Source organism: Pantoea sp. Acro-807 (assembly GCF_011752675.1).
Taxonomy (GTDB): Bacteria; Pseudomonadota; Gammaproteobacteria; order Enterobacterales; family Enterobacteriaceae; genus Pantoea; species Pantoea eucrina.
Map to the genome: position 1 here is coordinate 57,672 of NZ_VWXE01000003.1, position 55,837 is coordinate 113,508.

Sequence of the window (55,837 nt, forward strand, 5' to 3'; positions counted from 1 at the left end):
CCGCGGACACTTTGGTCTGGCGCTGGCTTCTTACGCCCACTTTACTTCGCCGATCCGCCGCTATCCGGATCTGCTGCTGCACCGGGCGATTAAATATCTGCTGGCAAAAGAGCAGGGCATGGAAAACGGTATCACTACGCCGAACGGCGGCTACCACTATGATATGCAGCAGATGCTGCAGCTGGGTCAGCACTGTTCGATGACCGAGCGCCGCGCTGATGAAGCGACGCGCGACGTTGCTGACTGGCTGAAGTGCGACTTCATGCAGGATCAGGTGGGCAATGTGTTTAACGGCGTGATCTCCAGCGTGACCGGCTTTGGCTTCTTTGTGCGGCTGAGCGATCTGTTCATCGATGGCCTGGTGCATGTCTCCACGCTGGATAACGACTACTATCGCTTTGATGCCGTCGGACAGCGTCTGATCGGCGAGTCAGGCGGCCGTACCTATCGTCTTGGCGATGCGGTGGAAGTGCGCGTGGATGCGGTGCACATGGATGAGCGTAAAATCGATTTTGCACTGATCTCCAGCAAGCGCGTGCCGCGTGGCGAAGGCAAAACCGCGCGGGAACGCGAGAAGCGCAGCGGCAAACCTGCCACAAAGCGCCGTCGCGACGCGGGTAAAAAAGGCAACTTTGAACCGGATGCGGCTTTCCGTGGTGAAAAGAAACCGGCTGCTGCGCAGAAAAGTGAGAAAAAAGGCAATAAAGTCTCTGAGAAAACCCGTAAAATCGCCGCCGCCACTAAGGCTAAGCGGGCATCAAAAAAAAGCAGCGCGACCTGATGGTCACCGGATTGTCCTGACAGGCAATCCGGGTATGCTTTACGCGCTGTACCGGATGCGCCGCCGCGCGCATCCTGAACCCGGATCTCAGCGATCGCTGTTCTAACCCAATCTTGAGCAAAATAATGAGCGAAATAGTTTTTGGCATTCATGCCGTGCAGGCGCTGCTGGAGCGCGACCCCCAGCGTTTTCAGGAAGTTTTCATTCTCAAAGGGCGCGACGATCGCCGCCTGCAGCCGCTGATTGCCGCACTGGAAGCTCAGGGTATTGTGATCCAGCTGGCTAACCGCCAGTGGCTCGATGCACAGGTAGAGGGCGGCGTGCATCAGGGCATCGTGGCGCGTATCAAACCGGGTAAAAATTACCAGGAGGGCGATCTGCCCGATCTGCTGCAGTCGCTGGAGAAACCTTTTCTGCTGATCCTCGACGGCGTAACCGATCCACACAACCTGGGTGCCTGCCTGCGCAGTGCTGACGCGGCGGGTGTTCATGCGGTCATCGTGCCGAAAGATCGTGCTGCACCGCTTAACGCCACGGCAAAAAAAGTCGCCAGCGGCGCTGCGGAAAACGTTCCGCTCATTCGCGTCACTAACCTGGCGCGCACTATGCGACTGCTGCAGGAATACAACATCTGGATCGTTGGCACTGCCGGTGAGGCGGATCATACGGTTTATCAGAGCAAAATGACCGGTCCGCTGGCGCTGGTGATGGGGGCGGAGGGCGAAGGTATGCGCCGCCTGACGCGCGAACACTGCGATGAGCTGATCAGCATTCCGATGGCAGGCAGCGTCTCTTCGCTGAACGTCTCGGTGGCGACCGGCGTCTGCCTGTTTGAGGCCGTGCGCCAGCGCCAGGCGTGATCGGCACCGCAAAATATCAACAAGCGCTTTCCCCTCCTGTACGGCTCTCCTGAATAATTCAGACAGAGCAGGCTGCCAGACGGTTACTCTGCCTGGCAGCCTCGTCGCTATGATGCGTTATCATCAGGAGGCGCTATGTTTCATACCACTCACCACGTATTCAATCAGCCTCATCCTCTCTGCAACAGTAATCTGTTTACCCGCGACAGCGCTCTGTGCGATGCCGTGGTGCGCGAAGGCGCGGCCTGGGACCAGGCGTGGCTGGCGTCGGTTGGTCTGCAGCTTGGCAGCGCGGAATCGCTGGAGCTGGGACGGCTGGCCAATAGTGAACCGCCGGTACTGCAGCGCTATGACGCGCGCGGCGAGCGCATCGACGAGGTGCGGTTTCATCCCGCCTGGCATCTGCTGATGCAGGGCGTCTGTGCCAGCCGCTTACATAATCTCAGCTGGCAGCCTGATGCCCCGGCTCATGCCATGGTAGCGCGTGCGGCGCGCTTTATTCTGCATGCCCAGGCGGAAGCGGGTTCCCTCTGTCCGGTCACCATGACGCACGCCGCGCTTCCTCTGCTGCAGGCGCATCTGCCCGCAGCCTATGCTGACTGGCGCGCAGGCCTGCTGAGCGACCGCTACGATGCCCATCACCTGCCAGGCGGTCAGAAGCGCGGGCTGCTGATTGGCATGGGGATGACTGAAAAGCAGGGCGGTACTGACGTGCTGACTAACACCACGCGCGCTGAACCACTCGGTGTGCGTGCGCCGGGCGAGCCGTGGCGCATTACCGGTCATAAATGGTTTTTCTCTGTGCCGCAAAGCGATGCGCATCTGATCCTGGCCCATACCTCACGCGGCCTGAGCTGTTTTTTTCTGCCGCGACTGCTGCCTGACGGCACGCGCAATGCGCTACGCATCGAGCAGCTCAAGGAGAAGCTGGGCAACCGCTCCAATGCCAGCGCTGAAGTGGAGTTTCAGGATGCCACTGGCTGGCTGATGGGCGAAGAGGGTGAAGGCGTGCGGCTGCTGTTACGCATGGGCGGCATGACGCGCTTCGACTGCGCGCTCGGCAGCCACGGCCTGATGCGCCGTGCGCTGTCGGTGGCGCTGCATCATGCGCAGCAGCGACAGGTCATGGGCAAACTGCTCAGCGAGCAGCCGCTGATGCGCCTCCAGCTGGCACGACAGGCGCTGCAGCTTGAAGCGCAGACTGCGCTGTTGCTGCGGCTCGCCCGGGCGTGGTCAGCACCAGCCAGCGAGACGGAGCGGCTCTATGCCCGGCTCTTTACACCGGTAGCGAAGTTTGCCATCTGCCGGGCCGGTATGCCGTTTGTCGCGGAGAGCATGGAGGTGCTGGGCGGTATCGGCTACTGCGAACAGAGCGAACTGCCGCGGCTGTATCGCGAGATGCCAGTTAACAGCATCTGGGAGGGATCGGGCAATGTCATGTGTCTGGATATTCTGCGCGTACTGCAGCGCTATCCTGCATGCCATGCGCTGCTGCAGCAGGAGTTTGAGGCGGTGAGGGGCGCTAATCGTCATGTTGATCGCAGCTGGCGTCAGCTGCGTCTGCAGCTGCGTCATCCGCATGAAGCGCAGGCGCGTGACCTGGCGCAGGAGCTGTTCTGGCTGGCGAGTGCGGCGATACTGCTGAAAGTCGCAGAACCGCCGCTGGCCGATGCGTGGTGTGCGCTTGCGCTCGACGGGCGCGGCGCACGTGGCCCGGATGAGACGCTGGCCGCGCGTCTGCTACTGCGCGCCGGCGCTGCCTGAAGGCGCGCCGTAGAGGATCGCGGTGGCGTACCACAGGCCGGGAAAGGAGGTATCATCCAGCATTATAATCTGATAATAGACAGCCCCAGCCTGGCTGGCGCGTGCGGCAATCGCGCGCTGGACATCATCCGGTGAACCGCGCGTCGACGCGCTGATATTGCCCAGCTTCGGCAGTCCGGCGCTCTGCGCACGCGAAATCTCCTGGGGGTGTGAGGCGGGCGGCGGCGGCGCCTGCGGGGTCGACTGCAGCGTTGAACATCCACACAGCACCAGACTCAGCAGCAGTAACAGACGGGACATAACGACTCCGGAAGTGCAGGGAAGATAGCTAAAGTGTAAGCCATCTTCCCGCAATCATCAGCTGTTGAGCCTGAACAGGCTGACCAGCGCCGTAAGATGATGCCCTTTCTCGCTCAGATGCCGGGCGGTGCTCTCAGACTGCATAACCATATCGCTGCTCTGATGTGTCGCCTGACCAATATGGTTCATCGCCAGGTTAACCTGACCGATACCCGCCGCCTGCTCCTGTGCCGCGATATTGATCTCATCCATCAGCGTTTTGACCTGCTCAAAATGCGTCACAATGTGGCTCATATTATCGCGCGTCTGCTCAGAGAGCGCATGGCCCGCCGCAACCCGCTCAATGGATCGGGCGATCAGCGTATCGATCTCTTTTGCTGCGCTGGCGCTGCGTTGCGCCAGCGCCCGCACTTCGGCGGCGACCACGGCAAAGCCGCGCCCGTGTTCGCCGGCGCGCGCGGCTTCTACGGCCGCGTTCAGTGCCAGGATATTGGTCTGAAATGCTATTGACTCAATCACATGGGTAATATCGGCAATACTCTGCGACGCAACCCTGATCTCCGCCATGGTTTCCGCTGAGCGGGCGACAGTGGCCCCACCCTGACTGACGGTACCGGCAGCTTCGCTCATCAGTGCCATCGCCTGACGTACGTTAGCCGCGGTCTGCGCCACCGTGGCGCCAAACTGCTCCATGCTGGCGGAAGTCTCTTCCACGCTGCTCGCCTGACGGCTAATCTGCTCGCTGATGGTCGCGCTGCCAGCCGCAATCGTATCGGTGCCGTCACTGATCTCCTGAGCGGCGCCCCGCACCTGGCGCACCACTTTTTCCAGCCCGTCGCCAATGCCGTTGATGGCAGCCACCAACTGGCCCACCTCATCGCGTCGCGCTGAGTTAAGATGCGCCTGCAGGTTACCCGCCGCATACTCTTCGGCCAGATGGATCACCTGCTGCAACGGGCGTGTAAGGGCATGACGACAGTAAAAAACAAAGCCGGCAGCAAACAGCAGCACCAGCGCCAGGCCGATAGCCATAAACAGGTTGCGACTCTGCGTAACCGGCGCCAGCAACGCGGCACGGCTGACCTCACCGGCAATAACCCAGTCCCAGCCCGGCAGCTGCTGCCACGCCAGCAGCCGGGTTTCACCGGCGTCCTCAAAGCTGAGCAGCCCGGCGGGCTGTGTAAGCAGCCGCTGCTGTACCGCCTGACTCCAGCGCGGCTGCTGCCCCTCAGCGTGGCGGTCAAACAGGTAGGTGCCCTGTTTACTGCCCGGCGTACCATTCAGCACAAAGAAACTGCCGCTGTCACCAAGATGGCGCGCCAGCACTTTGTCGCGTATCAGCGCATACTGTGTATCGATTTTTACGCCGACAAATAAAATCGCAATGACGCTGCCGCTTTCATCACGTACCGGCTCATACTGGGTGATATAGCGATGCCCGAACAGCGTAGCCAGCCCGCGCCATGTGGTGCCTTGCTGTACGCTGCGCCAGGCGGCGCTGCTGCGATCCAGGCGGGTGCCAATGGCGCGGCTGCCATCCTCTTTTTTCAGTGACGTCGCGATACGCACGTAGTCATCACCGTCGCGGACAAAGATGGTCGTCACCGCGCCGGTACGCTCAAAAAAGTCATCCACGGCAAGCTGATCGAGATTAAGCGTTTTCAGACCGGCACGCAGCACCGGCGTGCTCAGTTCACCTGTCTGAACGCGGGTGCTCTCGTCACGGCTGAAACGTTTAGGTAAAAAGCTCTGGAATAATCTGGTGTAGTTTGCCACCTCTTCGGAGAGCGTAGCGTTAAACAGCGTGGCCATTTCACTGATGCCCTGTACCTGATTGGTCATATCGTCGGTTGCCAGCTGCTCCAGCTGACGGGCGGCGTTATGGCTCAGGGTAAATGTCAGGACAAACAGTACGACGGCGACGCTGAAAGACGTCAATACAGACAGCCTGACGCCAAGGCTCAGGGCGCTGAGAGAAAGACGCTTCATAAAATACCTGTTATTTAGAATGGGGGAGAACGATCAACGGCAAAAACCGGCAAAGGTTTAGGGTGAAAAAGCAGCGACGTTAATCTGCTAACGCGCCGGCAGAGAACAGGTACACTCGGTATCAGATGCACGCTATTCAGGAGCGCTACCGTGATTGAACTGACAACAGAGACTCTGGCAGGAATCGAGTGTATTCATGCCGCACCCGCCGGTCAGCGGCAGACTCCGCTGCCCGCCATTCTCTTTTACCATGGCTTTACCTCATCAAAAGAGGTTTACAGCTACTTTGCTGTAGCGCTGGCGCAGGCAGGATTTCGCGTCATCATGCCCGATGCAGAGATGCACGGGGCGCGTTATCAGGGCGACAGCGCACTGCGTATGACGCGTTTCTGGGAGATTTTGCGCCAGAATATTGATGAGCTGCCGCAGCTGGAGAGCGCGCTGCGTGACAACCGCTGGATCGCCGGCGAACGTTTTGCGGTGGCGGGGGCCTCAATGGGCGGGATGACGGCGCTGGGAGCCATGGCGCGCTACCCGCACATTCAGAGTGTTGGCTGTCTGATGGGATCGGGCTATTTCCGGCAGCTCAGCGAGCAGCTCTTCCCGCCGCTGGTACCGAAAACCGCTGAGCAGCAGCAGCTGCTTGCTGCGCGCCTGGCGCCGCTGAGCGCTTACGATCCCGCCACAAAGCTGGCCCGGCTTGCCAGCCGGCCGCTGCTGCTCTGGCACGGCGAAGCGGATGAGGTGGTGCCTTTCGCTGAGACGCAGCGCCTTGCAGAGGCGCTGCGCGCCACACAGCAGGATGGTCAGCTTACGTTCCTGTCTGAGCCGCAGATCGGGCATAAAATCACGCCCGCCGCGCTCACCGCGCTGGTGGCGTTTTTTACGCGTTCTCTCTGAGCAGCCGCCAGCGGGGACTTCAGCGCTGCCCGGACAGTCGATCGGCGGGGCGCTGCGCAGCGGTAAACGGGTTATCAGCCGGCGCATCCAGCCTGTTAACATAGATATAGCCTGAAGCCGCTTTACTGCTGCTTCTCATCTGCTGCGCAGAGTCAGTAACGCTGGCAATGGCGGGGGAAGAGAGAAAGAGACTCAGTAAAGTGGCGACAATGACAGCTTTCATAATCGACTCCTCACCTGTGATACTTCATCAATCGCGCACGCGGTGCATTTTTCAGGGCGCTTTTATAGAGTTTAGTTTTTAACCAGCGCAGCGCCAGAGCGGCTTTTTGAACGCGTACTTCAATGTTTTTGAAAAAACGCGCGTAACAGGCTGAAGTTGCACGCTTAGCACAAAAAGGCGCGCTGTCTGGCACGCCTGTGCAAAACAGGCGAAATGTGCGCTTGTGTTTAGCCCCTGAGGCCAGTATGATTACGCGTCAATTTTTCAGCTGCATTCAGAGGTGTGTGTCATTTAACGATGATATGCAACCTATAACGTTCCTTGCTTCCATGGGCCGCAGCTGACCCTGACAGGAGGCTGAATAATCCGTAAGGAGCTATCGATGCGTCATTACGAAATCGTATTTATGGTCCATCCTGACCAGAGCGAACAGGTTCCGGGCATGATCGAGCGTTACACTGGTGCTATCACTGGTGCACAGGGCACGATCCACCGTCTGGAAGACTGGGGCCGCCGTCAGCTGGCTTACCCGATCAACAAACTGCACAAAGCTCACTATGTTCTGCTGAACGTAGAAGCGCCGCAGGAAGTGATCGACGAGCTGGAAACTAACTTCCGCTTCAACGACGCCGTTATCCGCAGCATGGTTATGCGCGTTAAGCACGCGGTAACTGAAGCTTCTCCGATGGTTAAAGCGAAAGACGAGCGTCGTGAGCGCCGCGAAGATTTCGCTAACGAATCGGCAGAAGAGTCAGATGCTGGGGATTCTGAAGAGTAATTCCCGATGACGGCAAATCAGCTGCGTCTGTCTGGCACTGTGTGCAGGACGCCAGTTCGAAACGTCAGTCCGTCAGGGATCCCACACTGCCAGTTCATGCTTGAGCATCGTTCTGTGCAGGAGGAGGCCGGGTTTCACCGGCAAGCCTGGTGTCAGATGCCGGTGATTATCAGCGGCAGCGCCCATCAGGCGATTACTCAACATATAACGGTCGGCACGCAACTCACGCTCACAGGTTTTATTAGCTGCCATCAGGCACGCAATGGCCAGAGCAAACTTGTGTTACATGCCGAGCAGATTGAATTGATAGATTCTGGAGACTAGCCAAATGGCACGTTATTTCCGTCGTCGCAAGTTCTGCCGTTTCACCGCGGAAGGCGTTCAAGAGATCGATTATAAAGATATCGCAACGCTGAAAAACTACATCACTGAAAGCGGCAAGATTGTTCCAAGCCGTATCACCGGTACTCGTGCTAAATACCAGCGTCAGCTGGCTCGTGCTATCAAGCGCGCGCGTTACCTGTCTCTGCTGCCGTACACTGATCGTCATCAGTAATCGGCAACTGTCCATTAACGACTTTAAGAGGATAAGGTAATGCAAGTTATTCTGCTTGATAAAGTAGCAAACCTGGGCAGCCTGGGTGACCAGGTTAACGTTAAAGCGGGCTACGCTCGTAACTTCCTGGTACCACAGGGCAAAGCTGTTCCTGCTACCAAGAAAAACGTTGAGTTCTTTGAAACTCGTCGTGCTGAACTGGAAGCCAAACTGGCTGACGTTCTGGCAGCTGCCAACGCACGTGCTGAGAAAATCAGCGGCCTGGGCACCGTTACCATCGCGTCTAAAGCAGGCGACGAAGGTAAACTGTTCGGTTCTATCGGTACCCGCGACATCGCTGATGCAGTTTCTGCAGCAGGTGTTGAGGTGTCTAAGAGCGAAGTTCGCCTGCCGAACGGCGTTCTGCGCACCACCGGTGAGCATGAAGTTGACTTCCAGGTTCATAGCGAAGTTTTCGCTAAACTGGTTGTGAATGTAGTTGCTGCATAATTTTATGCAGTGATGCGAAAACGCCGGCCCTGTGCCGGCGTTTTTGTTTCCGGCGCTTACTGAGCGCGGATAAAGGTGCCGTCGGGCTGACGGGTAAACAGCACCGGACCGTTACTGCCGTCAACGGTAAGGCCAGTCACCACGCCATCACCATTCTGGCGAATTTTCACCTGCTGACCGCTCTGCAGCGAGCTCAGCGGCGAGCCTTCTCCCTCTACGCGCGCCATTGCAAACACATCATTAACCGGCAGATTATTGTCCCGGAACAGCTGCGCCAGCGTCTGGCCCGAGGCTACGCTGTAGCTGCGCCAGGTGCCCTGCGCATCAATAGCCGGCTGGCCGTTTTGCGGCGCAGAAGCGCTATCCTGATTACCAGAAAGCTCCGCCTGCATTGGTACCTCTTTCGGCTGACTCTCAACCGAACGTTCAACCGGATATTTGCCGTTGCTGGTCGGCCAGAGAAACGCCAGCAGCACGATTATCAGGGCAATAACGATGCCGCGGCGATGAAGCGGCGGCAGGGGATCCATCCAGCGTACATCATCCAGCAGGTGCCAGACGCGCTGCAGGGCAGCAGGCATGCGGGACGGGGTATCTGTGGCCATAGGTGAATCCTCCTCGCCAGCGGTTTTATGCATTCTGGCTGGCAGCCAGCGTTGCAGCCAGGGTAACAGCGTTCGCGTGGTGCGCGTCCGGCGACGTCGCGGGGCAATCTGGCCCATGTTATCTCTCTTGTTTTACAGTATGGGCAATGACAGCAGGAAGTGCCCGCCAGCATTGAAAAATTTGACCTGCGTATTGTTTCTGTTTCGTCGCCAAATGTCATCACGCACCGCGTGAGATTTTACGCCAGCCGCGTGCGCTGCTATGCTGCCGGTTCACTTTTATCCGGGATTAAGGAATCAAGATGACGACCCCTTCATTTGACAGCGTCGAATCACAAGCAAGTTACGGTATCGGTTTACAGGTTGGTCAGCAGCTGCAGGAGTCTGGACTGCAGGGTCTGCAGCCTGAAGCACTGCTGGCAGGTCTGCGCGACGCGCTGGAAGGGAACTCACCGGCGGTTCCGGTTGATGTGGTACACCGTGCGCTGCGCGAAGTACACGAGCGTGCAGAAGGCGTGCGCCGCGAGCGCACCGAAGCGATGGCCGCACAGGGTCAGCAGTTCCTGGAGCAGAATGCCCAGCGTGAAGGCGTAAGCACGACGGAGTCAGGTCTGCAGTTTAGCGTGATCAAACAGGGCGATGGTCCGATTCCGTCTCGTCAGGATCGCGTACGCGTGCACTACACCGGTAAGCTTATCGACGGCAGCGTGTTCGACAGCTCCGTTGCCCGCGGTGAGCCAGCAGAGTTTCCGGTTACCGGCGTTATCGCTGGCTGGATCGAAGCATTAACGCTGATGCCGGTTGGCTCAAAATGGGAGCTGACTATTCCGCACAACCTCGCCTACGGTGAGCGTGGTGCCGGCGCCTCAATCCCGCCATTCAGCACCCTGATTTTTGAAGTTGAGCTGCTGGAAATCCTGTAATAGCTTCGCCGCCAGGGGCGTATAAATGCGCCCCCTACGGGTTGGCCGATGTAGGGGCGCCATTAATGGCGCCCCTGTTGCGTGTGGGGATCGAATGTAGGGGCGCCATTAATGGCGCCCTGGTTACGTGCGGGGGTTGAAACCAGGGGCGCATAAATGCGCCCCCTACAGGCGGGTCGGTGTAGGGGCGCCATTAATGGCGCCCTGGTGACGGGCGGGCGGGGTCAGGGGTGCTGCAGGTTGACCTGCCAGATAGCAAAGCCCGTCTCGTCTGTGCCCACCGGCTTCATCGGATAGTCGGCATACTGGTTTATAAACTGCGTTGCTTTACTGCCCGGCGCCGTTTCAAAGCGAATATCCAGCGGCGTCTGGCTCTTTATGGGCGCTAAACGCCAGTTATGATCTGCCTGCGGCTGCACGGCGCCCTGTTGCTTACTCTGGCTGCTGATATAGGCTGCCACCACGGCGCGATTCTCATCCGGTGAGGCAAAGGCGACAAACGGTTCGCCGGTACCGGCAAACTTACCGCCCCAAGCGCGATAATTATTGGTCGCCACAAGGAAGGTTGCCGCAGGATCAACCGGCTTACCCTGCCACGTAAGCTGGCGGATGCGTGACGCATTTTGATTAATCAGGGCACATTCGCTGTCGTAGCGGGCGGGCTGCGTCACATCAATCTGATAATTCACGCCATCTATTACGTCAAAATTGTAAGTGCGAAAATCCCAGTTAATCAGCGACTGCGGCTTGCTGCTGTGTGGGTCAATCTGATTAAACTGCCCGGCTGAGCACTCCAGCCACTCCTTAACCTGAGCGCCGCTCACTTTCATTACAACCAGCGTATTGGGATAGAGATACAGATCGGCGGCGTTACGAAACGTCAGCTCACCTTTCTCAACCTCCACGTAGCTTGCAGGATCGTTTTTGCGGCCGCCCACCTTAAACGGAGCGGCTGCCGACAGCACCGGCAGACCTCCCAGATCGGGATCGCCCTGAATAAAGCGTTCGGTATAGGCGCGCTGCGCGTTATTCACAATCTGCACGGTGGGATCGTCCTGCACCAGCGCCAGATAGCTGTACATCACATCTGCTGCTTTGCCGATCGGTTTAGCGACAAACTCGCGCGTGGCGCGATGATCGTCTGCCAGTACCGCAACCAGTGCGGGATCCTCTGCCGCCAGCGATCGCTTCGCCGCTGCGTCATAAATCGGACGCGCAGCGGCAGTACCCTGCGTCACCTGCCACGATCCCCGATCGTTGCTCAGCACCAGATCGACCACGCCAAGATGATCGCCCCACATCCCCGGCATCACCGCGGGGATGCCGTTCAGCGTCCCCTGAGTGATATCCGCACCTTTAATGGCAGCAAACTCTTTAGAGGGAAATACGGCATGTGCATGACCAAACATAATCGCGTTGATACCCGGCACCTGGCTCAGATACCACACCGAGTTTTCCGCCATCGCATGATAGGGCTCGCTGCTCAGGCCGGAGTGGGGAATGGCAACAATAACGTCAGCCCCTTTTGCACGCATTTCCGGTACATAACGCTTTGCTGTTTCAGTAATGTCCTCAACCCGTACTTTGCCCTGCAGATTATTGCGATCCCATACCATAATCTGCGGAGGCACAAAGCCGATATAGCCGATTTTCAATGTGTGCTGAGCGCCGCTGCGATCGGTAACCGTGGTCTCTTTAATCAGATAGGGCGTAAACAGCGGCTTACCGCTGGCTTCATCAATGATATTGGCATTAACGTAAGGAAACCGTGCGCCTGCCAGCGCGCGCTGCAGATAAGGAAGGCCGTAGTTGAACTCGTGGTTGCCCAGGTTGCCGACCGCGTAATCCAGCGTGTTCAGCGCCTTATAAACCGGATGCACTTCGCCTGGCTGCAGCCCCTTTGCCGCCATATAATCGCCAAGCGGGCTGCCCTGAATGATATCGCCATTATCGACCAGCACGCTGTTTTTGCGCCCGGCGCGCGCCTGCTGAATCAGCGTGGCGGTACGCACCAGGCCAAACTTCTCCGTGGATTTATCTTTGTAATAATCAAAATCCATCATATTGCTGTGCAGATCGGTGGTTTCCAGAATACGCAGATCCACAGTCGCAGCCTGAGCGGTAGCGGCTGCCAGACACAGCGCCAGTAACGACATGTTCACTCTGAACACGGCTCTCTCCTTGTTTACCAAATAGGCCTCTCAAAATAATGTAAAACCATGACAAATTATCAGTTCAATTTGTGATAGATATCGGGGTTTTGCTTTTTTTCCGCGACCGCAGGCGATTCAGCAATGCGCCATAGTTACCCTTTGCAATCTATGGTATTGATATTACGATCTATTATTGAACACGATGCCGGGCAACAGACAGGCGGGGCTTTACCTGCCAGACTCTGAAGAGCAGCAGTCCGGGTCGGAAAGCGCATTTCTGCGAAAATGAGGTGAAGCATGTTAGAGAAAATTTGCCAGCTGGCGCGTGACGCAGGCGATGCAATTATGCAGGTCTATGACGGCGCACAGCCGATGGACGTGACCCGTAAAGCGGATGATTCACCCGTTACCGCGGCGGATCTGGCCGCCCATGATGTGATCATACAGGGCTTAAAAGCGATCGCGCCCGATCTGCCGGTCCTGTCTGAAGAGGATCCGCCAGCCTGGGCGATCCGCCAGCAGTGGCAGCGCTACTGGCTGGTCGATCCGCTGGATGGCACCAAAGAGTTTATCAAGCGTAACGGCGAATTTACCGTCAACATTGCCCTGATCGATCAGGGTAAGCCGGTGATGGGCGTCGTTTATGCGCCGGCGCTGGGCGTGCTCTATTCAGCGGCAGAGGGTAAAGCGTGGAAAGAGGAGGCGGGGCAGACTACCCGCATTCACGTGCTGGATGCGCGGCCACCGCTGGTCGTCGTCAGCCGCTCGCACGCTGACAACGATCCGGAGCTGAAGGAGTACCTGACGCAGCTGGGCGAACACCAGACCACGGCTATCGGTTCATCGCTGAAGTTCTGCCTGGTGGCCGAAGGTAAAGCGCAGCTCTATCCGCGCTTCGGGCCTACCAATATCTGGGATACCGGTGCAGGCCATGCGGTTGCGCTGGCGGCGGGGGCCCATGTGCATGACTGGCAGGGGCGTACGCTTGACTATACGCCGCGCGAATCCTTCCTGAATCCCGGTTTCCGCGTTTCTCTGTTTTAATGCATCGGGAGGCGTACGCCTCCCGTTATTTACGGCTGCAGCAGCGAGTGAAGCAGCGTCATCACCTCTTTAACTTCATCCTGCGTCAGCGCTCCCTCTTTCGCAAAACGGATATGTGCCGTTTTATCCAGCACCACTACGGTCGACTCCCCTTTTCCCAGCTGCCAGGCTTTTCGTGCGCTGCCGTTGCTGTCGATAATGAACTGCGACCAGGGGAACTGCGCTTTGTTACTTTCAATGCTATTGCGCACAAACATGCCGGTTCCCGGAATGGCGTCATCGGTATCGACCAGCGTGGTGGTCTGATAGCGATCGTGCGGTAGCTGGGCTGCTTTGATCGCCTCAATCAGCGCCGCGTTTTGCTCTTTAGCTGAGATGCGTCCGGCGAGATGCAGGATCACCCGTACTTTGCCGCTAAGCTGAGCGCTGTTCCACGGCTGATAGCTGAACTTATCCTGCTGATACATCAGCTCGCCCCGATCGGCAACACCCACCGGCGGCACGCGTTCGCCGGTTTTAAAAGCGTGTGCTGCTGCCAGGCCAGGCAATAGCAGGGCGATCGCAAGCAGGGGAAGGGCCAGACGCATAGAGTGCTCCTTAGTGATCAGACCAGTTGGTCATATTTTTGTCATGGTAAGCGCGGATGATGCGCCTGTCGCGAAAACATGGCAGCTTTGCAACCTGCGCCACAAATCTGTAACCAACAAAGGTTTATACTGGATTTTGTGAGCTGAATGACAGAGTTGTCTGTAATGATGTGTCAATTCAGTAAAAAATTCATGTTTCCGGAACCCGGATCAAAAATCCTGTTCTATATTTAGGCCTCATTTGCGCTTCATGAGTTCGTACCCATTTGGCAACGGCGAAGCGTATTACATCTGTTCAGGAGTTAAACAGCATGAAGATCTTCCAGCGATATAATCCGCTGCAAATTGCGAAATATGTGAAAACGCTATTTAAAGGAAGGTTGTATATCAAGGATGTTGGCGCGTTTGAGTTTGATAAAGGCAAAGTGATTTTGCCGCGCGTTAAAGATAAACAGCACCTCAGCGTAATGTCAGAAATCAATCGTCAGGTGCTGCGACTGCAGGCTGAGTATAACTAAGCGTTAAAATCAGGCAGTAAAAAGGGCGCCGCTGGCGCCCTTGATGTTTCTGCTGTTTCTGTTTTAGCGCTGTGGCTTCACGGCCATGCGCTTATCGATCAGGAGAGCGATGGATTTTCATCATCACTGGTTTTCACGCTGAGCGCCGGCGGGCGTTCATCAATACGCGTCACCAGCAGCTGATCGATACGGTAACTATCGATATCCACCACCTCAAACTTATAGCCGGAGAACTTCACGAAGTCGGTGCGCTTCGGGATTTTGCGCAGCATATACATCATAAAGCCGCCGATGGTCTCATAGTTGCCGGACTGCGGAAATTCATCAATATCCAGCACGCGCATAACATCATCAATCGGGGTGCCCCCTTCGACCAGCCAGGAGTTTTCATCGCGCGCGACAATCTGTTCTTCCAGCCCCTGACCCACCAGGTCGCCCATCAGCGTGGTCATTACGTCATTCAGCGTGATGATACCTACCACCAGCGCATACTCATTCATGATCACGGCAAAGTCTTCGCCGGCGGTTTTAAAACTCTCCAGCGCTTCCGACAGCGTCAGCGTATCCGGCACAATCAGCGCCGAGCGGATCTGGACGCCGCTGTTAAGCGCCATGCTCTGATTACCCAGTACGCGCAGCAGCAGCTCTTTAGAGTCAACGTAGCCGACGATATGATCGATATCGCCGTCGCACACCAGGAACTTTGAGTGCGGGTGCTGGGCGATTTTGGTTTTCAGGCTCAGCTCATCTTCACGCAGATCGAACCAGACGATGTTCTCGCGCGAGGTCATGGAAGAGGGAACGGTGCGCGACTCCAGCTCAAACACATTCTCAATCAGCTCATGCTCCTGCTTGCGCAGCACGCCGGCCAGCGCACCCGCCTCTACCACCGCATAGATATCGTCAGAGGTAATATCATCTTTGCGTACCATCGGCAGCTTAAAGAGACGGAAAAAGACGTTGGCGAGGCCGTTGAACAGCCAGACCAGGGGCCGCATGACCAGCAGGCAAAAGCGCATCGGATTGATGATACGCAGCGCGACGGCTTCCGGGGCGATCATGCCGACGCGCTTGGGCGTCAGGTCAGCAAACAGAATGAACAGGCTGGTTACGATGGTAAAGGAGCAGATAAAGCTGAGCTTTTCCGCCAGCTCAGGCTCCACAAAGCGGTTGAACAGGCTGCTGAAAGCGGGGGAGAACGCTGCGTCACCAACGATACCGCCCAGAATCGCGACCGCGTTCAGGCCGATCTGCACCACGGTAAAAAACATGCCGGGCTGTTCCTGCATCTTCAGCACGCGCTGCGCGTTGATATTGCCTTCATCAGCCAGCAGTTTAAGTTTGATCTTGCGGGCGGCCGCCAGCGAGATCTCCGAAAGAGAAAAAAAGGAACTGATGACAATCAGTAAAAGTATGACAAGCAGGCTATCTAGCATAAAAGATCCGTTGAGTTAATCACTTGTCATTTTTGGCCTGGGCAGCGCGAAGAGGGGTACGTCCGGTACACACCAGTCTGACAGGGCTATCCGTGCCAAAAATGTCTGCGCCAGTTCGACAATAGAAAGTAACGTCGGGGCAGAATTGAATGCAGGCAGGGCCTGCTGGTCGGTGATTATAGCAGCAGCGCCTGTCATGCCGCCAGAGGCACGATCGGTGACACCAGATTTATCCGACAGCAGCGCAGCGGCGCACAGAAGCACGGCATCCCGGTTGTATCACCGCGATCAATTACCGACAATAGCGATCAATTTGGCTTAGTCGTGGGTTTAACGTAGCCGCTTGCCCTAAAAGATGGCTATGCTGATGGGTAAATGGGGGAAGTGAAACCCTGCCTGACTGATTAACGCCCCTGCGGAAGGGGGGCAGGCATTGATAACAGGAGTACGCGTGCCGCGATTTCATGCTTATTGTTTGGCCAGCCTGCTGCTTGCTGCGCCTGCCGTTGAGGCAGCGAAAGTGCGACTGCAGGTAGAAGGTCTTACCGGGGATTTAGAAAAAAATGTCAGGGCGCGCCTGTCCACTATTGGCAGCGATGAAGTCTCCAGTGACGGGCGCTTTCAGGCGCGCGTCTCAAATGCCATTAAAGAGGGACTGCGCGCGCTCGGCTACTATGAACCGCAGATTGACTTTGAATCGCGTCCACCCCCGCCACAGGGTGGTCGTCCGGTTCTGATTGCCCATGTGACAGCCGGCGAACCGGTAAAAATCGGCGGCAGCACCATTGTGATCGAGGGTGAAGCGAAAGAGGATCCGGACTACCGGGCGTGGGTAAAGCAGGGCAGACCAAAAGTGGGCTCGCAGCTGAACCACGGCACCTACGATAAATTCAAAAGCGGTTTCTCTAACCTGGCGCTGCGTAACGGCTATTTTGATGGTGATTTCAAAAAGAGCCAGCTCGGCGTCTCCGCAGAGCGGCGGCTGGCTTTCTGGGATATCGATTACGACAGCGGCCCGCGCTACCGCTTTGGCGACGTCAGCTTTGAAGGCTCGCAGATAGATGAAGCTTACCTCCATAATCTGGTGCCGTTTAAGAAAGGCGATCCCTACAGTTCACGCGAGCTGGCTGAGCTGAATCGCCGCCTTTCCGCCACCGGCTGGTTTAACTCTGTCGTGGTGGCCCCGGAGTTTGATAAAGGGCGTAAAACCAAAGTGCTGCCGCTCAGCGCTGCACTTTCGCCGCGCGTGGAAAATACCATCGAAACCGGCGTAGGCTACTCCACTGACGTCGGCCCGCGCCTGAAAGGCACCTGGCGAAAACCCTGGGTTAACGATCGTGGCCACAGTCTTGCGGCCAGCGCCTATGTCTCCGCGCCGGAGCAGCAGCTCGATCTCAGCTACAAAGTGCCGCTGCTGAAAAGCCCGCTGGAGCAGTACTACACCTTTTCCGGCGGCCTGAAGCGTACCGATCTCAACGATACGAAATCGGATACCACAACGCTGGCGATGTCGCGTAACTGGGACAGCAGCTCCGGCTGGCAGAAAGCGGTTAACCTGCGCTGGAGTCTCGATCACTTTACCCAGGGTAACGTAACCAATACCACCATGCTGCTCTATCCGGGCCTGAGCCTGAACCGCACGCGGTCGCGCGGCGGGCTGATGCCCACGTGGGGCGATTCACAGCGCTATTCGGTCGACGTTTCTGATACCACCTGGGGTTCCGATGTCGACTTCCTGATCCTGCAGGCGCAGAACGTCTGGATCCGTACGCTGGCGGATAAACATCGCTTTGTGGCACGCGGTAACCTGGGCTGGATTGAAACCAATAATTTTGAAAAAGTGCCGCCCGACCTGCGTTTCTTTGCCGGCGGGGATCGCAGCATCCGCGGCTATAAATATAAAAATATCTCGCCGCGCGACGAAGAGGGCAAGCTGACCGGTGCCTCGAAACTGGCAACCGGATCGCTGGAGTATCAGTACAACGTCTCCGGCAAGTGGTGGGGCGCAGTATTTATCGACTCCGGGGAAGCGGTTAATGATATTAAGCAGAGCAACTTCAAGACGGGTGCAGGCGTAGGCGTGCGCTGGTCTTCGCCGGTCGGGCCCATTAAGTTTGATATCGCCCGGCCCGTTGGCGATGACAAGGAGCATGGATTGCAATTTTATGTCGGACTGGGGCCGGAACTATGAAGCTGTGGAAAAAGGTCCTGATTGGCCTGATTATTTTTCTGGTCGTTCTGCTGGGCAGCGTGGCGCTGCTGGTTGGCACGACGCCGGGTCTGCATCTGCTGCTGAAAGGGGCTGATCGCTGGGTACCCGGCCTCTCAATTGGCAAGGTTGAGGGCGGCTGGCGCAATCTGACGCTGAATAATGTGAAATATGAGATGCCGGGCGTCAGCGTGGATGCCGGGCGCTTTCATCTCGCACTGGATCTCAACTGTCTGCTGCACTCGTCGGTCTGCGTTAACGCGCTCGCGCTGCAGGATGTCAGTGTGGTGGTCGACAGCAAAAAAATGACGCCGGCCAGCGAGCCGCCGCCACCGGAGGAGTCGGGCAGTACTAATCTCAGCACGCCTTACCCGATCGCGCTGCGGAATGTCGCGCTGCACAATATCAACGTTAAAGTTGATGATACGGCGATTTCACTGCTCGATTTCAGCACCGGTCTGCAGTGGCAGGATCGGGCGCTAACGCTCTATCCTACCCGTATCCAGAGCCTGCTGATTGCGCTGCCAAAAGCGGCTCAGGTGGCGAATGAAGAGATTGTTCAGCCGAAAGTTCAGCAGCCGCAGCCGGACGAAAAACCGCTGGGCGAAACGCTGCAGGCGCTGTTTGCCAAACCGCTGCTGCCGGAGCTGCCTGACTTCCGTCTGCCGCTGGATATCACCGTCCAGTCGCTGCTCGGCGAGCAGCTGCGCATTACCGGGGATACGGATCTCACTCTCTCGCGCCTGCTGGTAAAAGCCAAAACGGCAGATACGCATCTGCAGCTGGAGACGTTTGATATCGATTCACCCCAGGGCCAGGTGAGCGCCCGCGGTGACGCGCAGCTGGCGGGCAACTGGCCGGTTAACTTCACGCTGAACGGCGCGCTGAATATCGATCCGGTAAAAGGCGAAAAAGTGAAGCTGACGCTGGGCGGTGAAATGCGCGACGAGCTGCAGCTGGGGCTGAACCTCTCCGGACCGGTGCGCGCGCAGCTTGCGGCGACGGCACAGCCTGCCGTCGCTGAACTGCCGCTGTCGCTGACGCTGACCAGCCCGCAGCTGCGCTGGCCGCTGACCGGACCGGTGCAGTACCAGGCAGATAATTTCGACTATCAGTTCAAAGGCAAAGCCACCGACTATGTGATGTCGCTGCGTACGGCGGTAAAAGGCGAGGCGATCCCACCGGCAACGATTACGCTCGATGGCAACGGCAACGAGCAGCAGTTTACGCTGGATAAACTGCGCGTCGCCGCGCTGCAGGGCAACATCGATCTCTCGGCGCTGGTGGACTGGCGCAAAGCGATTAGCTGGCGCAGCGAGCTGACACTGGCCGGTATCAATACGGCGAAGCAGTATCCTGACTGGCCTGCGAAGCTGGATGGCAAAATCACCACGCGCGGCAGCCTTTACGGCGGCAGCTGGCAGCTGCGCGTACCGCAGCTGGAGCTTAACGGTAACGTGAAGCAGAATGCCGTACGCGCGCAAGGTTCCCTGAGCGGTAACAGCTACAACCAGTGGAAAATCCCGGGCCTGAATGTGGCGCTGGGACGTAACTATCTGGATGTAAAAGGCGAACTGGGCGATACGCTGAATCTGGATGCGATTGTGGATGCACCGCGTCTCGACAACGCGCTGCCGGGCCTTGGCGGCGTCGTCAAAGGGGCTATCAACGCGCGCGGCACGCTGCAGGCGCCGCAGCTGCTGGCCGATCTTACCGCTACCGGCCTGCGCTGGCAGCAGCTGCTGATCCGCCGCGCCACGCTGCAGAGCGACATTAAGTCGGGTGAGCAGGTGGCCGGCAAGCTGCAGCTGCGCGTGGAACAGCTGCAGCAGGAGGCGCTGAAAATCAACCTGCTGACGCTGAACGCCGACGGCAGCGAGAAGCAGCATCAGCTGAAACTCAATGTTCAGGGTGAGCCGGTTTCAGGTCAGCTGGCGCTGAACGGCAGCTTTGATCGCCAGGCTGGCCGCTGGCAGGGGTCGCTGAATAATACCCGCTTTGATACGCCGGTCGGTGAGTGGCGCCTGACGCGCGCCATGGCGATTGACTATCTCAACAGCAAGCAGAGCGCAACCATTGGCCCGCACTGCTGGCAGAACCCCAATGCACAGCTCTGCGTACCGGAACCGATTGAGGCGGGCGCGAGCGGCCGGGCGCACGTTGTGCTGAATCGCTTTGATCTGGCGATGGTGAAGCCGTTTCTGACCGATGCCACCCGGCTTAGCGGTCTGTTCAGCGGGGATGTGCGCGTTAACTGGAGCGCGGACGGCGTGCTGCCAACCGGCACCGTGGCGCTGAAAGGCAGTGGCGTAAAAGTGGTGCAGGATGTGCAGGGCAATGCGCTGCCGATAGCGTTCGATACGCTGAACCTCAACGCGGCACTGCGTGACGGACGCGCGCAGCTCGACTGGCTGATCCGTATTGCTAACAATGGCCAGCTTAACGGCAACGTGCAGATCAACGATCCGCAGAACCGGCGGCAGCTCTCCGGCAACATCGGCATCAGCAACATCTCCCTGGCGATGCTGAATCCGGCGCTGTCGCAGGGCGAGAAGGTGCAGGGCAGGCTCAACAGCAATCTGCGGCTGGGCGGGACGCTGCAGCGTCCGCAGGTGTTTGGCCAGCTCGGCCTGAGCGATGTCAACGCCCAGGCAAGCTTTATGCCGGTGACGCTGACGTCGGCTAACCTGTACATGGTATTCAACGGCATGAGCTCTACGCTGAATGGTCTGATTCAGACGCAGCAGGGCAGCCTGAATCTGGGCGGAAATGCTGACTGGAGCCAGCTCGATAACTGGCGTGCGCGTGTCACGGCGCAGGGCAGCCGCATTCGCGTTACCGTGCCGCCGATGGTGCGCATGGATGTCTCGCCGGATCTGGTTTTTGAGGCGACGCCTGCCGCGTTCAGCCTGGACGGTAAAGTGGATGTGCCGTGGGCGCGTATCACCGTACAGGAGGTGCCGGCGAGCGCTACCGGCGTCTCATCGGATGAAGTGATGCTGGATGAGAACCTCAAACCTATAGCGCCAAAAACGGCTGCCATCCCGATTAACAGTAATCTGGTGATCCACGTCGGCAATGATGTGCGCCTCTCCGCGTTTGGCCTGAAAGCGCGCCTCAGCGGCGACCTGAAGCTGGTACAGGATAAAACCGGACTCGGCCTTAACGGGCAGATCAATATTCCGTCAGGCCGTTTCCACGCCTATGGGCAGGATCTGATCGTCCGCAAAGGTGAGCTGCAGTTTGCCGGCCCGCCGGATCAGCCGTATGTTAATCTGGAAGCGATCCGCAACCCGGATGCCACTGAAGATGATGTCACGGCGGGTCTGCGCGTGACCGGTCTGGCGGATGAGCCGAAAGTGGAAGTATTCTCCGATCCGGCCATGTCGCAGCAGGAAGCGCTCTCTTACCTGTTACGCGGTCAGGGACTGAACAGCGACGGTGACAGTAATGCATTAACCTCCGCGCTGGTGGGGCTGGGGGTTGCACAAAGTGGGCAGGTTGTGGGTAAAATCGGTGAGACGTTTGGCGTCAGTAATCTTGCGCTTGATACCACAGGCGTAGGTGACAGCCAGCAGGTTCAGGTCAGCGGCTATGTGCTGCCGGGGCTGCAGGTGAAATATGGCGTAGGTATCTTTGACTCACTGGCGACGCTGACTCTGCGTTATCGCCTGATGCCAAAACTCTATTTGGAAGCTGTGTCTGGTCTCGATCAGGCGCTGGATTTGCTCTATCAGTTTGAGTTCTAGCAATGCGAATAATTGTCTACGGCAGTTTACGGCGCAAGCAGGGAAATAGTCACTGGATGACCAATGCGCAGTGGCTCGGCGAGCACCAGATTAAGGGGTTTGACCTCTATAATCTGGGGCTTTACCCGGGTGTGGTGGAGGGCGAAGGAACCGTCCTGGGTGAGGTATACCGCATTGATGCCAGCACGCTCGGTGAGCTGGATGCCCTGCGCTGCAAGAACGGCGAGTATAAGCGTCAGCTTATTCAGACGCCTTACGGCAGCGCCTGGCTGTACGTCTACCAGCGCTCAGTCGCGGGGCGACCGCACATTGCCAGCGGCGACTGGCTGCAACGCGATGACGCTGCAGATGCATAAATAAAAACACCGCCGTAAAGGCGGTGTTTTTTTATCGGTAACGCGCATCTCAGCCGGTCTGCCCGGCAAAGATTATTTCTGCTGCGCGCGCTCGAAAGAGGTGGTGATTTCAGCTTTGGCCGCTTCTGCGTTATCCCAGCCGTCAACCTTCACCCACTTGCCTTTTTCCAGATCTTTGTAGTGCTCAAAGAAGTGGGTGATCTGCGCTTTCAGCAGCTCTGGCAGGTCGTTCACATCTTTGATGTGATCGTACTCTTTGCTCAGTTTGGTATGCGGCACCGCCACCAGTTTGGCATCTTCGCCAGACTCATCGGTCATCTTCAGAACGCCAACCGGACGGCAGCGGATCACTGAACCCGGCACCAGCGGATAAGGGGTTGGCACCAGCACGTCAACCGGGTCACCATCCAGTGACAGCGTGTTGTTGATGTAGCCGTAGTTGCACGGATAGAACATGGCGGTAGACATAAAGCGGTCTACAAACAGGGCGCCAGACTCTTTATCCACTTCATATTTGATCGGATCGGCATTCGCCGGGATCTCAATAATTACATAGATATCTTCTGGCAGATCTTTACCTGCAGGCACCTGGTTCAGACTCATCTGGCTTTCCTTCATTAGTCGTATGTTGAGTGACGGCTATTATAGCCAACTGACTCTGAAAGTATGCCCCCTTTTTGGCGTTTCGGAATGCTCCAAGCCCGCTACTTCGCCGTCACAAATAGCGAGACAATGCCCGCCGCAATCAGCGGCCCTACCGGCACGCCGCGAAAGAACGCCACGCCAATCACGGTACCAATCAGCAGCCCGGCAACCACCGATGGCTGAATGCTCATAAAGCTGACGCCGCGCCCGCCGAGCCACGCAACAAATACGCCAACCAGAATTGCCACGATGGACTGCCAGCTGGCAAATGATTTCAGCAGGGCGCTCACCGGCAGGGTGCCGCTCGCCAGCGGTGCCATGACGGCGACGGTCAGAATAATAATTCCCATCTGAATACCCTGTTTCTCCACGTAAGGGAAAAACTGCGCCAGCGGCGTGAGCTTGATGGCCAGCAGGATCAGAATCGAAATCGTCACAGCGCTGTTATGAACAAAATAACTCAGTATGGCGAGACAGATAAGGATCAGCGTTGAGGCGTAGGGGGCCATGATTTCTCCATAAATAATCAGCAGGCTGACAATGAGCCGTGCAACGGTTTGTCTGCTGTCCTTTATCAACCATCAGAAAAAATGGCGCAACCGGCTTATGCATAATTATCTCTGCTGCAGTAAAGAAAATTCACAGCATGAGCGATCATCATTCGCCCGATCGTCAGGCACCGGTAAAGTTTCCGCACGTCACAGCCGATAATTTCTTCGTTTAGGGTCACTGGATTCTCCCTTTTTTACCGCATACGGGAATTATCATGATTGCTCAGCTCTCGCTTCGCACTGCCTTACTTTCGCTGCTTATCTGCATGACGCTGCTGCTGCTGGCCGTCAGCGGCATGGGCATTTACGCCATCAATGCCGGTAATCAGTCGCTTAACGCCATCAATCGTATTCAGGGAATTGAACTGAATAGCCTTTATCAGAGCAACGCCGACCTGATGCGCGCACGCGCCAGCGCCGCGCTGGCGGTGCGCAAAATTGAGATTGGTCTGCTGGATGAGGGGACCGCCGTCACGAAGCAGGCCGCCGCGGACGTCGCCAGCTCGCAGCGGCATCTGCAGGCGTTTATCGACGCCGGCACCGTAACGGCTCACGGCAAAACGCTGGCGGAGGCGATCGCCGCCGCCTATAAAGCGTATCAGCAGGGTGCAGTTGCGCCGATGATGGCCGCGCTGGAAAAGCAGTATACCGATGAATATTACCAGGTACTGGAGGGCAATGTATCGCAGCTTGCGGCCCGCTATGCCGGTGCGGTTAACGCATTCAGCCTTTACGCCGATGAGGTCTCTGCCGCACGGCTGGCGCAGGCGGCGCACAATGAGTGGCAGATGAAAATCCTGATCGGCATTGCGGTGGCGCTCACCCTGCTGCTGACCGGCCTGGCCTGGCTGCTGCTGCGTCAGGCGCTGCTGCGTCCGCTGGAGAGCGCCGTCCGGCATCTTGAGCAGGTGGCGGCAGGCGATCTGTCGCAGCCGCTGCCAGCTGCCGGTCACAATGAGATTGGCCGTCTGAATCAGGCGCTGGCCGTTATGCAGCGCGCGCTGCGCCACTCTGTGAGTCAGGTGCGCGAAGCCAGCCTGCAGATCGATACCGGCAGCCGCGAGCTGGCGGCCGGTACGGTGCATCTCTCACAGCGTACCGAGGAGTCTGCCGCATCACTGGAGCAGACTGCTGCCAGCATGGAACAGCTCACCGCCACCGTGCGGCTCAACGCCGTTAATGCGCAGCAGGCAAATCAGCTCGCCAGCAGCGTCTCTGACACCGCCGGCCGCGGTGCCGAAGTGGTCTGCTACGTCATGGAGAAGATGCAGGAGATCACGCAGAGTTCCAACCGCATCGCGGATATCCTTAGCGTGATTGACGGTATTGCCTTTCAGACTAATATTCTGGCGCTTAACGCCTCGGTAGAAGCGGCGCGCGCTGGCGAGCAGGGCCGGGGCTTTGCCGTAGTGGCGAATGAAGTACGCACGCTGGCAGGACGCAGCGCCAGCGCGGCGAAAGAGATCCGGACATTGATCAGCGAGTCGCAGACGCGGGTTAAAGAGGGCAGTGAAATGGCGACGCGCGCGGGGGCGACCATGGATGAGATCGCCGGTGAAGTGATGCGCGTAACGACGCTGATGAAAGAGATCTCCGGTGCATCTGACGAGCAGAGTCGCGGTATTGAGCAGGTCAATATGGCGGTGACGCAGATGGATGAAGCGGCGCAGCAGAACGCGGCGCTGGTGGAGCAGGCGGGAGCCGCCACCCGGCTGCTGGAAGCGCAGTCGCAGCAGCTGCAGGCCTCAATGGCGCAGTTCCGCATCGCCGCGGCGTAAGCGCAAACCATAAAAAACCCGCTCAGCGGCGGGTTTTTTTACTGTCCGGCACGGCTCAGGCGCCGTGGTTATCCGGATATTCGCGGATAAAGCGCTCAACATCATCGACCATCGCTTCGTTACCACAGAAGAACGGGCAGCGCTGGTGCAGCGTTTCAGGCTGCAGGTCAAGAATACGGTTTTTACCGTCGCTGGCTTTACCGCCCGCCTGCTCGGCGAGAAACGCCATCGGGTTGCACTCATACAGCAGGCGCAGCTTGCCGTTGGGATGGCTGGCGGTGCTTGGGTAGAGGTAGATGCCGCCTTTCAGCAGGTTACGGTGGAAGTCTGCCACCAGCGAACCGATATAGCGCGAGGTATAAGGACGATGCGTGTCGATATCCTCTTCCTGGCAAAACTTCAGGTATTTCTTCACGCCCTGCGGGAAGCGAATGTAGTTACCTTCGTTAATGGAATAGGTGTAGCCCTTTGCCGGATAGGTCATGCGCTCGTGGCTCAGGCAGAAAACGCCGAGCGACGGATCATAGGTAAAGGCGTGCACGCCGACGCCGGTGGTATAGACCATCATGGTTGAGGAGCCATACACCACATAACCTGCGGCCACCTGCTGATTCCCCGGCTGCATAAAGTCCGCTTCTGTGATCGGCGTACCGGGTTCACTGATGCGGTGATAGATAGAGAAAATGGTTCCGACAGAAACGTTTACGTCAATGTTGGATGAGCCATCCAGCGGATCCATCAGCACCACATATTTGCCATCTTCCGAGCCTTCAAAGATAACAAACTCATCCTCTTCTTCAGAGGCGATGCCGGCAACCACACCACGCGCTTTCAGGGCAGCTTTCAGTTTTTCATTCGCGAAGAGGTCCAGCTTCATCTGCTGTTCGCCCTGCACGTTTTCCACGCCGCTGGCACCCAGAATATCCACCAGACCCGCTTTATTAATATCGCGGTGAATGATTTTAGCGCCCAGCTTAATGGAGGAAATCAGCGCCGTCAGTTCACCTGTGGCGTGAGGAAAGTCGTGTTGCTTCTCGACGATGAATTCGCCTAACGTTTTCATAACACATTCCCTGAATCTACGATGGAGTGGCAGCAGCTGTAACAAACTGCCAACGTATGCGTACGCAGTTTAGCCGATTGAACTTTAAAAACCATAGTCCTAATCCGTTTCTTCCCTTCAGACTCGGGGTTACACTGTGCGCCGAACTTTCAGTTAATGGATCTATTTATGCGCATTCACATCCTCGGCATTTGTGGCACTTTTATGGGCGGCCTGGCTATGCTGGCGCGTTCGCTGGGACATCAGGTAACCGGCTCGGACGCAAATGTTTACCCGCCGATGAGTACGCTGCTTGAGCAGCAAGGCATTGAATTAACTGAGGGTTACGAGGCGTCGCAGCTCGATCCGGCGCCAGACCTGGTGATTATCGGTAACGCCATGACGCGCGGTAATCCCTGTGTTGAAGCCGTGCTGGAGCGCAACATTCCCTACCTCTCCGGGCCGCAGTGGCTGCACGATTTTGTGCTGCGCGATCGCTGGGTGCTGGCCGTAGCCGGAACGCACGGTAAAACCACTACTGCCGGCATGGCAGCGTGGATCCTCGAGGCGTGCGGCCTCGAACCAGGCTTTATCATCGGTGGCGTGCCGGGCAACTTCGACGTCTCGGCAAAATTAGGAAAAAGCCCATTCTTTGTCATTGAAGCGGATGAGTATGACAGCGCCTTCTTCGACAAGCGCTCCAAGTTTGTGCACTACTGCCCGCGTACGCTAATCCTCAATAACCTTGAGTTTGACCATGCAGATATCTTCGACGACCTGCGCGCTATCCAGAAGCAGTTCCATCATCTGATCCGCATCATACCCGGCCAGGGCAAAATCCTGCTGCCGGAACACGATCACAACCTGAAGCAGGTGATGGCGATGGGCTGCTGGAGCGAGCAGGAGACCACAGGCGAACATGGCCACTGGCAGGCGAAAAAGCTGACGCCAGACGCCGCCCGCTGGGAAGTCTGGCTGGAGGGGGAAAAAGTGGCCGAGGTGAACTGGGGGCTGGTCGGCGAACACAATATGCATAACGGCCTGATGGCGATTGCCGCCGCGCGCCACGTGGGTGTGAAACCGGCAGATGCGGGCGAGGCGCTCAGCAGCTTTATCAACGCGCGCCGCCGGCTGGAGCTGCGCGGTGAGGTCAACGGTATCAAGGTCTATGACGATTTTGCCCACCACCCGACGGCGATACATGCCACGCTGGCGGCGCTGCGCAGCAAAGTAGGTGGCAGGGCGCGCATCCTCGCGGTACTGGAGCCCCGCTCCAACACCATGAAAATGGGGGTCAGTAAAAACGATCTGGCGCCGTCGCTGGGTCGGGCAGACAAGGTTTTCCTGCTCCAGCCGCACCATATTCCGTGGCAGGTCTCCGACGTGGCAGACGCCTGTATTCCGCCTGCGCAGTGGAGTGCGGACGTCGATACGCTGACGGAAATGATTGCGAAAGAGGCGCAGCCAGGCGACTCAATTCTGGTGATGAGCAACGGCGGGTTTGGCGGGATCCATCAAAAACTGCTGGAGCGACTGGGACGCTAAGGCCGTGGCGTCCTGCAGGACGCCTCCGGAGAGCGTGCGGCCGGCAGGCCGCCTCTTACGCTTCAGCCAGCTCGCGCAGATACTGGAAGATCTGCCGGGCTGCTTTTGGCGTTTTATTCGCCGCCTTCTCTTTCTGCGCGTTGCGGATCATGCTGCGCAGCTGCTGCCGATCGGCCTGCGGATAGAGCGTGATCACCTCGGTCATCGCGTCGTCACCCTGATCGATCAGGCGATCGCGCAGATGCTCCAGCTTGTGGAACAGCGCCACCTGCTGGTTGTGACGGTTTTTCAGCTTGTCCAGCGCCTGACGGATCGGATCTTCATCGCGCTGGCGCAGCATTTTACCAATCAGCTGCAGCTGGCGACGGCGACCCTCTTTCTTAATACGCTGCGCCAGCTCAATCGCGTTGCGCAGATCCTCATCGAGCGGGATCTTATCCAGGGAGTTTTTCCCCAGATCAACCAGCTCGGCACCGAGGCGTTTTAGCTCTTCGGCGTCACGTTTAATTTCACTTTTGCTGACCCAGATAATCTCTTCATCTTCTTCTTCCTGATTATCCGGTACATCGTCGAGCCAGTCTTCGGGCTGCCTGGTCATCTCTTGGCTCCTTAAAAAAAGAGGCTAATCCTACCAGTTTATCGGGCGACTGCGAAATTGTTCTCTGAGTCTGATAGACTCAACAGATTCACACTTAAGATTAGACGGCAGGTCGATGAACGTATCTACTCAGGTTGCAGAACAACGTAAAGCGCTGGAACAGGCTGTCGCCCAGGCGCTGGAACTCGCTAAAGCTCACACCGATGGTGCGGAAGTTGCGGTGACAAAAACCACCGGCATCGGCGTCAGCACGCGCTATGGTGAAGTGGAAAACGTCGAATTCAACAGCGACGGTGCGCTTGGTATCACCGTCTATCATCAAAACCGCAAAGGCAGCGCCTCATCGACCGATCTCAGTCCCGATGCCATAAAAAGCACCGTGCAGGCAGCGATCGACATTGCGCGCTACACCTCACCCGATCCTTACGCTGCACCGGCAGAGCGTGAACTGCTGGCGTTTGATGCACCCGATCTTGATCTCTACCATCCGTGGGAGATCGACGCCGATCGCGCCATCGAGCTGGCCGCGCGTGCTGAACAGGCGTCGCTGCAGGCGGACAAGCGCATTACCAATACGGAAGGTGGCAGCTTCAACAGCCACGTTGGCATCAAAGTGTTTGGTAACAGTCACGGCATGCTGCAGAGCTACTGCTCCAGCCGCCACTCGCTGTCGAGCTGTGTCATTGCCGAGCAGGATGGCGATATGGAGCGTGACTACGCCTATACTATCGGCCGCTCAATAGACGATCTGCAGAGCGCAGAGTGGGTCGGTAACGAGTGTGCCCGCCGCGTGCTGGCTCGCCTTGCCCCGCGCAAGCTGCCAACCATGAAAGCACCGGTGCTGTTTGCACCTGAGGTCGCCACCGGATTGTTTGGTCATCTGGTTGGTATGATCAGCGGCAGCAGCGTCTATCGCAAATCGACGTTTCTGCTCGACTCGCTGGGCCAGCAGATCCTGCCCTCATGGCTGACGATTCAGGAGCAGCCGCATCTGCTGAAAGGACTCGCCTCGACGCCGTTTGACAGTGAAGGCGTGCGAACCGAAGCGCGCGATATTATCAAAGAGGGTGTGCTGCAGAACTGGCTGCTGACCAGCTATTCAGCGCGCAAGCTTGGCCTGCAGAGCACCGGCCACGCGGGCGGCATACATAACTGGCGCATTGCCGGTCAGGGCCACAGCTTTGATGACCTCGTTAAACAGATGGGACGCGGCCTGATTGTCACTGAACTGATGGGTCAGAGCGTCAGCGCCATGACCGGCGACTACTCGCGCGGCGCGGCGGGCTTCTGGGTTGAAAACGGCGAAATTCAGTATCCTGTGAGCGAAGTCACAATTGCAGGAAACCTTAAAGAGATGTGGCGCAATATGGTTACGGTCGGTAACGACATTGAAACCCGCAGCAATATACAATGCGGATCGGTGCTGCTGCCGGAGATGAAAATCGCCGGACAATAACGACATCGCTTCCAGAAAGCAGCCGGCAAGGCTGCTTTTTTTTGCCCGATAATAATTAAAAGGAACACGTCATGCGTAAGCATTTAATTGCAATGTTGTCTCTGTCGTTACTGTTCTCTTCTGCCAGCGTGCTGGCGGCAGATCTTGAACAGGATATGGATACGCTGAAAGAGAACCTGAGCGTAGTGAAGAAAACGGATGACGCGCAGGAGATGCATACTGCGCTCGGTAAAATGCGCCAGGCCGCGCAGGATGCCAAAAATTCCACGCCGGACAAGCTGGAAGGGCAGCCGGCGGATAGCGCACAGATCAAAGATTATCACGCCGGTCTTGACGCACTGATTGCGCAGATTGACGTGGTCGACAAGCTCGCTCAGGCCAGCAAGCTGGATGAGGCAAAAGCCGAAGCGAAAAAACTGGAAGATATCCGCAATACCAACCATAAGAAATTCCGCTGATACTCGGGGCCAGCCTGCGTGCTGGCCCGCTTTACCGATCCTCCCCTGCACACTCCTCTGCAAATATATAACTTTCCCGCACGCCTGATGCATGCCAGCCGCTGGCATGCGCGATATGTGCTGTCTGCGATCTGACGCACCGCGCGTTGCCACATTTCCGTTTCAGGGTGGAAAAAGTGCGTCTCCACACGGCCGGACGGAACGCGTAGTTTGTTTTTTAACGCGAATTATCTGCCGTAAACAGGAGTAGAAGGGTGAGGAGTGATGCTGTCCCGCTGAACGCAGAAGCCGTTCAGGCGCTGGCGGATCGCATATTAAGTCAAATCGCGATCCTCTATACCGCGCACCAGATTAGCCCCACACCGGTGCAGCAGCAGATGCTGAATTCGCACGTTCAGGCGATGGCCAGCCGCTCGCTAAGCGGCGAGGCGCTGCCGGAGGTAGAAGCGGAGCTGTTTGATGATATTCCGCCTGACAGCCTGCAGCTGGCGCAACAGATCGTCGATCTGTTCGGCAATCTGCCGGTGGAAGAGGCCTGGCTGCTCTCGGTGCATATTGAAGTGGCGAAAAGTAACGACGCATAAACAGAGAGGAAGTGAACATGGTGACAGTGGTGATTGGCGATCGTCTGGGTAAAGGCCAGAAAGTGGCTGCCGGCATTGAAAAAGCGGGTGGACGCGCGGTGGTGGTGCCGGGCGTGGCAGCCGATATGAAGCTGGGTGATGTGATGAAAGCGGAAAACGCTGATTTCGGCATCTCTTTCTGCGGCAGCGGCGGCGCGGGTGCTATCACCGCGCAGAACAAATATGGCTACCGGGCGAAACATGGCATGCGCTCGGTAGACGAGGGCGTAACGGCGATCAACGAAGGGGCAACCGTGCTGGGCTTTGGTTTTATGGACAAAGAGGAGCTGGGCGAACGGCTGGTGCAGGCCTGGAACAAGAAGCACGGCAGCTGACGTATGAAACAGCACTATGAGACGCAGGTTATCGTGCAGGGGAAAGGCGATACCAAAGCAAAAGCCTTTGCCGATGCGCTCAGCAGCGTGCAGCAGCAGGTATTGCGCAACAGCCAGAAGCTGCTGCTGCGCATTGAGCCGCTGGATGTGCGGGTGCTGCACGCCAGGGTGCGTACCCGGCGGGAAAAATTTCTGTTTTTTTTCCTGGCGCGCGAGCGGCATCACTACAGCGTTGAACTGGAAATCAGCGTCAGCGTCACCGTTATCGATATGGAAAGCGTGACATTTACGGCGACACCCTGAACGCGCTGGTCTGGTCGTTATCCCGCCAGGAGAGAGGGCTTACCCGGCGCAACAATGACAATAAAGGGTACAACACTATGTTTCTCATCATTTTGTTTAAGTCGTTAATTATCGGCGGGCTGGTCGGCGTCGGAGTGGGAGCCGGCGCAGCGCGCATGTTCCACGCACCGGTCACACAGGGCATGGGTGCATTTCGTACCCTGGGCGAGCTTAACTCGTGTGAAGGCGACCCCGCTTCCCATTTCTCTTTTGGTCTCGGCTTCTTTTTCAACGCCTGGGCGTCCTCTGTGGCGGCTGGCTCCTTCACGCAGGATGTGGATCACCGCATTCTGCCGAACTGGGGTGCTGCGGCGCTGATGGTCAAAAATCGCAATGTGGCAGAGACGCTGCATAACCCGAAGCGTATGGCGATAGCGTGCGGCATCATCGGCATGATCGTCGTGGCTTTTCTGAACAGCACCGCCTCAGCCGTACCGGCTGCGCTGCAGGTGACGGCAGTCAAAGTGCTGGTGCCGGCGGCTAACCTGCTGGTAAACACCGTCATGCCGGTCATTTTCTGGCTGGCAGCCATCGACGCCGGCAAAAAATCGGGCTTCTGGGCCACCATCTTTGGCGGCCTGGCGCAGCTGATTATGGGTAATGCCGTACCGGGGCTGGTGCTGGGGATCCTGATTGGGAAAGGGGTAGAGGAGAGCGGCTGGAACCGGGTGACGAAAGTCATGATGGCGGCGATTGTGCTGCTGTTTGTACTGAGCGGCTTCTTCCGCGGGTTCGATATGAAACTGCTGCAATCTTTCCAGCTCGGCGTCCCTGGCTGGCTTGACATGATCCACAACAGCCTGAGCGGCAAATAAGGAGCCATCCATGAACGAACATGAAAATCGCGGCTTCTGGTATGCCGACTGGTCCTTCCCGATTTTTGTCGGTCTGCTCTCATCCGGCGTATTTGCCGGTACGCATATGTACTACCTCTACGGAATCGGCGCCTTTAACGAAGTGGCGTTTGTGTCGATGCTGCGCGCCGGCATGGAGACCGGCGTCTATGGAGCGGTCGCCGCGTTTGGCGCCAGCTTTCTGTTTGCCCGCATCATTGAAGGCTCGCTGGTCGGTATTCTGGATATCGGCGGTGCGATCCAGACCGGCGTCGGGCTGGGCGTGCCGGCGCTGCTGCTGGGCGCAGGCATTGTGTTTCCGGTCGCGAACTTTGCGGCTTCGCTGGTAACCGGTCTGGTGATCGGGGTGGCGATTGGTTACGTCATTATTCTGGCGCGCAAATTTACCATCAACCAGAGCGATTCCACCTATGGCGCCGATGTGATGATGGGCGCAGGCAACGCCTCCGGACGCTTTCTCGGCCCGCTGATTATCCTGTCGGCGATGGCAGCCTCCATTCCCATTGGCCTGGGCTCGCTCGCTGGCGCTCTGCTGTTTTACCTGTGGAACAAGCCGATTACCGGCGGCGCAATTCTGGGTGCCATGGTGCTGGGCGCGATGTTCCCGATTTCGCTGTAACAGGGCGGGCGCCATGAATGGCGGATGTAGGGGGCGCATTTATGCGCCCCTGGCCGCAAACGAGCTTACCTGTGGAACAAGCCGATTACCGGCGGTGCAATTCCGGGCGCCATGGTGCCGGGCGCGATGTTCCCGATTTCGCTGTAACAGGGCGGGCGCCATGAATGGCGACCCTGGGGTAAGGATGTAGGGAGCGCATTCATGCGCCTCTGGCCGCAAACGCAGTAAGGAGTAACCATGTTTGATCTGATTCTGCGCCGCGCACGACTGTGCGATGAGCAGCTGGTGGATATCGCTCTTCATGACGGCAAAATCGCCGTCGTCGGCAACGTCACGGGCAGCGCGCAGCAGGAGCGCGATCTGGCCGGGCGCTGGTACGTCAGCGCAGGCTGGATAGACAGCCACGTACACTGCTATGCAAAATCGCCTGTCTACCACGATGAAGCGGACGCTGTCGGCGTTGCGCAGGGCGTCACCACCGTGGTGGATGCCGGCAGCACCGGCGCCGACCAGATTGATGACTTCCGGCAGCTGACGCGCCACGCCACCACCGACGTCAGGGCGCTGCTCAACGTTGCCCGCACCGGGATAGTCACCCAGAACGAACTGGCGGACATGCGTCAGATTGATGAAGCAGCGGTGGTGCAGGCGGTCACGCGCCATCCCGGTTTCATTGTTGGTCTGAAAGCGCGCATGAGCAGCAGCGTGGTCGGGGAAAACGGCATTGCACCGCTGATCCGCGCCAAAGCGATCCAGCACGCTGCCGGCGATCTGCCGCTCATGGTACATATCGGTAACGATCCGCCGGTGCTGGAGGAGATCGCTGAGCTGCTGACCGCCGGCGATATCATTACCCACTGCTTTAACGGCAAACCTAACCGCATTCTCTCCGCGCAGGGTGAGCTGAAAGCGGCGGTCAGTCAGGCGCTGGCGCGCGGCGTCACGCTCGATATCGGGCACGGCAGCGCCAGCTTCAGCTTTGCGGTGGCGCGACAGGCGATCGCCCGCGGCATTCTGCCCGATACCATCAGCTCCGATATCTACTGTCGCAACCGCCTGCACGGGCCGGTACACAGCCTCGCGCACGTGATGTCTAAGTTTCTTGCGCTGGGCATGACGCTGCCGCAGGTGATCGCCTGCGTGACAACCCAGGCAGCAGCGGCGCTGCGCCTCAGCGGCAAAGGCGATCTGACGCCGGGCAGCGATGCCGATCTGACTATTTTCAGTGTGAATCAGGAGACCCGTCCGTTTACCGATGCAGAGGGCGAACAGGTGGCGGGAGAGCACCATTTTTTGCCGGTGGCTGTGACAGTGGCAGGCCAGTGGCATCTGACCGAAGAGGGAAAGCGTCATCATGTCTTCAGTTTATGAAAAATATCACCTGAAACAGGTGATCAACGCGTCAGGCCGTATGACTATTCTGGGCGTCTCGACGCCGGCACCGGAGGTGGTGGAAAGCGTCAGCTATGGCCTGAACCACTACTTTGAAATGAAAGATCTGGTGAACCATACCGGTGACTACATTGCCGGACTGCTGCAGGCAGAAAGCGCCGTCGTGGTCTCCTGCGCCTCGGCGGGTATCGCTCAGTGTGTGGCCGGGGTCATTGTGAAAGATAACGCCTGGCTGCTGGATAACCTGCACGCGGCGCCGCTCACGGTTCCGCATGAGATCGTCGTGCCTAAAGGGCACAACGTGAACTACGGCGCGCCGGTCGGCACCATGGTCGCGCTGGGCGGTGGCCGGCTGGTGGAAGCGGGCTACAGCAACGAGTGTTCCGCCGCGCAGCTGGCAGCGGCGATCACGCCGGCTACGGCAGCGCTGCTCTACGTAAAATCGCACCATTGCGTGCAAAAAAGCCACCTCAGCGTGGCGCAGGCGGCAGAAGTCGCGCAGCAGCATGGCATCCCGCTGATTGTGGATGCGGCGGCAGAAGAAGACCTGCGCTGCTACTACCAGATGGGTGCTGACCTGGTGATCTACAGCGGTGCCAAGGCGATAGAGGGTCCCTCCAGCGGACTGGTGGTAGGGCGCAGCCGCTGTGTCGAATGGGTAAAACGGCAGAGCAACGGCATCGGTCGTGCGATGAAAGTGGGCAAAGAGGGGATCCTGGGCCTGACGCAGGCCATTGAGCGCTATCTGTCGCAGCCAAAAACCAGCGGCAGCGAGATGGTTCAGCACATGACGCCATTTATCGACCAGCTTAACCAGCTGCCGGGCGTCACCGCGCGGGTGGTATGGGACAGCGCCGGGCGCGATATTGCGCGTACAGAGATCCATTTCGATGAAGCGCTGACCGGCTGGGCAACCGGCGATCTCGTCCAGGCGCTGAAAAACGGCGACATCGCTATCTATTTTCGCGGCTATAAGGCAAACGAAAGCATTATCGAAGCCGACGTGCGCAGCGTTACTGCCGCGCAGCTGCAGACTATCTTCAGCCGTATTGACGCGCTGCTGGCAGAAAGGAACAACGCATGAAGCTGACCCCCGATTTTTATCAGGATCGTCTCTGTCTCAACGTACTGGCGGGCTCAAAGCAGAACGCACGCGACATCTGGCTGGCAGCAGAAGGGCATGTGCTGGTTGGCGTGCTGTCAAAAAATTATGCCAGCCACGACGCGGCGCTGGCTGACATGCGCGATTACGCCGCGCTGATTGATAACGCGCTCTCTATCGGTCTCGGGGCCGGCGATCCGCGTCAGTCTGCTATGGTGAGCGAACTGGCAGCGGTGCTGCAGCCGCAGCATGTCAATCAGGTGTTTACCGGAGTCGCGACCAGCCGTGCGCTGCTGGGACAGTCGCAGACGGTGGTAAATGGTCTGGTCTCCCCCAGCGGGACGCCAGGGAAAGTGAAGATCTCAACCGGTCCGCTAAGCTCGCAGGCGGCGGAAGCGATTGTGCCGATCGACAGCGCCATCGCCATGCTGCAGGACATGGGCGGCAGCTCGGTAAAATTTTTTCCGATGGGCGGTCTGAGCGCGGTGGCGGAGTATCGCGCGGTCGCAGAGGCGTGCGCCCGGCGCGATTTCTGGCTGGAGCCCACCGGCGGTATCGATCTGCATAATTTTGCGGAGATCGTGCAGATCGCGCTGGAGGCGGGCGTCAGTAAAGTGATCCCGCACGTTTACAGCTCAATTATCGACAGCGCAAGCGGTGAGACGCGCATTGACGATGTGCGCCAGCTTCTGGCAACGTGCAAGGCACTGCTGCAATAACTTCGTTACGGGTGAGGCTTTGTGAGATTTCCTAATCAGCGTCTGGCGCAGCTGTTTGCCGCACTGCAGCATGAAACGCTGCCGCAGGATGAGCTGGCACGGCGTTTCTCGGTCTCTACGCGCACGGTGCGCACCGACATTGCGGCGCTGAACGCGCTGCTGGAGCAGCACGGCGCACAGTTTGTGCTGGCGCGCGGCGCCGGCTATCAGCTGCAGGTGGCTGACGCGGCACGCTTTGATTCGCTGCAGCAGCAAAGCAGCACGCCGCTGCGGGTGCCGCGCACCTCGCAGGAGCGGGTTCGCTATCTGCTCAGCCGCTTTCTTACTGCGGCCTGGTCACTGCGGCTGGAAGATCTCTCGGAAGAGTGGTTTGTCAGTCGCGCCACGCTGCAGGGGGATATGGCAGAGGTGCGGGAGTGGCTGGGGCGCTATCATCTGCATATCGAAACTAAACCGCGCTACGGCATGAAGCTGTTTGGCAGCGAGACGGCTATCCGCACCTGCCTTACCGATCTGCTGTGGCAGATCGACCAGGAGACGCCCGACAGCCCGCTGCTGAGTATTGAAGTACTGCGCAGTGATATGCTGACGCAGCTGCAGCCGCTGCTGCAGCACTGCCTCAGCCGTTACGCTATTCGTCTCAGCGATGAGGGCGAGCGCTACCTGCTGATCTACTGCGCGGTAGCAGTACGCCGCATCAGCGAAGGCTTTCCGCTCAGCGATCCGGGCGCAGAAGAAGTAGGCGAAGAGGTGCGTGAGGCGGCGCACGCGCTGGTGCATCAGCTGCGACCGCTTACCGGCAAAGCCTTATCGCGGGCGGAAGAGAACTGGCTGCGCGTCAATATCGCCGCGCGTCAGATCCAGGCGCTGGAGCCAAGCACCATCAATGCAGATGACGCTGACGCGCTGGTGAGCTGGCTGCTGAGTTATATCAATACGCATTATGCCTACCAGCTGCAGCACGACGAGCAGCTGCGCGCCGATCTGCTTACCCATATCAAATCGATGATCACCCGGGTGCGCTATCAGATCCATATTCCCAATCCGCTGCTGAGCAACATCAAACAGCACTATCCGCTGGCGTGGGATGTGACGCTGGCCGCCGTCAGCAGCTGGAGCAAATATACCCCTTATACGCTGAGCGAAAATGAGATTGGCTTTCTGGTGCTGCATATTGGCGTGGGGCTGGAGCGGCACTATGACGTTGGCTATCAGCGCCACCCGCGCGTACTGCTGGTGTGCGATAGCGGAACCTCAACGCTGCGGATGATTGAGGCGCTGCTGCTGCGCAAATATCCGCAGCTGGTGGTCACCGCCCGGCTGACACAGCGCGACTACGCGCTGCGGGAGCGGATTGAAGAAGATTTTGTTATCTCTACGGTGCGGCTGCATGAAAAGAACCGGCCGGTGGTAGTGATGTCGCCCTTTCCGACCGGCTTTCAGCTGGAGCAGCTCGGCAAGCTGGTGCTGGTGGATCGCACCCGGCCGTGGATGCTGGAAAAATATTTCTCCGCGCAGCATTTTATGGTGCTGGATCAGCCGCTGACGCAGCAGGCGCTCTTTCAGCTGCTGTGCGATCGCCTGCAGGAGCAGGGCTTTGTTGCAGCAGACTTTTATCCATCCGTGGTTGAGCGTGAAGCGATTGTCAGCACGCTGCTCGGGGATGGCATTGCGTTGCCGCACGCGCTCGGCCTGCTGGCGCAGAAAACCGCGGTCTATACCGTTATTGCGCCGCATGGCGTCAGCTGGGGTGATGAGACCGCCTGCGTGATCTTTCTGCTGGCTATCAGCAAACGTGAATATGAAGAGGCGATGGCGCTCTACGATCTGTTTGTCACGTTTTTGCGCGAACGCGCCATGCCGCGCCTGCGGGAGTGCCGTGACTTTGACCATTTTAAAACCGTGGCGATAGAGTGTCTGGGCCGCCCCTGACTAGGCCTGATTGCGCTTAGCCAGCAGCTTCGGGATTTCACGCAGGCACCAGGCTTTGGCTTCACCCATGCTGTCGCGACGCCAGGCCATAATAATATCCACTTCGCGCGTATACTCAGCGCTGACCACGCGCAGCCGGCCCTCGGCAATATCTTTCTCTACCATCGGATAAGGCATGGTGGCAACGCCCAGTCCCGCCAGCAGCGCCCGCCGCTTGTCATCCATGCTGCTGACCGTAAGACGCTGCTGCTTATCCAGCAGCTGTACCGTCAGCACCGGACGTTCACGCGCCGTGTCAGCGACGGCAATGCCGCGATATTTCACACGCGTGACTTCCGAAAGCGGCTCTGCCTCCTGATGAATAGGGTGGTCAGGACTGGCGACATAGACGCTCATAATGGTGTAAAGCTTGCGGGTATTGATTTCGCTGGAGGCGCGGAAGTGCAGGTCAGGTGCGATGACGATATCCGCCCGGCCCTGCTCCAGACGTTCCCACGCGCCCGCCAGCACTTCAGTGATCAGAGATATCTGCGTGTTGGCTTTTTCTGACAGCTTGCTGACCAGCGGAAACAGCAGGTCGGTGGGGATGAGTGCCTCCGCTACGATAGTCAGCTGCGTTTCCCAGCCGCGCGCCAGCGCTTCTGCGTCGGTGGTGAGCTTGTCTGCGGCCTCCAGCAGGACGCGACCGCGCTCCAGCAGCATCCGGCCAACGTTAGTGAATTTGGTGCGATGACCGGAGCGATCGAACAGCACCACATCCAGCTCCTCTTCCAGCTTCTGCATGGTATAGCTCAGCGCAGAGGGAACGCGACCCAGCTCATCTGCCGCGGCGGCAAAGCTGCCGCGCCGGTCAATCGCATCCATCACCCGTAACGCTTCTAACGTTAATGCACGCTCTTTAGCCATACTGATTCTCTGTCAGTAAATTTGAATATGCCAGGCAGATTAACTGGCTAACATTCCGCCGTCCAGCCTTTTACCATAAACCGATTAAGCCTGCAGTGAGCGTCTCCTGCAGTGCACCGGAGGTATAGCATGATGACAACCCGCTGCGCGTCCGCATGTGGCCAGGCTGATTTTGGCTGGTTGCAGGCGCGCTATAGCTTCTCTTTTGGCCACTATTTTGATCCCAAACTGATGGGATACGCCGCGCTGCGCGTGCTGAACCAGGAGGTGCTGGCGCCGGGTGCCGCTTTTCAGCCCCGCACCTATCCGCAGGTTGATGTGTTGAATCTGGTGCTGCAGGGTGAGGCGGAGTATCGCGACAGCGAGGGACAGCGCCTGACCGTACGGGCAGGTGAGGCGATGCTGCTGTCTGCGCGGCAGGGCGTAAGCTACAGCGAGATAAACCTCAGCAAAGATCGGCCGCTGACGCGCCTGCAGCTCTGGCTGAGCGCCTGTCCGGAGCGGGAAAAACCGCTGCAGCAGCGGATGACGCTCAATGGCGCATCGCCGCTGCTGCTGGCCTCGCCTGACGGGGCAGACCAGAGTTTGCAGCTGCGTCAGGATGCGAGAGTGTATCAGGTGACGTTAGCGCCGGGAGAGGAGCAGATTGTGCAGCTGCGCGGCGCGCGCGCGTATCTGCAGTCGATTCACGGCACGCTGGATGTGCGCAGCAGCAGCGCGAATCAGCAGCGGCTGCAGTGCGGCGACGGTGCGTTTATTCGTGATGAGCAGCAGCTTATTCTGCAGGCAGAGACGCCGCTGCGTGCGCTGGTGATCGATTTACCGGCATAAAAAAGGGCGGCCAGCGCCGCCCTCACAGGAAGAATGAAGATTATTTCAGAATAGTAAAGGCGGTTGTCACGTGCTTCACGCCGCTGACCCGGCTGGCAACATCTGCCGCCGCCGTGGCTTCTTCCTGCGTGACCAGTCCCAGCAGGAAGACTTCCCCGTTTTCCGTCGTCACTTTCACGTTAGACGATTTGACCTGATCGCTGCCCAGCAGCTGCGAGCGGATCTTGGTCGTGATCCAGGTGTCGGAAGAAGAGGTGCCAAGGCTGACCTTCTCTCCGGTGCGGATCTCATTGTAGACCTCTGTTGCGCCGTCGACGCCCATAGCGATCTGTTTGGCACGGCTGGCGAGATCGGCAGACGGTGCCTGACCGGTCAGCAGCACTTTGCCCTGGTAAGCGGTAACAATGACCCGCGCCTGCTTCTTAATCTGTTCATCTTTTGCCAGCGCGTTAGAGACGCGCAGCTCCAGCGTACCGTCATCAACCTGCGTACCCACGGTGCGGGGGTCAGTGGCGGTTTTGGTGGCAACAGCGGCACCGCCGGCAACCACTGCCACGCAGCCCTGCAGCAGCATGGCCGTTAACAGCAGGGCGATAGCGTTCAATGCTTTCATGTAAGCTCCTTCAGTCATTCCTGGTGGGGAAAGAGGGTGTTATCGATCAAGTCGCACAGGCAGTTCAGCGTCAGCATATGCATCTCCTGAATGCGCGCACTGTGATGAGAGGGAATGCGGATTTCCACGTCGTGAGGGCCGAGCAGGCCAGCCAGCTCGCCGCCGTCGTGTCCGGTCAGCGCGACAATAGTCATATCGCGCGTCACTGCCGCCTCAACCGCTTTAACGATGTCACGGGTATTACCCCGGGTTGAGATCGCCAGCAGCACATCACCCGCCTGACCCAGCGCCCGTACCTGTTTGGCGTAGATCTCATCATGCAACCGATCGTTGCCGATGGCGGTGAGCATAACGTTATCTGCGCTCAGCGCCAGCGCCGGCAGGCTGGGACGCTCGGTTTCAAACCGGTTAATCATGCTGGCCGCAAAGTGCTGCGCATTGGCCGCTGAGGCACCGTTACCGCAGCTGAGAATTTTATGACCATTCAGCAGCGACTGCACCAGCGTCATCGCGGCGCGGGAGATCGCATCCGGCAGCGCTTCGGCTGCGGCAATCTGCGTCTGAATACTTTCAGTAAAACACGCTTTAATTCTGTCCTGCACAAGACCACCTGGTTCTATTCATCGGCATTAAAAGCAGCGGGCAGCCACGTCAGTTCGCGCCCGGTAATGGCAATGATGTCAAAACGGCAATTGACCGTCTCAAAACTGCCGCCGCGCGTCAGCAGCCAGAGCGCCGCTGCCCGCAGCAGCTTCTGCTGTTTCTGACGCGTCACGCTGGCGGCTGCTCCGCCGTAGCGCGCATCGCGCCGGTAGCGCACTTCTACAAATACCCAGCAGTCGGCGTCGCGCATAATCAGGTCAAGTTCACCTCCGCGAAAGCGGACGTTACTGGCGACCCACTTCAGCCCGGCGCGCTCCAGATAGTGACGCGCCTGCTGTTCATGCTCTGCGCCGATACGCTGGCGGTTTACTGTACCGGAACGACCTGTCCCTGGCGATACTGGTTCCATGCCAGCTTCCTGTTGATGACACAATCCGTGTCGGCGCTCAGCTTACCGGTGTTGCCATCAATGGCAAAGCCGGCTACCTGCCGCATCTGGTTAAACTGCGTTGCCAGCGTCCAGGCATCGATGCCCATCGCGTAGAGGCGCACCAGCGAATAGTCGTTGTTAAACGTCTTCGCTGCCTGCTGCATCAGGCCAGGGTTAGCGCCGGAGAGCAGCGGAATATCGCTGTACTGCAGGCCTTCCATCTCCAGCCGGAAATCGGGACCGGCGCCCGCCTGCGCGCTGCGCGAGCTGGCATAAAGCGCCGTGCTGTTGCGGCTGCTGGTGCGCATGGCGATCATCGGTTTGATCAGCTGCAGCTCATTCTGGCTGGCGACGATGTAAACGGCGTCCACGCTACCGCCACTGCTGTCAGCCGCCGGTGCCGGGGTGCTACTCTGCGGCGCCGGGATCGTCAGGCCTGCAATGGCCACGCTTTGCGGCTGCTCCATTTGTACCGTCAGCGGCGTGCCGCTCAGCGCAATACCGGCTCCGCTGTTAATGCCCTGTTTCAGCTCGGCCACGCCACCAAAGCGCTGCTGCAGCACCGTGGCACCACCCAGCTGCTGCCACTCTTCTGCAAACGCTTTTCCGACCCGGTCGCCATAACTGCTGCGCGGCAGCAGCAGCAGCGGCTGGCGCTTGCCCTGCTCATAGATATGGTGCGCTGCATCACGCGCTTCGTCTTCAGGAGAAAGCGCAAAATAGCAGATATTCGGATGGTTCTGGATCTGTTCCGGCTCGTTTAGCGCCAGTACGTTGAGCGGGGTCTGGCTGTTTGCTACTTCTTCCACATGATTTTTCAGCAGCGGGCCAACGACCAGCGTGGCGCCATCCTGCTGCGCCTGCTGCATGACCTGAGCGATCGGCTGGCTGCTGGTATCGTACACTTTAATCTGTGCGCTGCTGGCGGCTGGCTGAGAGGCTGGTGCAGCAGGCTGCTGCTGCGTGTTCTCCTGCGCAGGCATGCTGGCGGCCGCCGGGCTAACCACGCTGTTGGCCGCTCCGCTATCCGCTGTCGCGTCCGGCGCAGGCTGGGCAGTGGCGCTTTCCGGCGCGCTGCTCTGTGCCGGGGCAGCCGCGCTCAGCACGCCATTTTTTGCATCGTTAAAGCCTTTCTGAATCGCATTCGCAAACACCTGCGCCTGACCGTTCAGCGGCAGCAGCAGGGCGATGGTGCTGGTGGAAGCCTGGCTGAAGTTTTTGACCTGGCTGAGCTGCGCTGGCAGCGTTTTTGCCGCCGGGTTTTGCGGGTAGCGCGTCTGCCAGTCGCTAATGGCCGCCTTCAGCATCTGCGGATCCTGGCTGTTAGCGTGCCAGGTATTGAGCAGATCGAGCCAGCCCTGCAGGGTATTTTCATCGGCATTGATGACAACGCTGTTAAGCTGGTCCTGCGTCAGCTGGGTCAGCGCCTGCCAGGTCGCGTCGATGTTACTCTGGTGTTCGTCACCTTTTAAGAGCGGTTCCTGCGCGATATAGGCGCGCAGCAGCGCCAGCGATGGCCGGTTCTGCGCCGCGGCGATCTGCAGTGCGTAGTAGCGTACCTGCTGATCGGAAGAGAGATCGGCTACCTTAATCGGGCTGAGCTGCTGCTGAGCGCCGCTGTAATTCTGCTGCGCAATCCGCAGCTGCGCGCGCAGCAGCTGCAGCTCCTGCTGCTGCACATCAGAGAGCTGCTGCGGCAGCTGACCAAGCTGCGTTTGTGCCTGAGGATACTTTCCTTCCTTCAACAGGGCACGGATGGCAAGTAATTGCCAGTCGGTCTTGCTATCATCGCTGCTTTGCTGTGCCTGCTGCAGATAATAGTCAGAGCGTCCGGTTGCGGGCCCCTGAATATTGACGTTAGAGGTTTGCTGCGGACCCTGACCGCTACAGGCGGCCAGAATCAGCCCGGCGAGAAGAACAGGTACAAAGCGTCCTGCTTTACGACGTACGACTTTTGAAGGAAGCATACTGTATCCAGTGATGTTTTTTTCTTGATGCTCAATATTAAATCGGCAATTCGGATGAGACAATGAAACAACTCGATCGGGCAGAGATTTCTGCCAGTACGCTCTATATCGTTCCTACCCCGATCGGTAACCTGGGTGATATCACACAGCGTGCGCTGACGGTGCTGGCGAGCGTCGATCTCGTTGCAGCGGAAGATACACGTCATACCGGGCTGTTGCTACAACATTTCGCCATCAATGCGCGACTGTTCGCACTTCACGATCATAACGAACAGCAGAAAGCGGATGTGCTGCTGGCGAAGCTACAGGAGGGGCAGAGTATCGCCCTGGTCTCCGATGCCGGCACGCCGCTGATCAACGATCCGGGCTACCATCTGGTGCGTCGCTGCCGCGAGGCGGGCGTGCGCGTTGTGCCGCTGCCTGGCGCCTGTGCAGCCATTGCAGCATTAAGCGCGGCGGGATTACCGTCCGATCGATTCTGTTACGAAGGGTTTCTCCCTGCGAAAAGCAAAGGGCGCTGCGATGCACTGCGCGCGCTGAGCGAAGAGCCGCGTACGCTGGTGTTTTATGAGTCGACCCACCGACTGCTGGATACGCTGCAGGATATGGCAGCCGTATGGGGCGCAGCGCGCTATGTGGTACTGGCGCGCGAGCTGACCAAAACCTGGGAGTCGATCTATGGCGCGCCGGTGGGAGAGCTGCTTGCCTGGGTGCGGGAAGATGAGAACCGGCGCAAGGGCGAGATGGTGCTGATTGTTGAGGGACATAAGGCAGATGAGGAGGCGCTGCCAGCCGAGGCGTTGCGTACGCTGGCGCTGCTGCAGGCGGAGCTGCCGCTGAAAAAAGCCGCTGCGCTGACCGCGGAGATCCACGGCGTGAAAAAAAATGCGCTGTATAAATATGCGCTGGCGCAGCAAGAAGAGTGACAAACGTGGTCAGATCGCCTATTATCCTGCGCCGAAGCTGACCAGACAGTCGCCGCTTTGTCGTCGTCCCTTTCGGGGGAGACAGGCAGAGGGGAGGAAAGTCCGGGCTCCACAGGGCAGGGTGCCAGGTAACGCCTGGGGGGCGCAAGCCTACGACCAGTGCAACAGAGAGCAAACCGCCGATGGCCCGGAAACGGGATCAGGTAAGGGTGAAAGGGTGCGGTAAGAGCGCACCGCGCGGCTGGCAACAGTCCGTGGCACGGTAAACTCCACCCGGAGCAAGGCCAAATAGGGGTTCACATGGTACGGCCCGTACTGAACCCGGGTAGGCTGCTTGAGCCAGTGAGCGATTGCTGGCCTAGATGAATGACTGTCCACGACAGAACCCGGCTTATCGGTCAGTTTCGACTTTTCAAATGAAAAGCCCCGCCCCGGCGGGGCTTTTTGTTTTGTGAGCCGCGAGTGCAGGTATTTCCGTTTCTCTCTGCGGCCAGGGGCGCATGGATTCAGCCAGGGACGCATGAATGCGTCCCCTACATCTAAACACCCCGGGGCGCAAGAATGCGCCCCCTACGGTTATGCGTAGGGGCGCCATTAATGGCGCCCGTTTCGTATGCAGGTATTCGGTTCGCGGTTGTTTGCGGCCAGGGGCGCCATTAATGGCGCCCGTTTTACATCCGATTAACCGCGGCCGTGGGGTTCATCCCAGTCAAATGCCGGACCGAGTGAAATCACGCCGTTCGGGTTGATGGTTTTATGGCTGCAGTAATAATGATGGCGGATCTGCGGCAGATTCACCGTCTCTGCAATACCGGGCATCTGGTAAATATCGCGCAGAAAGCCATTCAGATTGCGATAGTCACTAATGCGGTGCCTGTCGCACTTGAAGTGAGTAACATACACCGGGTCAAAGCGTACCAGCGTGGTCCACAGGCGCAGATCGGCTTCAGTCAGGCGATCGCCGGTGAGATAGCGATGCTGTCCCAGGATCTGCTCCAGCCGCGCCAGTGAATGAAACAGGGCGGTAACGGCTTCATCGTAAGCGGCCTGAGAGGTAGCAAAACCGCTCTTATAGACGCCATTATTGACCGTATCGTAAATCCAGCCGTTAAGTTCATCGATCTTATCGCGCAGATCGGCAGGATAGTAGTCGCCGGCTCGTGCGCCCTGTGCATCAAATGCGCTGTTGAGCATGCGGATAATGTCGGCCGACTCATTGCTGACAATGGTGTGCTGCTGCTTGTCCCACAGCACCGGTACGGTCACGCGGCCGCTATAGTGCGGATCGGCATGCAGATAGAGCTGGTAGAGAAATTCATGCTGATACAGCGTGTCGCCGGTTGCCTCCGGAAAGCTGTCATCAAACGTCCAGCCGTTCTCCAGCATCAGCGGATGAACCACGGAAACCGATATCATCTCTTCCAGCCCTTTAAGCTTGCGCATCAGCAGCGTGCGATGCGCCCACGGGCAGGCAAGTGAAACGTACAGATGGTAGCGATCGCGCTCTGCTGCAAAGCCGGACTTACCGTCAGGGCCGGCGCTGCCATCAGGCGTGATCCAGTTACGCCACGCTGACTCTGAGCGTTTGAAACGCCCTCCGGTTGACTTTGTATCGTACCAGGTATCGTGCCAGACACCCTCAATCAGCTGTCCCATATGCCCTCCATAGAAAAAAGGGGCGAGGATGATCCTCTGCCCCTGTATTCAGTATATCTGCTGTAAGCTACCTGCGCGCTTAACGGGCGGCGGCGGGCGCCATGCGCTGGCGGATCAGACGATCAATACTCCAGGCGCCTGGTCCCACCAGACCCAGAACCAGGAAACCGCCAGCAATGCTGAGGTTTTTCATAAACATCAGCTGGTTTACGCCTTCTGCAAAGTTGCTGTGAAACAGAAATGCGGTCAGCAGAGTAAAGCCTGCGGTAAACAGCGCGGTAAAGCGCGTCAGGAAACCAAACAGAATAGCCAGGCCGCCACCCAGTTCCAGCAGGATCACCAGCGGCAGCATAAAGCCCGGCACGCCCATGGCCTGCATATACTGCTCAGTGCCGGCATAAGCGGTAATTTTGCCCCAGCCGGCCGTAATAAACAGAATAGTCATCAGTACACGCGCGGCTAACAGTCCTGCATCTTCGAATTTTTTCATCATCTACTCCAGCGTAATTTTGTGGCAGGCTGAAAACCTGTCCGTTAATTTCCCGCTGCAACGCAGATAAACGTTCACCGGGCTGATGGAGAGAGATAATAATCGCGGCGCGAAAGGGTTGTAAGCAAGATAAACTGTCGAAGTTATTCAGGAATTCTGACGAAAAAAAACCGGACCTGCTGGTCCGGTTTTTTATAGAGCGGTTAGCGCCCCGGCATGGATGATTTAATCATACGCCAGGTGCTCCACAGGCCGAAGCCGCGTTTAACGAGGCGCAACAGCCGGTTAGGGCTGCGTACTGACCAGATAGCCAGCGCGCTGCTTCCTATCGCCAGATAGCGGCGACAGCTTACCAGCGTCAGCCAGCCGCGGTCATAGCGGGCTGTATTTTCCAGCCAGTCACGTCCTGCTGCGCTTAAATCGAGCCGCTGCTGCTGAACCGTATTAAGGAGTTCATGAATGCGGGCTTCGCGTTCATGGCGACTGCTCATGAGCGGTCCTCCTCCAGTAGTTTACGATCGGAATCGAGCTCTTTACGGGTATGACGCAGCAGCGTCGACTGACGCGATTTACGCAGCGTCCACAGACCGAAAATCAGCGCAAGCAAAAACAGTACGCCTGTGGTCACTCCGATCGCCATCAGCCGGTATTGCGCGTCAACCGCCCAGATGATCAACACCATCAGACTCATCAGCCCAAATGCCGTAAACAGCATGGTCAGGCCAATCATGATCAGCATCTGGATCAGATTGGCTTTCTCTTCTTCCAGCTCAACAACGGCCAGCCGGACACGCGTCTCGACCATACTGACCAGCGTAGTTACCACGCGCTGACCGATGTTAAAGACCCCTTTGCCCGGGCCGTGGCTTTGCTGAGAATCGTTCATATCAACGACGCGAAATCAGAATGCCAATCAGCACGCCCACGGCTGCGCCAACGCCAACGCCGTGCCACGGATTCTCACGCACATAGTCTTCCGCTTTCTCTGCGGCTTCGCGCGTGGATTTGGCTATACGCTCACCGGAATCGCCCAGACGCTCGCGTGAACTTTCCAGTGCGCCGCGCGCTTTATGACGCAGGCGATCCAGCTCGCTGCGGGATTTGTCTGCAGAGCTGCTTAATACTTCTTCCAGGGTGTCGGCCAGATTTTTCAGTTCGGCGCGCAGATGTTCAGATGTGGTGTCTTTAGCCATGAGAGTTCTCCATTACTTCAATTATTTATGTCCGATTAGTAAGGCTCTGCAGCAAGCTTTTTCAGCTCCTGTCGTGCCTCATCCAGCTTGCGTTCACGTTTTTCAATTTTGTCTTTGTCATCCCTGTCGTCGCGCGCTTTCTGCAGCTCCTGCTCGCGCTCGGCCACCTTGTTCTGCTGCGACTTCAGACGCTCTGAGTGCGCTGATTTCAGCTGCCGATCGCTGCAGCTGGCGCGAACTTCTGTCAGCGCCCGTTCCAGTCCGTTTACCCGGCGCTGATTATCATGCTGTTTTGCCATCGCAATCTCGTGCCGGATATCGCGCTCTTTTTGCTGACACAGCGACTCTGCCGCCAGCAGAGAGCCAGAGCAGGAGATAAGCATGGCACCCAGAAGAAGTTGTTTCATCACGTTCACACCTTCCATTGTTGATGAACTGCCGTCTGCCAGACAGGAGCGTATCCCGGCGTCGCGTCGGCGTGTGCTAACGTTAAGCATAGTCAGCCGGGGCAAAAATTCAAAAAAGACGAAGAGATAGCGGAGAAAAAGTATCGTCTGACCGCAGGTCAGACGATCGGATTAGCTGTAGGTCGGGGGATTGGCGTCGCGCGGTTGCTGTGAGGCCTGCGGGCCAGCGGCCACAACAAAACCCTGTGGTAATAAGCGGCGTAATACCTTCTGCGCCGCCAGACTCTGTTCTTCATCTTCAAAGTGGATCACCAGCGCATCGCCTGCTGGCGTAATACTTTTAATGCGCACGCCCTGGGCAGAGAGCTGCTGATAAAGATAAAAGCCATCCGGCAGATTGGTGCCGCTATGCGCCACGCGAATTTGTACCACGGTTTCATGTTGCCACAGCAGTGGAGCAGCCCCGGCCGCGAGCAGCAGCAGCAGGCCGCCGCACAGCCACGGCAGCAGCGGTCGGGTAAAGAGACGTCCTGTTTTCATTACTGCGCTTTCCCGTTTTGTCCTGCCTGACGCTTACGCCACAGTACGACCAGCGAGCCGATCAGGCCGATGACCAGCAGCGCCAGCGGCAGCATCATCAGAAAAAACATCAGCTCATCTTCATAACGGCGAAACAGCGGTGTTTTGCCCAGTGCAAAGCCAAGTACGGTCAGGATCAATACCCACAGGAAGCCACTCATCCAGTTAAAGAACTGAAAGCGCGCATTACTCAAACCAGATAACCCTGCAATGGTGGGCAGCAGCGTGCGTACAAACGCAATAAAGCGCCCAATCAACAGGGCAGAGAGACCGTGACGATGGAACAGGCTGTGGGCGCGCTGGTGGTATTGTGCCGGCAGGTGCGAAAGCCATTTCTGTACGGTAGGGGTATTACCCAGCCATCGCCCCTGGATATAACTTACCCAGCAGCCGAGGCTGGCACCTGTAGTGAGAACCAGCAGCGTCAGGGGAAAACTCATTGTGCCTTTGGCAATCAGCACGCCGACAAGGATCAGCAGGCTGTCACCGGGCAGGAAGGCGGCAGGAAGCAGGCCATTTTCAAGAAACAGGATCATGAACAGTAAGCCGTAGATCGCCCACACCAGCGTGGGGTCAGAGAGCATCTCATAATCCTGCTGCCACAGGGCATGCAGCAGTGCTTTCAAAATATCCATCAATCTTTCCCGAACATCATTGTTAAACGAGCCCATCAGGGGCTAAAGCGCAGGCAGAGGTGAGTTATACATTTTGGGTATGCCACCTGAGCAGGGGTCCGTATCCATGCGGCTATGCGTGTTAAATCAGCGACTTTCTGACGCCCTTGTCGCAAATGGTAAAAAAAGGGCGATAACTGTAACAAATACTTCCCAATTCAGACAGTGCATTATGTCCGTTGTAGTGGAGTTTTACCCTTTGCTGCCAGGAGTAAAAGGAGCTTTACACGAGCTGACACTATTGCAGATTATCTGACCCCGTCTGCAGGTTCAGAATGTACAAACGTGGCCGTTTTTACGCTGTTCGGCTTAATCAGGCGGCCTGCGGCAAACAAGTTGCAGTTACGGGCAGAAGCCGTGTGATGTAGCGTAACGTTGCGCCGCCACCGCTTAGTATTTTCCAGATATGGCAACATTGCCAGTTTATGGCAGCAGTTTGTTACATGAGGCAGAAGGGAAGGATGGCAGCACAGCGGCTATGAAAGCGCGCGGCGCACAGTGTGCGCCGCAGAGGAGAGGTCAGGTCGCGGCGCCGGGCTGGCGTTCCGCTTCTGCCTGGCAGACAGCCGCAGTAAACAGAATGTCGGTTGAGGAGTTCAGGGCCGTTTCTGCTGAATCCTGCAGCACACCGATAATAAACCCAACGGCCACCACCTGCATGGCCAGGTCGTTAGGAATGCCGAACATATTGCAGGCCACCGGGATTAACAGCAATGAGCCACCCGCTACGCCGGAGGCACCACAGGCGCACAGCGTGGCAACCAGGCTTAGCAGAATCGCTGTCGGTACATCGACATTGATGCCCAGCGTATGCACCGCAGCCAGCGTCAGTACGGTAATCGTAATAGATGCGCCCGCCATGCTGATGGTCGCACCCAGCGGAATTGATACGGAGTAGGTGTCTTCATCAAGGTTGAGTCGTTTTGCCAGCGCCATGTTCACCGGGATATTGGCGGCCGAGCTGCGGGTAAAGAAAGCCGTCACGCCGCTTTCACGAATGCAGGTAAATACCAGTGGATAGGGATTACGCCGGATTTTCTGATACACCAGCAGCGGGTTCACAATCAGTGCCATGAACAGCATGCAGCCAATCAGCAGGACCAGCAGGCTGCCATATTCCCACAGCGCCCCAAAGCCGGTAGAGGCCAGAATGGAGGCGACCAGGCCAAAGATGCCCAGTGGCGCGCAGCGGATCACACAGCGTACGACCCAGGTTGCCGCGTGTGAGGCGTCATTTAAAAAATCTTTGGTGCCGGGACTGGCATGACGAAATGCAAGGCCAAGGCCCAGCGCCCAGACCAGAATGCCGATGTAGTTCGCGTTCATCAGCGCTTCGAACGGATTAGCCACCATGCTCATCAGCAGGCCATGCAGCACCTCGGTGATCCCGGAAGGCGGCGTAATTGTCGTGTTACCGGCGGCGAGTGACAGCGTCTGCGGAAAGAGGTGGCTGAAAATCACCGCGATCATCGCGGCAAACAGGGTGCTGAGCAGATAAAGCATAATGATGGGACGGATATTGGTTTTCTGTCCCTGCTGATGGTTAGCAATGGACGCGATGACCAGCACCAGAACCAGCAGCGGCGCGACGGCTTTCAGTGCCCGGACAAAGAGTTCACCCAGCAGGCCGGCGGCTAATGCGGCATCGCGCGACAGCCACGCCAGCGCTACGCCAGCGACCAGGCCTACCATGATTTGTTTGACCAGGCTGCCTTTAAACAGCACGCCTGCCACTCTGGAAAGGTTATTTTGCATATCGTGATCTTTTACTATCGGTCATGAGTGTGGTGCGCGTTTATTCCGCGCCAGAGGGTTTGCCCGGCGGAGTATAAGGAAAAGTGCTGGTGAGAAAAGCGATAATTCCGGCTTTGCGTGCGGGATCGATTTTTCAATCTGCTAAACAGAGGAAGTGTGACAGAGATAAAAAAGGGAAAGTTTCATTGAGGCGAAATAAAGCAGGGGCGATTTACGCCCCTGCAGAAGATTATGGCGAGATGCGCCGGCGGTCATTTCGCCGGTTAACCCAGGCGTTGATCAGCAGCGTTCCACCCAGAATAATGCCCACCACGCTGAGTGAGACAGCGACCGGAATGTGGTAAAACTCGACGATGAGCATTTTGATGCCGATAAACACCAGCACGATAGCCAGCCCATATTTCAGCATAGAGAAGCGCTCAGCCACATTCGACAGCAGGAAATACATGGCGCGCAGGCCGAGTATGGCAAACAGGTTAGAGGTCAGCACAATAAAGGGATCGGTGGTTACCGCAAAAATAGCCGGAATACTGTCGACAGCAAAAATCACATCGCTGAGCTCGACCATAATCAGAACCAGCAGCAGCGGGGTGGCAAACAGTACGCCGTTACGGCGAATAAAAAATTTCTCACCCTCCAGCGAATCGGTCATGCGCAGATGCTGACGCAGCCAGCGCACCACCGGCTTATCACCCACGGCCGTGTCATCCTCGCGCGCCAGCGCCATCTTAATGCCGGTAAACAGCAGAAACGCGCCGAAAATATAGAGGATCCAGCTGAACTGCATGACCAGCCAGCTGCCGGCAAAGATCATGATGGTACGCAAGACAATGGCACCCAGCACGCCGTAAATCAGGACGCGCCGCTGCAGCTGGGGCGGAATAGCAAAGTAGCTGAACAGCATCAGCCAGACAAAGACGTTATCCACCGCCAGCGCTTTTTCCAGCACGTATCCGGTCAGGAAAGCGAGCGTCTGCGTAGTGGCAACCTCGCGCCCGGCGTGCGTATCGAGATACCACCAGAAAGCGGCAGCAAACAGCAGTGAAACGGAAACCCAGATCAGCGACCAGATAGCCGCCTGTCTGAACGACATAGTTTGTGCGCCGCGCCGGCCCTGCAGCAGCAGATCGATCGCCAGCATAATCAGCACAACAACGGTAAAGCTGCCCCAGAGTAACGGTGTGCCTATCGATTGCATAATGGTGTCCTGTGCGAAAGTTAAAAAAAACGGCTCCGTCAGAAGACGTAAGCCGCTTTCATTACGCTGCAAGCGCTCCTCGCCTTCCGGCAAGGTCTCACTTACAACACAGAATCACTTCCGGGTTGCCTGACGACCGGATGCGCTACACATCGTAATGACGATCAATCAGCTGACAAGTTACTCCCCTTTGCTTAGAAAAAAATAGCGCAGCCGCACTCCGATGCAATGCAGGACCAGTCATATTTAGCAATATTTACACTTCCTGGCGATCGGCGGGAAATATCACGCCGGTCTGCTGGCGGATGGTGGTCAGCAGCGCTGCTGTCAGCCGCGAAATTTCGAGGCCAGGGTGTGCGGTCTGCTGCGTTTCCACCAGACTGGCAAACACCTCTGCTTCATAGCGCATCGTATTGCTGTGCTGCGGCTGCGTCAGATTCTGCTCAACACCGCTGCGTGGCAGTAGCCGCAGCTGCTGGCACTCTGCCAGTTTCTCAATAAGCAGCGAACCCTCCTCTCCCTGAATTTCGCTCGGAATAGCGGAGTTGCTGACTTTGGAGTGCAGCAGAGTGACGTCGAACTCGCCATAGTGAAGTATCACGGTGCCGTGCGCATCTGTGCCGCTCGCCAGCAGCGTGGCTTCAGCCGTGACGCGCTGTGGCGCACCCCACAGCGTGACGGCAGCAGCGAGGCAGTAATAGCCGATATCCATGATGGAGCCATTGGACCAGCGCGGGTCAAACGTATTCGGGTTTTCACCGGCAAGATAGCGCGGGTAACGGGAAGAGTACTGACAGTAGCTGAACAGCGCCTTACGCAGCGTGCCCAGCTGCGGCAGGGTGCGCTGCAGCTGCAGAAAATTAGGCAGGCTGGCGGTTTTAAAGGCTTCAAACAGCACAACCTGATGCTGTTGAGCGCAGGCGATCATCGCTTCGGCTTCACGCAGCGTGGAGGCCAGCGGTTTCTCGCAGATCACATGCTTACCGTGAGACATAAACAGCAGCGCCTGTTCGCAGTGCAGTGCATTCGGGCTGGCGATATAGACCGCGTCGATATCCTGGCATGCCGCCAGAGCCTCCAGTGAGGTGAACGTGAGCGGACAGGCGTAATCTGCGGCAAAGGCGTCAGCCTGCTGCTGGCTGCGTGAATAGACTGCGCTGAGCGTAAACCTGCCGCTCTCATGTGCTGCGTCAATAAACTGACGGGTAATCCAGTTGGTGCCGACAATGGCAAAGCGAATCACAGGTCTGCTCTCCTGACAAAATAAAGCCGCAGGGTAGCACGCGGCGGCAGGAAAACTGCCGGCACTATTTGATCCTGCGATCCGCATTCCAATATAGTGAGCCCCTGTGTCTGAAAGCCTGCGAACGGGAGAGCCGGGTGAGCGGAAGCAAACATGCATTAAACTGGACCACGCTGCTGATCGCCATTCCGGTGGGGCTGATGGCCTCGCTGGTGACGCTGGCGTTTCGTGGCATTATCGATGTGATTAACCAGCTGCTGTTTAACAGTGACCATGAGATCACCGTGGCGATGCACGTCTGGCCGTGGATCTTCTGGCCGCTGCTGGTGGGCGGCGGCGGCGTACTGGCGGGCTGGTTCCTGCGCTATGCCGTCGCAATTGAGCAGCAGCAAACGGTAAAAACAGACTACCTGGAAGTGATTAACGCCAGGCTGGATGCCGTGCCGACGCGCACCTCACTGTTTCGCGCGCTCTCTTCAATCGCCAGCATTGGCAGCGGCGCTTCAATCGGTAAAGAGGGGCCGATGGTACAGCTCTCAGCGCTCAGCGGCAGTCTGCTGGGACGCTGGCTGCCGGCATCGCTCAATCTGCGCAACAGCGACATTGTCGCCATGGCGGCAGCAGCGGGCCTCTCCTCGGTTTACCACGCGCCACTTGCCTCGGCGATCTTTGTTGCTGAAATTGCTTTTGGTATTTCAGCCCTGCAGCGACTGATCCCGCTGATTGTCGCCTCTGCGGTGGCGGTGATGACCATGTGGGCGCTGGGTTTTCGCAATGCGCTTTATCCGCTTGCCGATACGCTGTTTCAGATGGATGGAGTGAGCCTGCTGATGACAGTGCTGATTGGTCTGGTAGCAGGCGTTGCCGGCTGGCTGCTGATCGCGCTGATTGGCCGCAGCCGGCGGCTATTCAACCGCGTGCGATCGCTGCCGCTGCGGCTTGGCGCAGGAGGCGTCGCTGTCGGCCTGCTGGCGCTGCTCTCCACGGATATTCTCGGCAACGGCTATGAAGTGATTGTGAAGATCATTGAGGGGCACTATGTCATCACCGGACTGCTGCTGCTGCTGCTGCTCAAAACCCTGGCGACAACCCTCTCCGTAGGCTCAAATGCCGTCGGCGGACTGTTTACGCCCTCGCTGCTGATTGGCGCCCTGCTCGGGGTGATTCTGGCGCAGAGCGCAGCCGCGCTGCAGCTGCCGGTGGGCGATACGCTGCTCTATGCAGCAATAGGCATGGCCGCCGTGCTGGCCGCTGTCAGTCAGGCTCCGCTGATGGCGATGCTGATGGTACTGGAGATGACGCTTAACAGCAGCCTGCTGTTTCCGCTGATGATCGCCTCGGTCCTGGCTTCAATGGTGGTCTACCGCCTGCAGTCCGCCAGCACCTATCCGGTGGTCAGCCATCACCTGAGCCGTTCTGAAGCCTGGTATGATTTTGACCATATGCGTGTCGACCAGCTGATTATTCCCGGTGCAGCGCTGCAGCCGGAAGAGTCGGTCGGACAGGCGCTGGCGGTCAGCTCGCTGAAGCGTGAACGCTATGTTTACGTACTGAATCAGGCGGGGCAGTTTCTGGGCGTGGTCTCCATTCACGAGATCTCGCGCAAGGTACTGGCGCAGGAGATCACTCTGGACTCGCCGGTCAGCACCGTCATGGATAGCAACTTTCCCTGCATTTTTCAGGGACAGAGCATGCGCGAAGGGTGGGAGGCATTTTCACGCGTGACGCTCGAGCGGCTGCCGGTGCTGAATAATCCGCAGGAGCGTCGTTTTATGGGCGCCCTGACCAAAACCAGTCTGATTCAGAAAGCACAGGAGTTTCTTTAAGCTGCGTTGCCGCGCATCGCCTGATCGGTCATCCACAGGCGCGCGTCAAATTCCAGCTGATGATAGTCAGGCTCCATATGGCAGCAGAGCTGATAGAACGCTTTGCTGTGATCTTTCTCTTTGAGGTGGGCGAGTTCGTGCACCACAATCATGCGCAGGAAAGGCTCAGGAGCAAGGCGGAAAAAGGTGGAGATGCGGATCTCCGCTTTAGCTTTCAGGTTGCCGCCCTGTACGCGGGAAATGGCCGTGTGCAGCCCCAGCGCATGCTTCATCACTTTGATTTTATTATCCCAGAGGATTTTGCTTACCGGAGGTGCGCTGCGCATATA

General features: G+C 57.8%; 58 protein-coding genes and 1 other RNA gene (2 of these 59 only partly in view). 31 read left to right on the forward strand and 28 right to left on the reverse strand.

The window, feature by feature from the left end; translation table 11 throughout:
• The 3 genes from rnr to F3J39_RS09065 all read left to right on the forward strand — a co-directional run.
• Positions 1-781, forward strand: partial view of a ribonuclease R gene (gene rnr, locus F3J39_RS09055; RefSeq protein WP_039380621.1) — the end only. The gene continues 1,655 nt to the left of window position 1, outside the view; only the last 781 of its 2,436 coding nucleotides appear in the window; its start codon lies beyond the left edge, outside the window; its stop codon occupies positions 779-781.
• Between the two features lie 125 nt (positions 782-906).
• On the forward strand, positions 907-1,641 hold the full coding sequence (gene rlmB, locus F3J39_RS09060) for a 23S rRNA (guanosine(2251)-2'-O)-methyltransferase RlmB (RefSeq protein WP_039380618.1): 735 nt from the start codon (positions 907-909) through the stop codon (positions 1,639-1,641).
• A gap of 135 nt (positions 1,642-1,776) precedes the next feature.
• Positions 1,777-3,405 (forward strand): isovaleryl-CoA dehydrogenase, encoded by a 1,629-nt coding sequence (locus F3J39_RS09065; protein WP_166714090.1) that lies wholly within the window; start codon positions 1,777-1,779, stop codon positions 3,403-3,405.
• On the opposite strand, the gene bsmA is transcribed toward F3J39_RS09065, so the two are convergent.
• Together bsmA and F3J39_RS09075 are read right to left on the reverse strand one after the other, a co-directional pair.
• On the reverse strand, positions 3,382-3,705 hold the full coding sequence (bsmA, locus tag F3J39_RS09070; RefSeq protein WP_166714091.1) for a biofilm peroxide resistance protein BsmA: 324 nt from the start codon (positions 3,703-3,705) through the stop codon (positions 3,382-3,384). The genes F3J39_RS09065 and bsmA overlap by 24 nt on opposite strands.
• Positions 3,706-3,762: 57 nt before the next feature.
• On the reverse strand, positions 3,763-5,694 hold the full coding sequence (locus F3J39_RS09075; protein WP_071669177.1) for a methyl-accepting chemotaxis protein: 1,932 nt from the start codon (positions 5,692-5,694) through the stop codon (positions 3,763-3,765).
• A 150-nt stretch (positions 5,695-5,844) separates the two neighbouring features.
• Here F3J39_RS09075 and yjfP point away from each other — a divergent pair, with 150 nt between their 5' ends.
• A complete protein-coding gene (gene yjfP, locus F3J39_RS09080; protein WP_094112187.1) occupies positions 5,845-6,594 on the forward strand; it encodes an esterase in 750 nt (249 codons plus the stop codon).
• 19 nt (positions 6,595-6,613) lie between these two features.
• On the opposite strand, the gene F3J39_RS09085 is transcribed toward yjfP, so the two are convergent.
• Positions 6,614-6,817, reverse strand: a complete 204-nt coding sequence (locus F3J39_RS09085) for a hypothetical protein (RefSeq protein WP_039380605.1) — start codon at positions 6,815-6,817, stop codon at positions 6,614-6,616.
• A gap of 382 nt (positions 6,818-7,199) precedes the next feature.
• Between F3J39_RS09085 and rpsF the strand changes: the two genes are divergently transcribed.
• Genes rpsF through rplI form a run of 4 tightly spaced genes read left to right on the forward strand, consistent with a single transcriptional unit; the run spans position 7,200 to position 8,640 of the window.
• Positions 7,200-7,595 (forward strand): 30S ribosomal protein S6, encoded by a 396-nt coding sequence (gene rpsF, locus F3J39_RS09090; protein WP_039380603.1) that lies wholly within the window; start codon positions 7,200-7,202, stop codon positions 7,593-7,595.
• A 6-nt stretch (positions 7,596-7,601) separates the two neighbouring features.
• On the forward strand, positions 7,602-7,919 hold the full coding sequence (gene priB / locus F3J39_RS09095) for a primosomal replication protein N (RefSeq protein WP_071669179.1): 318 nt from the start codon (positions 7,602-7,604) through the stop codon (positions 7,917-7,919).
• 4 nt (positions 7,920-7,923) lie between these two features.
• The gene (gene rpsR, locus F3J39_RS09100; RefSeq protein WP_000135199.1) at positions 7,924-8,151 is read left to right on the forward strand and encodes a 30S ribosomal protein S18; all 228 of its coding nucleotides are present in this window, start codon (positions 7,924-7,926) and stop codon (positions 8,149-8,151) included.
• A 39-nt stretch (positions 8,152-8,190) separates the two neighbouring features.
• Positions 8,191-8,640 (forward strand): 50S ribosomal protein L9, encoded by a 450-nt coding sequence (gene rplI / locus F3J39_RS09105; RefSeq protein ID WP_065648101.1) that lies wholly within the window; start codon positions 8,191-8,193, stop codon positions 8,638-8,640.
• Positions 8,641-8,696: 56 nt separating this feature from the next.
• Here rplI and F3J39_RS09110 read toward each other — a convergent pair whose 3' ends face one another.
• A complete protein-coding gene (locus F3J39_RS09110) occupies positions 8,697-9,362 on the reverse strand; it encodes a LysM-like peptidoglycan-binding domain-containing protein (RefSeq protein WP_158249868.1) in 666 nt (221 codons plus the stop codon).
• A 185-nt stretch (positions 9,363-9,547) separates the two neighbouring features.
• Between F3J39_RS09110 and fklB the strand changes: the two genes are divergently transcribed.
• On the forward strand, positions 9,548-10,168 hold the full coding sequence (fklB, locus tag F3J39_RS09115) for an FKBP-type peptidyl-prolyl cis-trans isomerase (protein WP_071669180.1): 621 nt from the start codon (positions 9,548-9,550) through the stop codon (positions 10,166-10,168).
• Positions 10,169-10,392: 224 nt separating this feature from the next.
• Here the strand turns inward: fklB and F3J39_RS09120 are convergent, their stop codons facing one another.
• Positions 10,393-12,339, reverse strand: a complete 1,947-nt coding sequence (locus F3J39_RS09120) for a bifunctional 2',3'-cyclic-nucleotide 2'-phosphodiesterase/3'-nucleotidase (RefSeq protein WP_166714092.1) — start codon at positions 12,337-12,339, stop codon at positions 10,393-10,395.
• A 279-nt stretch (positions 12,340-12,618) separates the two neighbouring features.
• On the opposite strand from F3J39_RS09120, the gene cysQ reads away from it, so the two are divergent.
• Positions 12,619-13,365 (forward strand): 3'(2'),5'-bisphosphate nucleotidase CysQ, encoded by a 747-nt coding sequence (gene cysQ, locus F3J39_RS09125; protein ID WP_113655517.1) that lies wholly within the window; start codon positions 12,619-12,621, stop codon positions 13,363-13,365.
• Positions 13,366-13,394: 29 nt separating this feature from the next.
• On the opposite strand, the gene F3J39_RS09130 is transcribed toward cysQ, so the two are convergent.
• A complete protein-coding gene (locus F3J39_RS09130; protein WP_039380588.1) occupies positions 13,395-13,952 on the reverse strand; it encodes a YtfJ family protein in 558 nt (185 codons plus the stop codon).
• 311 nt (positions 13,953-14,263) lie between these two features.
• Here F3J39_RS09130 and F3J39_RS09135 point away from each other — a divergent pair, with 311 nt between their 5' ends.
• Positions 14,264-14,470 (forward strand): DUF1107 domain-containing protein, encoded by a 207-nt coding sequence (locus F3J39_RS09135; RefSeq protein ID WP_039380586.1) that lies wholly within the window; start codon positions 14,264-14,266, stop codon positions 14,468-14,470.
• Positions 14,471-14,568: 98 nt separating this feature from the next.
• Here the strand turns inward: F3J39_RS09135 and F3J39_RS09140 are convergent, their stop codons facing one another.
• Positions 14,569-15,906: a hemolysin family protein gene (locus F3J39_RS09140; RefSeq protein WP_039380584.1), complete on the reverse strand. Its 1,338-nt coding sequence runs from the start codon at positions 15,904-15,906 to the stop codon at positions 14,569-14,571.
• A gap of 451 nt (positions 15,907-16,357) precedes the next feature.
• Between F3J39_RS09140 and F3J39_RS09145 the strand changes: the two genes are divergently transcribed.
• From F3J39_RS09145 to F3J39_RS09155, 3 genes are read left to right on the forward strand one after another with little or no spacing between them, the layout of a single operon-like run.
• Complete coding sequence (locus tag F3J39_RS09145) at positions 16,358-18,097, forward strand: autotransporter assembly complex family protein (RefSeq protein WP_039380582.1); 1,740 nt, start codon at positions 16,358-16,360, stop codon at positions 18,095-18,097.
• A complete protein-coding gene (locus F3J39_RS09150) occupies positions 18,094-21,864 on the forward strand; it encodes a translocation/assembly module TamB domain-containing protein (RefSeq protein WP_166714093.1) in 3,771 nt (1,256 codons plus the stop codon). The genes F3J39_RS09145 and F3J39_RS09150 overlap by 4 nt, the downstream gene beginning before the upstream one ends.
• Positions 21,865-21,866: 2 nt before the next feature.
• Positions 21,867-22,220, forward strand: a complete 354-nt coding sequence (locus tag F3J39_RS09155; RefSeq protein ID WP_039380578.1) for a gamma-glutamylcyclotransferase — start codon at positions 21,867-21,869, stop codon at positions 22,218-22,220.
• A 72-nt stretch (positions 22,221-22,292) separates the two neighbouring features.
• Here F3J39_RS09155 and ppa read toward each other — a convergent pair whose 3' ends face one another.
• Both ppa and F3J39_RS09165 read right to left on the reverse strand, forming a co-directional pair.
• Positions 22,293-22,823: an inorganic diphosphatase gene (gene ppa / locus F3J39_RS09160; protein WP_166714094.1), complete on the reverse strand. Its 531-nt coding sequence runs from the start codon at positions 22,821-22,823 to the stop codon at positions 22,293-22,295.
• Between the two features lie 101 nt (positions 22,824-22,924).
• Positions 22,925-23,374 (reverse strand): DUF441 domain-containing protein, encoded by a 450-nt coding sequence (locus F3J39_RS09165; protein WP_039380575.1) that lies wholly within the window; start codon positions 23,372-23,374, stop codon positions 22,925-22,927.
• Positions 23,375-23,634: 260 nt separating this feature from the next.
• Here F3J39_RS09165 and F3J39_RS09170 point away from each other — a divergent pair, with 260 nt between their 5' ends.
• A complete protein-coding gene (locus tag F3J39_RS09170) occupies positions 23,635-25,194 on the forward strand; it encodes a methyl-accepting chemotaxis protein (RefSeq protein ID WP_039385652.1) in 1,560 nt (519 codons plus the stop codon).
• 55 nt (positions 25,195-25,249) lie between these two features.
• Here F3J39_RS09170 and fbp read toward each other — a convergent pair whose 3' ends face one another.
• Complete coding sequence (fbp, locus tag F3J39_RS09175; protein WP_039380574.1) at positions 25,250-26,257, reverse strand: class 1 fructose-bisphosphatase; 1,008 nt, start codon at positions 26,255-26,257, stop codon at positions 25,250-25,252.
• Positions 26,258-26,425: 168 nt separating this feature from the next.
• On the opposite strand from fbp, the gene mpl reads away from it, so the two are divergent.
• Positions 26,426-27,781 carry a UDP-N-acetylmuramate:L-alanyl-gamma-D-glutamyl-meso-diaminopimelate ligase gene (mpl, locus tag F3J39_RS09180; protein WP_039380571.1) on the forward strand — a complete coding sequence of 452 codons (1,356 nt, stop codon included), beginning with the start codon at positions 26,426-26,428 and terminating at the stop codon, positions 27,779-27,781.
• Positions 27,782-27,836: 55 nt separating this feature from the next.
• On the opposite strand, the gene yjgA is transcribed toward mpl, so the two are convergent.
• Positions 27,837-28,379, reverse strand: a complete 543-nt coding sequence (gene yjgA, locus F3J39_RS09185) for a ribosome biogenesis factor YjgA (RefSeq protein WP_065648113.1) — start codon at positions 28,377-28,379, stop codon at positions 27,837-27,839.
• A gap of 115 nt (positions 28,380-28,494) precedes the next feature.
• Between yjgA and pmbA the strand changes: the two genes are divergently transcribed.
• The 11 genes from pmbA (at position 28,495) to F3J39_RS09245 (ending at position 38,211) form a co-directional block, all read left to right on the forward strand.
• A complete protein-coding gene (pmbA, locus tag F3J39_RS09190; RefSeq protein ID WP_094111026.1) occupies positions 28,495-29,835 on the forward strand; it encodes a metalloprotease PmbA in 1,341 nt (446 codons plus the stop codon).
• 71 nt (positions 29,836-29,906) lie between these two features.
• Positions 29,907-30,293, forward strand: a complete 387-nt coding sequence (cybC, locus tag F3J39_RS09195) for a cytochrome b562 (RefSeq protein WP_071669184.1) — start codon at positions 29,907-29,909, stop codon at positions 30,291-30,293.
• Positions 30,294-30,547: 254 nt separating this feature from the next.
• Positions 30,548-30,877, forward strand: coding sequence for a glycine dehydrogenase (locus F3J39_RS09200; RefSeq protein WP_039380564.1), 330 nt, complete (start codon positions 30,548-30,550; stop codon positions 30,875-30,877).
• Between the two features lie 17 nt (positions 30,878-30,894).
• Positions 30,895-31,251 (forward strand): SFCGS family glycine-rich protein, encoded by a 357-nt coding sequence (locus F3J39_RS09205; protein WP_039380562.1) that lies wholly within the window; start codon positions 30,895-30,897, stop codon positions 31,249-31,251.
• Positions 31,252-31,254: 3 nt separating this feature from the next.
• Positions 31,255-31,554: a DUF4312 family protein gene (locus F3J39_RS09210; protein ID WP_071669186.1), complete on the forward strand. Its 300-nt coding sequence runs from the start codon at positions 31,255-31,257 to the stop codon at positions 31,552-31,554.
• Positions 31,555-31,631: 77 nt separating this feature from the next.
• On the forward strand, positions 31,632-32,408 hold the full coding sequence (locus F3J39_RS09215; RefSeq protein WP_071669187.1) for a DUF4311 domain-containing protein: 777 nt from the start codon (positions 31,632-31,634) through the stop codon (positions 32,406-32,408).
• Positions 32,409-32,418: 10 nt separating this feature from the next.
• Positions 32,419-33,066, forward strand: a complete 648-nt coding sequence (locus F3J39_RS09220) for a DUF4310 family protein (RefSeq protein ID WP_039380556.1) — start codon at positions 32,419-32,421, stop codon at positions 33,064-33,066.
• A 237-nt stretch (positions 33,067-33,303) separates the two neighbouring features.
• Positions 33,304-34,437 (forward strand): amidohydrolase/deacetylase family metallohydrolase, encoded by a 1,134-nt coding sequence (locus F3J39_RS09230; RefSeq protein ID WP_166714095.1) that lies wholly within the window; start codon positions 33,304-33,306, stop codon positions 34,435-34,437.
• Positions 34,421-35,542 (forward strand): DgaE family pyridoxal phosphate-dependent ammonia lyase, encoded by a 1,122-nt coding sequence (locus F3J39_RS09235; protein WP_039380551.1) that lies wholly within the window; start codon positions 34,421-34,423, stop codon positions 35,540-35,542. Before F3J39_RS09230 ends, F3J39_RS09235 begins: the two co-directional genes overlap by 17 nt.
• A complete protein-coding gene (locus tag F3J39_RS09240; protein WP_104085390.1) occupies positions 35,539-36,279 on the forward strand; it encodes a KDGP aldolase family protein in 741 nt (246 codons plus the stop codon). The genes F3J39_RS09235 and F3J39_RS09240 overlap by 4 nt, the downstream gene beginning before the upstream one ends.
• A gap of 21 nt (positions 36,280-36,300) precedes the next feature.
• Positions 36,301-38,211 (forward strand): BglG family transcription antiterminator, encoded by a 1,911-nt coding sequence (locus F3J39_RS09245; protein ID WP_166714096.1) that lies wholly within the window; start codon positions 36,301-36,303, stop codon positions 38,209-38,211.
• Here the strand turns inward: F3J39_RS09245 and F3J39_RS09250 are convergent, their stop codons facing one another.
• Positions 38,212-39,117, reverse strand: a complete 906-nt coding sequence (locus tag F3J39_RS09250; protein WP_039380543.1) for a LysR family transcriptional regulator — start codon at positions 39,115-39,117, stop codon at positions 38,212-38,214.
• 129 nt (positions 39,118-39,246) lie between these two features.
• Between F3J39_RS09250 and F3J39_RS09255 the strand changes: the two genes are divergently transcribed.
• The gene (locus tag F3J39_RS09255) at positions 39,247-39,948 is read left to right on the forward strand and encodes a pirin family protein (protein WP_166714097.1); all 702 of its coding nucleotides are present in this window, start codon (positions 39,247-39,249) and stop codon (positions 39,946-39,948) included.
• A 40-nt stretch (positions 39,949-39,988) separates the two neighbouring features.
• Here the strand turns inward: F3J39_RS09255 and dolP are convergent, their stop codons facing one another.
• The 4 genes from dolP to F3J39_RS09275 are packed head-to-tail and all read right to left on the reverse strand — an operon-like array spanning position 39,989 to position 43,561.
• Complete coding sequence (gene dolP / locus F3J39_RS09260; protein WP_039380536.1) at positions 39,989-40,561, reverse strand: division/outer membrane stress-associated lipid-binding lipoprotein; 573 nt, start codon at positions 40,559-40,561, stop codon at positions 39,989-39,991.
• 14 nt (positions 40,562-40,575) lie between these two features.
• Positions 40,576-41,163 (reverse strand): DnaA initiator-associating protein DiaA, encoded by a 588-nt coding sequence (gene diaA, locus F3J39_RS09265; protein ID WP_039380533.1) that lies wholly within the window; start codon positions 41,161-41,163, stop codon positions 40,576-40,578.
• Between the two features lie 14 nt (positions 41,164-41,177).
• The gene (locus tag F3J39_RS09270; RefSeq protein WP_071669191.1) at positions 41,178-41,573 is read right to left on the reverse strand and encodes a YraN family protein; all 396 of its coding nucleotides are present in this window, start codon (positions 41,571-41,573) and stop codon (positions 41,178-41,180) included.
• A complete protein-coding gene (locus F3J39_RS09275; protein ID WP_166714098.1) occupies positions 41,531-43,561 on the reverse strand; it encodes a penicillin-binding protein activator in 2,031 nt (676 codons plus the stop codon). Before F3J39_RS09275 ends, F3J39_RS09270 begins: the two co-directional genes overlap by 43 nt.
• A gap of 62 nt (positions 43,562-43,623) precedes the next feature.
• On the opposite strand from F3J39_RS09275, the gene rsmI reads away from it, so the two are divergent.
• Positions 43,624-44,487 (forward strand): 16S rRNA (cytidine(1402)-2'-O)-methyltransferase, encoded by an 864-nt coding sequence (rsmI, locus tag F3J39_RS09280; RefSeq protein ID WP_039380525.1) that lies wholly within the window; start codon positions 43,624-43,626, stop codon positions 44,485-44,487.
• Between the two features lie 33 nt (positions 44,488-44,520).
• An RNA gene (rnpB, locus tag F3J39_RS09285) (RNase P RNA component class A) lies at positions 44,521-44,897 on the forward strand.
• Between the two features lie 271 nt (positions 44,898-45,168).
• Here rnpB and F3J39_RS09290 read toward each other — a convergent pair.
• The 11 genes from F3J39_RS09290 to F3J39_RS09340 form a co-directional block, all read right to left on the reverse strand.
• Positions 45,169-46,143 carry a glutathione S-transferase family protein gene (locus F3J39_RS09290; protein WP_104085393.1) on the reverse strand — a complete coding sequence of 325 codons (975 nt, stop codon included), beginning with the start codon at positions 46,141-46,143 and terminating at the stop codon, positions 45,169-45,171.
• 79 nt (positions 46,144-46,222) lie between these two features.
• Complete coding sequence (locus tag F3J39_RS09295) at positions 46,223-46,633, reverse strand: DoxX family protein (protein ID WP_039380520.1); 411 nt, start codon at positions 46,631-46,633, stop codon at positions 46,223-46,225.
• Positions 46,634-46,836: 203 nt separating this feature from the next.
• Positions 46,837-47,124 (reverse strand): YqjK-like family protein, encoded by a 288-nt coding sequence (locus tag F3J39_RS09300; protein WP_039380518.1) that lies wholly within the window; start codon positions 47,122-47,124, stop codon positions 46,837-46,839.
• On the reverse strand, positions 47,121-47,519 hold the full coding sequence (locus F3J39_RS09305; RefSeq protein WP_039380515.1) for a phage holin family protein: 399 nt from the start codon (positions 47,517-47,519) through the stop codon (positions 47,121-47,123). Before F3J39_RS09305 ends, F3J39_RS09300 begins: the two co-directional genes overlap by 4 nt.
• Before the next feature lies 1 nt (position 47,520).
• A complete protein-coding gene (locus F3J39_RS09310) occupies positions 47,521-47,826 on the reverse strand; it encodes a DUF883 family protein (RefSeq protein ID WP_039380513.1) in 306 nt (101 codons plus the stop codon).
• Between the two features lie 35 nt (positions 47,827-47,861).
• Positions 47,862-48,233: a DUF1090 domain-containing protein gene (locus tag F3J39_RS09315; RefSeq protein ID WP_139239686.1), complete on the reverse strand. Its 372-nt coding sequence runs from the start codon at positions 48,231-48,233 to the stop codon at positions 47,862-47,864.
• Between the two features lie 171 nt (positions 48,234-48,404).
• The gene (gene mzrA / locus F3J39_RS09320; protein ID WP_094111020.1) at positions 48,405-48,773 is read right to left on the reverse strand and encodes an EnvZ/OmpR regulon moderator MzrA; all 369 of its coding nucleotides are present in this window, start codon (positions 48,771-48,773) and stop codon (positions 48,405-48,407) included.
• The gene (locus tag F3J39_RS09325; protein ID WP_039380506.1) at positions 48,773-49,447 is read right to left on the reverse strand and encodes a DedA family protein; all 675 of its coding nucleotides are present in this window, start codon (positions 49,445-49,447) and stop codon (positions 48,773-48,775) included. Before F3J39_RS09325 ends, mzrA begins: the two co-directional genes overlap by 1 nt.
• Before the next feature lie 558 nt (positions 49,448-50,005).
• On the reverse strand, positions 50,006-51,241 hold the full coding sequence (gene sstT, locus F3J39_RS09330; RefSeq protein WP_039380504.1) for a serine/threonine transporter SstT: 1,236 nt from the start codon (positions 51,239-51,241) through the stop codon (positions 50,006-50,008).
• A gap of 229 nt (positions 51,242-51,470) precedes the next feature.
• A complete protein-coding gene (locus tag F3J39_RS09335) occupies positions 51,471-52,439 on the reverse strand; it encodes a TerC family protein (RefSeq protein WP_039385651.1) in 969 nt (322 codons plus the stop codon).
• A gap of 256 nt (positions 52,440-52,695) precedes the next feature.
• Complete coding sequence (locus F3J39_RS09340; protein ID WP_039380502.1) at positions 52,696-53,682, reverse strand: Gfo/Idh/MocA family oxidoreductase; 987 nt, start codon at positions 53,680-53,682, stop codon at positions 52,696-52,698.
• Positions 53,683-53,819: 137 nt separating this feature from the next.
• Between F3J39_RS09340 and F3J39_RS09345 the strand changes: the two genes are divergently transcribed.
• Entirely contained in the window at positions 53,820-55,508 is a 1,689-nt protein-coding gene (locus F3J39_RS09345) for a chloride channel protein (RefSeq protein ID WP_166714099.1), read from the forward strand.
• On the opposite strand, the gene F3J39_RS09350 is transcribed toward F3J39_RS09345, so the two are convergent.
• On the reverse strand, positions 55,505-55,837 hold the 3' portion of the coding sequence (locus F3J39_RS09350) for a M48 family metallopeptidase (protein WP_039380498.1). Its footprint extends 168 nt past the window's final position; only the last 333 of its 501 coding nucleotides appear in the window; its start codon lies off the right edge, out of view — the gene reads right to left on this strand; it ends in the stop codon at positions 55,505-55,507. The two genes, F3J39_RS09345 and F3J39_RS09350, sit on opposite strands and share 4 nt — an antisense overlap.

Bases quoted from the DNA above. Each gene is read 5' to 3' on its own strand.
- F3J39_RS09130 (WP_039380588.1), bottom strand. From the start codon at position 13,952: ATGCGTCTGGCCCTTCCCCTGCTTGCGATCGCCCTGCTATTGCCTGGC.
- fklB (WP_071669180.1), top strand. From the start codon at position 9,548: ATGACGACCCCTTCATTTGACAGCGTCGAATCACAAGCAAGTTACGGT.
- F3J39_RS09065 (WP_166714090.1), top strand. From the start codon at position 1,777: ATGTTTCATACCACTCACCACGTATTCAATCAGCCTCATCCTCTCTGC.
- F3J39_RS09305 (WP_039380515.1), bottom strand. From the start codon at position 47,519: ATGAACGATTCTCAGCAAAGCCACGGCCCGGGCAAAGGGGTCTTTAAC.
- dolP (WP_039380536.1), bottom strand. From the start codon at position 40,561: ATGAAAGCATTGAACGCTATCGCCCTGCTGTTAACGGCCATGCTGCTG.
- F3J39_RS09240 (WP_104085390.1), top strand. From the start codon at position 35,539: ATGAAGCTGACCCCCGATTTTTATCAGGATCGTCTCTGTCTCAACGTA.
- fbp (WP_039380574.1), bottom strand. From the start codon at position 26,257: ATGAAAACGTTAGGCGAATTCATCGTCGAGAAGCAACACGACTTTCCT.
- pmbA (WP_094111026.1), top strand. From the start codon at position 28,495: ATGAACGTATCTACTCAGGTTGCAGAACAACGTAAAGCGCTGGAACAG.
- F3J39_RS09230 (WP_166714095.1), top strand. From the start codon at position 33,304: ATGTTTGATCTGATTCTGCGCCGCGCACGACTGTGCGATGAGCAGCTG.
- F3J39_RS09290 (WP_104085393.1), bottom strand. From the start codon at position 46,143: ATGGGACAGCTGATTGAGGGTGTCTGGCACGATACCTGGTACGATACA.
- F3J39_RS09140 (WP_039380584.1), bottom strand. From the start codon at position 15,906: ATGCTAGATAGCCTGCTTGTCATACTTTTACTGATTGTCATCAGTTCC.
- F3J39_RS09085 (WP_039380605.1), bottom strand. From the start codon at position 6,817: ATGAAAGCTGTCATTGTCGCCACTTTACTGAGTCTCTTTCTCTCTTCC.
- F3J39_RS09165 (WP_039380575.1), bottom strand. From the start codon at position 23,374: ATGGCCCCCTACGCCTCAACGCTGATCCTTATCTGTCTCGCCATACTG.
- F3J39_RS09275 (WP_166714098.1), bottom strand. From the start codon at position 43,561: ATGCTTCCTTCAAAAGTCGTACGTCGTAAAGCAGGACGCTTTGTACCT.
- F3J39_RS09335 (WP_039385651.1), bottom strand. From the start codon at position 52,439: ATGCAATCGATAGGCACACCGTTACTCTGGGGCAGCTTTACCGTTGTT.
- F3J39_RS09210 (WP_071669186.1), top strand. From the start codon at position 31,255: ATGAAACAGCACTATGAGACGCAGGTTATCGTGCAGGGGAAAGGCGAT.
- F3J39_RS09295 (WP_039380520.1), bottom strand. From the start codon at position 46,633: ATGAAAAAATTCGAAGATGCAGGACTGTTAGCCGCGCGTGTACTGATG.
- rsmI (WP_039380525.1), top strand. From the start codon at position 43,624: ATGAAACAACTCGATCGGGCAGAGATTTCTGCCAGTACGCTCTATATC.
- cysQ (WP_113655517.1), top strand. From the start codon at position 12,619: ATGTTAGAGAAAATTTGCCAGCTGGCGCGTGACGCAGGCGATGCAATT.
- yjgA (WP_065648113.1), bottom strand. From the start codon at position 28,379: ATGACCAGGCAGCCCGAAGACTGGCTCGACGATGTACCGGATAATCAG.
- F3J39_RS09135 (WP_039380586.1), top strand. From the start codon at position 14,264: ATGAAGATCTTCCAGCGATATAATCCGCTGCAAATTGCGAAATATGTG.
- F3J39_RS09075 (WP_071669177.1), bottom strand. From the start codon at position 5,694: ATGAAGCGTCTTTCTCTCAGCGCCCTGAGCCTTGGCGTCAGGCTGTCT.
- rplI (WP_065648101.1), top strand. From the start codon at position 8,191: ATGCAAGTTATTCTGCTTGATAAAGTAGCAAACCTGGGCAGCCTGGGT.
- F3J39_RS09155 (WP_039380578.1), top strand. From the start codon at position 21,867: ATGCGAATAATTGTCTACGGCAGTTTACGGCGCAAGCAGGGAAATAGT.
- F3J39_RS09270 (WP_071669191.1), bottom strand. From the start codon at position 41,573: ATGGAACCAGTATCGCCAGGGACAGGTCGTTCCGGTACAGTAAACCGC.
- F3J39_RS09215 (WP_071669187.1), top strand. From the start codon at position 31,632: ATGTTTCTCATCATTTTGTTTAAGTCGTTAATTATCGGCGGGCTGGTC.
- ppa (WP_166714094.1), bottom strand. From the start codon at position 22,823: ATGAGTCTGAACCAGGTGCCTGCAGGTAAAGATCTGCCAGAAGATATC.
- sstT (WP_039380504.1), bottom strand. From the start codon at position 51,241: ATGCAAAATAACCTTTCCAGAGTGGCAGGCGTGCTGTTTAAAGGCAGC.
- priB (WP_071669179.1), top strand. From the start codon at position 7,602: ATGACGGCAAATCAGCTGCGTCTGTCTGGCACTGTGTGCAGGACGCCA.
- mzrA (WP_094111020.1), bottom strand. From the start codon at position 48,773: ATGAAAACAGGACGTCTCTTTACCCGACCGCTGCTGCCGTGGCTGTGC.
- rpsF (WP_039380603.1), top strand. From the start codon at position 7,200: ATGCGTCATTACGAAATCGTATTTATGGTCCATCCTGACCAGAGCGAA.
- F3J39_RS09310 (WP_039380513.1), bottom strand. From the start codon at position 47,826: ATGGCTAAAGACACCACATCTGAACATCTGCGCGCCGAACTGAAAAAT.
- F3J39_RS09150 (WP_166714093.1), top strand. From the start codon at position 18,094: ATGAAGCTGTGGAAAAAGGTCCTGATTGGCCTGATTATTTTTCTGGTC.
- F3J39_RS09250 (WP_039380543.1), bottom strand. From the start codon at position 39,117: ATGGCTAAAGAGCGTGCATTAACGTTAGAAGCGTTACGGGTGATGGAT.
- cybC (WP_071669184.1), top strand. From the start codon at position 29,907: ATGCGTAAGCATTTAATTGCAATGTTGTCTCTGTCGTTACTGTTCTCT.
- F3J39_RS09255 (WP_166714097.1), top strand. From the start codon at position 39,247: ATGATGACAACCCGCTGCGCGTCCGCATGTGGCCAGGCTGATTTTGGC.
- F3J39_RS09315 (WP_139239686.1), bottom strand. From the start codon at position 48,233: ATGAAACAACTTCTTCTGGGTGCCATGCTTATCTCCTGCTCTGGCTCT.
- F3J39_RS09300 (WP_039380518.1), bottom strand. From the start codon at position 47,124: ATGAGCAGTCGCCATGAACGCGAAGCCCGCATTCATGAACTCCTTAAT.
- F3J39_RS09220 (WP_039380556.1), top strand. From the start codon at position 32,419: ATGAACGAACATGAAAATCGCGGCTTCTGGTATGCCGACTGGTCCTTC.
- bsmA (WP_166714091.1), bottom strand. From the start codon at position 3,705: ATGTCCCGTCTGTTACTGCTGCTGAGTCTGGTGCTGTGTGGATGTTCA.
- F3J39_RS09325 (WP_039380506.1), bottom strand. From the start codon at position 49,447: ATGGATATTTTGAAAGCACTGCTGCATGCCCTGTGGCAGCAGGATTAT.
- F3J39_RS09110 (WP_158249868.1), bottom strand. From the start codon at position 9,362: ATGGGCCAGATTGCCCCGCGACGTCGCCGGACGCGCACCACGCGAACG.
- rlmB (WP_039380618.1), top strand. From the start codon at position 907: ATGAGCGAAATAGTTTTTGGCATTCATGCCGTGCAGGCGCTGCTGGAG.
- rpsR (WP_000135199.1), top strand. From the start codon at position 7,924: ATGGCACGTTATTTCCGTCGTCGCAAGTTCTGCCGTTTCACCGCGGAA.
- F3J39_RS09205 (WP_039380562.1), top strand. From the start codon at position 30,895: ATGGTGACAGTGGTGATTGGCGATCGTCTGGGTAAAGGCCAGAAAGTG.
- mpl (WP_039380571.1), top strand. From the start codon at position 26,426: ATGCGCATTCACATCCTCGGCATTTGTGGCACTTTTATGGGCGGCCTG.
- F3J39_RS09235 (WP_039380551.1), top strand. From the start codon at position 34,421: ATGTCTTCAGTTTATGAAAAATATCACCTGAAACAGGTGATCAACGCG.